The sequence below is a fragment of the Parabacteroides sp. AM58-2XD genome (assembly GCF_003463685.1).
GTDB lineage: Bacteria > Bacteroidota > Bacteroidia > Bacteroidales > Tannerellaceae > Parabacteroides > Parabacteroides segnis.
Map to the genome: position 1 here is coordinate 1 of NZ_QSDP01000023.1, position 56,203 is coordinate 56,203.

Genomic DNA, 56,203 nt, shown 5'->3' on the forward strand with positions numbered 1-56,203 from the left:
TGTAAAGATAGAAAAATGAAGTATGAAAGCATTGGAATCTCACTTGAACCTAGATATTAGTTTATAATGTATGATTTTAATATAATTCTTATATCTTTGTTGTTGAATATTTGAAACTAATCTACCATGAAAAAATGTATTTTATTTTTATTCGTTGCCACCCTTCTATTCTCGTGTTCCAAACCTAAAACACCCTTAAAGAAAGGAGAGATAGAGAAGCAAAGCTATATCTTTTCTATCAAAGGGACAGATACCTTGCGGCTTGACAAATATGATATTCCTTCCCAAAGGATAGATAAACCCTGTGTACTTTTCGTCTTTGGCGGAGGTTTTGTAGGAGGTTCCCGGACGTATGAAGCAAATATTGATTATTTTGAGAAGTTGGCCGAAAAAGGATATGTTGTCATCGGCATCGATTATCGTTTAGGATTGAAAGATGTTAAGAACAAAGATATATCCGGGCCCGATGAGATTACCGGATTATTGATACATGCGATTCATATAGCTGTCGAAGATTTGTTCGACGCCACCAATTTTGTATACAATCATGCTGCCGAATGGGGAATTGATAAGAATAAGATTATAGCCAATGGGTCGAGTGCCGGGGCCGTAACCGTATTACAGGGAGAATATATGATAAGCCATAAAGCCGAACTGACAAAACGATTGCCAGAGGGCTTTCGCTATGGAGGCATTATTGCTTTCGCCGGCGCTATTGCTAGTGAAAACGGCGACTTGACCTGGCCGGTAAAACCGGCTCCTATCCAGCTTTTCCATGGAGATGCCGATAAGAATGTCCCTTTTGATAAGGCTGTATATGGAAATGCGGGATTGTATGGTTCGAAATATATTGCTAAACAATTAGACGAGATGCAGGCGCCCTATTTCTTTTTTGAAGTAGAAAATGTGGCACATGAAATGGCCGAGTCGCCTATGAAAAATAATCTGGACGAGATTACGACCTTTATAGAGAAGTATGTCGTAAAGCAAAAGCAATTTATCATCAACACCAAAGAAGAGATGATAGGGAGTCCTGAATTGAAGAAGGACTTCGACTTTATGGATTACATCCAAACCAACTATCAGTAATAGGTTATGCTCCTCCGCGAGCAGTTCCTTTATAATTGGTTTGTTCCTAAGAGAAGTTCTCTTTCTTGAATCAGCTCGTGCCCTTGTAATGAGATTATCAAATACAATTTCCGAGAGATTTCATCTTTGAGGAGTTTGGAAATTACGTTTTGTCGGTATCCGAAGAAGGCATCCTTTTCAGACACCTTCTAAACGTACAGGCTATTTATTTACAAATTCAAAATCATACTTATTGTATCTATCTCCAATATTAGGGTATTTCTGTACAAGTTGCTTTATCTCTGTCATATCCTCTTCCGACAACTCGATATTAGCAGCCTGTACATTTTTTTCTAAATATTTCATACGTTTCGTACCTGGTATGGGTACAATATTTTCACCTTGCGCTAATAACCAAGCCAAAGCAAGCTGAGCAGGAGTAATGTTTTTACTTTTCGCAATAGTTGCCAGTCCGGTAGCTAAATTGCGGTTATTCTCCCAATGTTCACTATTATAACGAGGTAAATGCTTTCGAAAATCATTTTCTCCTAAAGCATTAACATCAATGGTATTAGTGACCAATCCTCTGCCTAGTGGAGAAAACGGAACTAGAGTTATTCCCAATTCTTTAGTTAAGGGTAGCATCTCTTTTTCCACATCACGGGTTAATAAGGAATACTCACTTTCAACGGCTGATATAGGATGAACAGCATAAGCTCTCCGCAATGATTCGGATGAACATTCGCTTAATCCTAAATAACGCACTTTCCCCTCTCTCACCAGTTCAGCCATAGCACCAACGGTTTCTTCAACTGGTATTGCCGGGTCTATCCGATGTGCATAGTATAAGTCTATGGCTTCAATATTCAACCTTTTCAAACTGCTTTCTACTGCTTGTCTCATATATTTAGGAGAAGCATCCACATAACTCTCGCCACCGGTAAACACACTGCCTTGATTATTACGTAAACGGAAACCGAATTTCGTTGCAATAAAAATCTGATTTCTTCTTTCAGCCAATACCTTAGATAGTAATCGCTCATTAGCACCATTGCCATACACATCAGCTGTATCCCAAAAGTTGACACCAAGCTCCAATGCACGGTACAATGTTTTGATGCTTTCTTTTTCATCGGCTACTCCATACGCAGCACTCATCCCCATGCAACCTAATCCGATAGCGGACAGATTCTCTCCTGTTTTACCTAATTTTCTGTACTTCATAATTCATATTTCTAGTCGGTACAAAATTAGGGAGAGGCATTCTGATTGAATGATACAATTCAAAGCATCATTTGCACAAATCAAATAATTGCCTGTTCTCTGATTTCACTAGGGGATTTACCGGTATGCTTACGATAAAATTTACTGAAATAAGAGACCGTTTCGAATCCCAAACTATACGCTATTTCTGATATAGAAAGATTACTGTGTAACAAATATTGCGTACATTCTTTGGTAATTCTTTCCGCAATCATCTCAGAGGTTGTTTTTCCTGTCGTATCTTTAACTACTTTATTTAAATGATTAATATGCACAGACAGGCGGTTTGCATAATCGGCAGGAGTACGTAAATTTAATATCGCGTGCGGATAATCAACCGGGAATTGCCTGTCTAACAATTCTATGAATAATTCAGTAATACGCTGTGAAGCATTCGGGAACGACTCATACTGATTGAAATCTTGCATTTTCAAGGCTGTATGTATCAACAAATGAAGGTAGCATCGCAACACATCAGACTTATTTACATAGTCGGATTGGTTTTCTTCCTGCATCTGCATGTATATATCCAGTACTTTATCAACTTGTGTATCATCCAAAAAGAAAACTTTATCTCCTGTTATTTTAAACAATGGAGTATTGGCTAACGAACCGTTTTTTTCTTCCGACTGCACAAACTGTTCATTGAAAATGCAAAACATTCCTTTCTGTTCTTCGCTGATTGATTCCCAAGCATAAGGAACCAAAGGATTGGAAAACAACAATGCAGGCCGGTTTACCAAAATCCATTTATCTGCATAATATAGTTTTCCCACACCTATAATCAATGTAATTTTATAAAACTCCCTATAACTGAATTGCACTGTTCCAAAATTACATTGCCGGGAGAAAATATTAAAATAGGGTTTCTCCTTAGAATAGGTAGCATCCGGTTGAGAGGTACGAAGCTGTATCCTTTTATAGAATTGCGAAATACTTTCAGGCATAATAACGAGTATTTATTGCAAAATAAACAATTATTATTCAATGGACAGCTTACTTTGCAGGTAATAACACTATTAAATCCTCACACTCTTCGATTAAATAGTATGCAATGAAAACTAAAGATTCAGAATCTGATGCATTATCAAAATGCAGTATCGGCTTATTCTTAGGTTCGTAAAATGCTTCCCCACCTGTTAGCAATTGAGGTTTTTCTCCTTCAACCTGGAACAATAAAGTACCTGAAACAACATGCCCCACAACTGAGCAAGGATGTAAATGATACTCAGCCTTTCCACTTTGCGGAATAACGACTCTTTTAATTTCGACTTTTGATAAACCTTGCTTTTCCTTCAATTGAATAGAAAGAAGATTGGTTCTTGCTACGTTATTCTTTTCCATACTTGTGCAACAATTTAAAATGATTAATACAATGAATACTGCTATCTTATTCATGATAGATTTGTTTGCTGCAAAGATAGGACAGAGCAAGAGCTTATTTCATTGACCTATGTTAAGAGATTTAAGACGGCTCAAGGATTCAGGTTTTATTCCAAGATATGATGCTATATGATATTGTGATACATGTTGTTCTATATTAGGATAAGTTTGTAGAAGTAATTTATATCTGTCTAAAGCGTTATCCATAAACAATGATGTCTCTTTCCTGCATTTTTTAATAAAGAGAGTGTCTGCTATATATTTTCCCAATTTATACCACTCATTCGAGGCTTGTAGTAATTGGTCATAATTAGTTTTAGATAAACAATATATAACCGAGTCTTCCAATGCCTGTATGCTTCCTACACTTGCCTCTTTAGTTAGAAAACTTCTATAAGATGTGATAAATGAACCTTCAAAATAAAAGTCACTGATATAATCGTCTCCTTCCTTTTCTATGTAAGAGCGTAAAACTCCCGATTCCACAAAGCCTATAAATCTACAGATTTGTCCCTGATGCAATAAATAGTCTTTCCGCTTCAAAAAAACTTTATCGCATGTATCTATCAGCCTTCCATATAAATCGGACGATAGACCAACTTCGTTGATTAGAAAGTTCTCTAATATCATATTTTATCTATGCCGCAACGCCCCCCATTTAATACACCGTTACTATTTCCCCCCTCTCCTTTCGAGTTGAGAAACGTTCGGGTTGTTCTGCGATATATCCCAATGGTATAATCGCTACCGGATATTTTTCAGCAGGCAATTGAAAGTTCGTTCTAAGTAAGTCCAAATCAAAGTTACAAACCCAGCAACTACCTAACCCCATTTCTGTAGCAGCAAGACAGATATGTTCTGTTGCAATGGCAGCGTCGATGTCTGCATGATTTTTATTATCAGACTTCCGTACCCAGGCTTCCGATTTATCAGCATATACCACGATATAGACTGGTGCTTTTGCAAACCATTCTCTATTATAACATTGCTGTATCTTCTTTTTCTGTTCTTCACTGATTACGACCATGAAATGCCACGGCTGATAATTTACCGCAGAAGGAGCTAACCGGGCACATTCAATAATATAATCTATCTTATCCTGTTCGACCTTATCCGACTTATAATTTCTCGCTGAAAAGCGTTTCTTTGTTAGTTCTAAAAAGTCCATACCTTCGCTGTTTTTAATATTTGGAGTAAAATATCTGTAAAATTACGCTTTACAAACTATATTTGCTATATGAATAGAGAAAATTTGTAATAACTTCACCCTTTTAAAAACAAAATCACTAAAAGACAAAATCATGGCTACAATTTTAAAATCAAACGACAGAAACTTTCAGGAAAATCCGAACAGGATTGAGCCTTTCAAATTATTCACAGACATCTCCAGAATCCAAAAAGGAGTGGAACCGGAAAATTTAAATTTCGACTTGCGGCAACTGAATCCCGGACAATACTGCTCTGCGTACCATTTCCACCGATATGCAGAAGAATTATTCTTAATAATCTCCGGTTCTGCCACCCTAAGAACACCCAAAGGGTTAGAAGCCGTAAGCAGCGGCGATTTGATTTTTTTTGAAAAAGGTGAAACCGGAGCACATCAATTATACAATCACACGACAGAACCCTGTGTATACCTTGATATAAGGACATTTATCGGACACGACATTTGCGAATATCCGGATTCCGATAAAATATATCTTGTTCCGTCAGGTGAGATATTCAATAAATCCGCCCAATCCGCTTATTTTGACGGAGAAGAAAATCCCCAGGAGAAATGGAGGGAACTTCAATGAAGCCAGACAATATCACCCGCGAAGAATTATGGGCCAGACAAAACCTATCAGCTACCGGCATCGATTACGCCGTTTGGGAACGCGATAAAACCATGCTCCTGCAAATGGCGAAAATAAATCGTACCTGCACCTTCGTTGTCGATGTCTACAAATGCAGATATGCTTTCGCATCTTCTAACTTTTCCGACTTGCTGGGATATGACAACCATAAAATTGCCACTCTCGAAAAACAGGGCGACTATCTGGAATCACGTATCCATCCGGACGACCGCCAGCAACTGGAGGCTTTCCAAATCCTGTTGGGAGAATTCATTTACAGCCTCCCTGCCGCAGAACGAAATAATTATTGCAATATTTACAGTTTCCGTGTCCGCAACATCCGTCAACAATACGTACGTGTCATCAGTAAACATCAGGTAATGGAACAGGACGCAGCAGGAAAAGCATGGCTTATATTAGGGAATCTGGACATTTCACCCAACCAGGAAGAAACAAACGGAGTAGATTGTACCGTCCTCAACCTCAGAAACGGAGAGATGTTCTCCCCTTCCCTCCCGCCCCGTCAGCAACCGGTTCTCACTCCGCGGGAAACGGAGATATTACATCTTATTCAGGAAGGATTGCTAAGTAAGGAAATCGCTCATAAACTATGCATCAGTATCCACACGGTGAATATCCACCGTCAGAACCTGTTACACAAATTAGGGGTCCAAAACTCTATCGAAGCTATAAATGCCGGATTGGAATCTGGACTGTTAAACCGGCTTACGGCATCCACTCCACCACACCGGTAACCGGATATTGTTTTCTCCACTCCTCAAATTCGGCATAACTCCGCACACCGTCACGGATAACAGCCTGATAATACTCCACTCCCATGACCTTTTCCGTTTCGGGTGTTTCAAATTTCAGTTGCAGGATAGTCCGTCTTGTTTCATCCGTCAGAACAGCAGCGATTCGCTTGGCTACCTTTTCAAAATAACCGTCATATCGGGAACCTTTCCGGATATGAATCATATCTATCTGCCAAAGTTCGCCCTCCGGTTCCTGAAACCAGGCATGCCACTCCACGCACTCCTCAACCGTATGTAACAAGTTCGCACACTCTATTTTTTTGACAGACGGATTCTCCGCAATTTTTGCCATCGCCCGGAAACTGTCTGATAATTCCAATGGAGAGGTGTAAATATGAAAATCAATATCCCGGTGCGTCATCAGTAACCCCATACTTAAAGAACCAACCAGATTGATTTCAGCCCCTACGCTTTCCCAGGCGGGGATAACGCCGCTGTCCTCCACTATTTTCCAGGCCCGCTGCTGATTCAGCCGTGCTATATCGAGAATATCCATTTTTGTATTTTTAATGTGCACGCAAAAGTATGAAAAAGGCCGGAGATATAGTTATAAATCACTATTTAATAGCCGGGCCGGTTCATGTAACTTTGCCCGTCCTTTTCAATCATTTTAATATAACAACAAGGCAGCTATGGCATTCAACGAAACAGAAAAACAGGAAAAAGAATATTTACAAAAGATACTCAGTATCATACACGCTACGATTAACAATACCGACAAATCAGTTAAAGACCATGTAGACACCCTGCAAGAATACAAGGATTATTTATGGTCTAACAAAGACATAGACCCGCACGAGATTCGTTCCATGCGCGAAAGTATCCTGAACCATTTCGCATTGGGAGAAAACGTCATCGATAAACGCAAACGGTTAGCCCGGATTCTCGAAATTCCCTATTTCGGACGGATAGATTTCAAAGAAAAGAAAGATGGCAGCCAAACCACACCTGTTTATATTGGAATACACACATTCTACGACTCCATAAGCAGGACCAATCTGATATACGACTGGAGAGCCCCGGTCTCAAGCATGTTTTACGACCATGAACTGGGTGAAGCCTCCTACACCTCCCCGACCGGCGAAATCTACGGCAAAATATCTCTCAAACGCCAGTACCGCATCCGTAAAGGCCGGATGGAACATATGATTGAAAGTTCCCTCACCGTCCATGACGACATTCTACAGAAAGAACTCAGTGCCAATGCCGACGACAAAATGAAGAATATCGTAACGACTATCCAGCGTGAGCAGAACCAAATTATCCGTAACGAAGAAGCTCCCGTACTTATCATACAGGGAGTAGCCGGTTCCGGTAAAACCTCCATTGCCTTGCATCGTATCGCTTATCTGCTTTACACCCTGAAAGGAAATATTTCTTCCAGGGATATTCTGATTATATCCCCCAATAAAGTCTTTGCCGATTACATATCCAACGTACTACCCGAGCTCGGAGAAGAGATAGTTCCTGAAACCAGCATGGAACAAATCCTTTCGGAATTACTCAAAAATAAATATAAATACCGGAATTTCTTCGACCAGGTAACCGAATTGCTGGAAAAACCATCCCGGGATTTTATCGAACGAATACAATACAAGGCATCGTTCGATTTCATTTCCCTGTTGGACAAATTCATCCTCCACATGGAAAACAATTATTTCAAGGCTACAGATGTCCAGTTCACCAGACATATCACCATCCCCGCCGGCTTCATCGAGGAACAGTTCAAACGATTCAACCGTTATCCGATGCGACAACGGTTTGAGACAATGACCGATTACATACTGGATATGATGAAAATCCAATACAACATATCCGTAACCACGTCAGAAAAGAACCTACTGAAAAAAGAGATAAAAAAGATGTTCGGCGGAAACAACGATCTTCAGGTATATAAAGACTTTTTCAAATGGACCGGGAAACCTGAAATGTTTAAACTGCGCAAAGGCCATATCCTTGAATATGCAGACCTTGCCCCGTTGGCCTACCTGCACATGTCGTTGGACGGAAACACGACATATTCCCATATCAAACATCTCCTGATAGACGAAATGCAGGACTATTCGCCCATTCAATTTAAAGTAATTCAAAAACTTTATCCCTGCCGGAAAACTATTCTCGGCGATGCATGCCAATCGGTAAACCCCTACGGTTCATCGACAGCCGAAATGATTCGCAAAGCATTTGCAGCAGGAGAGGTCATGAAATTATGCAAAAGTTATCGTTCGACCATCGAAATAACCGGCTTTGCCCAAAAGATACGCTCTAATGACGAACTGATACCGGTTGTACGTCATGGCAAAAAGCCGGAAATTCTCCGGTTCGGAAATGCTGAAGAAGAAATATCCGCCATCGTTCATTTGGTTTCTGTATTCAGAGAATCAAAATACAATTCATTGGGAATCGTATGCAAAACTGAATTACAGGCAAAAGAAATGGCAGAAAAACTTCAAAAACAAATCGAAGACATATATTTCCTGTCCAGTCAAAGTTCCGCTTTCATAAACGGTACCATCGTCACATCTTCCCATATGGCTAAAGGGCTGGAGTTTGATGAAGTAATCGTCCCCCAAACCAATAAGACAAATTACTATTCGGAAATCGATAAAAGCATGCTTTATGTGGCAGTAACCCGAGCGATGCATCAATTGACAGTGACATATTCAGGGGAACAAAGTGAATTTATCCGTACGGCTACTCAACACTAAAATCCTCGGATTTGAACCCACTATAATATCTTCCCGAAAAAGCGGTGAATTTCAACACACAATAATCCGGGTCGGTAACACCTTCTTTATAATACATTGTATCTCCCGGCAACCAGATTAATTCTTTGCTTGCCGGGTCAGTCAGGACTTCGATTGTTCCTTTCAGCATCACGCCTTTGAAAAAGCGCCGGTCGCAAAAGTAAATACAGGAACGGTCATTCTCCCTGAACTGAGCCACACGCATGGAAGATGTATTGGTAGTAAAATAAAATGTACGGATTCCTTCCCGTTTACGAGGTTGAAGCATTGCTTTGATATTAGGGAAACCTTCCTCATCAACCGAACCAAGGAATGAAACTGTCTGTTTGTCAACGATATTACCTATCGTCTTTTCCGGATCTCTCATAATTAAACTGTTATTCGTTTATAATAAGGGCAAAAATAGAGTATGAAGCTATCCCGGAAGCAACAGTAAACAGGGAGAAAATGTCACTTTTTACGGTTTGTGCATTTTTCTGTATGCCAATGGAGTTTGTCCGGCATGTTGACGGAATGAACGGATAAAATAAGATACAGTATCATAGGTCAGCCGGGCAGCTATTTCCGAGACGGGTAAATCAGTATAGGTCAGCATCCTTTTGGCCTCTCCCATCACTTTGTTTTGAATATATTGTTTGGCACTGACCTGCATGGAGGCCGTAATCATTTCATTCAGGTAATTCGGCGTAATACATAATTGATCAGCATAATAGCTGACTGCACGATGTTCTTTAAAAGACTTGTCGACCCAACGGATAAAGTTAGTAAGATGAAGGCTACGCCCCTTCACTATATCCGTTTTCCCTTCTTCCTCTTTGTATCCCCTGTCAAGGAGCATAAGAACCTCATAAAGCAGTGCCCTCAACACATGGTCACCATTCCTGGAGGACAGACCGATCTCATCCCTAATATTACATATCTGTTGGAAGATACGATCGGAAACTGATTCCGAAAGATGTATTTTTGCCGCAGTTTTATCAGGTTCAAAATAACTGAGATGCTGAACGAACCGCTCATCTTTGAAAAAAGAGGAAAGAAACTCTTCCTCGAAAATAAGTGCATACCCATTTATAATATGGTCTTTATCCCAATTACGTATCTCCCCCGGCTTTGAAAAAATCACATCACCAGGACAGACGTCATACTGTTGGTTATCAATCGAAAAAGAGCCTGACCCTTCGGTGACAAAAGTAATGTCATAGTAAGTCAGCGTATGCACCGGATTGATATCCAGAAACTTCTTGATGTTTTTCAGTTCGACAACATCCACCAGTAACTCACTACCATACTTGTGCTTATAAAATGTATAGCGGGGTATTGACTTTTTCATCAGACAACCGTTATAAAACCAATTCATAAAGTTGGAACCATTTCAAATGCTCATAAGGCAGTCCCAGATCAACAGTCCCCATGTATTGATAACCGAGTTTTTTATAAAGGCAAATGGCTGGTGTATTATCGACAGACACATCCAACCGGATCGATTTCATCCGGTGACTAACCGCATATTGTTTAGCAAACTCCATCAATCGGGTCGCCACATCCTGTTTCAAAAATGAAGGATGTACAACCAACGTCCGGATCACCAGAATGTCAGCATAATCCGCCTCAACCAGCCAGCAAACCTGGTTGTAAGCCTCTTCCGGCTCATGACTCAAAATAATACTCCCGGCAATAGCTCCATTTTCAATGGCAACAAACAGGCTTTTCTCATCAATCCCCTGCATGGCCGTCTCCCTGACAGGATATATATGTTTTATCCATCCCGGATAGTTTACCGTGGAAGACAGATAGTCATTCAACCCGTCATAAAGAGCCTCCAGTTCATCAAGATGACGCGTTGAGCCTTGTTCTATAATCATTATCTGATGTTTTCTTATAAAATGATACTTATTCTTATCATAATTCTTTTTTGCAAATATACTTATTAATTAAATTGATATGAAAATACTAAAAGAGTTTGCTTTATTGATTTTTAAATCGGACATTTGTATTATACCTAAAATTTGGGAATCGCCTATAAACAAGACTAACAACCAAAAAATTACGTAACATGGAAAAGAATCATCTAGCACCTTCTTCCGGTAATGAAGAATTATATATCCTCATCAGGAAAGTCCTTAATGAGGCCAAACAGAATATATCACGCACAGTAAATTCTACAATGGTACATGCATATTGGCAAGTCGGTAAATATATTGTAGAATATGAACAACAAGGAAAAGAACGAGCTGAATACGGCAAAGGTGTTATTAATGAACTTTCAAACAAGTTGGTAGATGAATTTGGGAATGGGTTTACTATCACTAATTTAAAGTATATGCGCCAACTATACTTAATATTTCCAATTGGTCACGCAGTGCGTGACCAATTGAGTTGGACCCACTATCGTTCACTACTTAAAGTAGCAAATAAAGAAGCTCGAAATTTTTATATTGAAGAATGCATTAAAGAAAATTGGAGTTCAAGACAACTTGACCGACAAATCAACACTCTATTTTATGAACGCCTTTTATCCAGTCATGATAAAAGGACAGTCAAAGAAGAAATAAAAAAGACTTCCTCCAAAACATTAGAGCCAAAAGAGATAATCAGAGATCCTTATATATTGGAATTTCTGGGTATTCCGCAAGGTGAACATTTTTTAGAAAGCGATCTTGAACAGATGCTAATAAGCAAGTTACAATTATTCCTATTGGAAATGGGTAAAGGATTTTCCTTTGTTGCCCGACAAAAAAGAATCAGTTTCGACAACAAGCATTTTTACATCGATCTGGTTTTCTATAATTACCTGGCCCGATGCTTCGTCCTTATTGATTTGAAAACTGACGAACTAACTCATCAAGATTTAGGACAGATGCAAATGTACGTCAATTACTACACAAGAGAAATGATGAACCCGGATGACAATCCTCCCATCGGAATCGTTCTCTGTGCAGATAAAAATGATACTGTTGTAAAATACACTTTACCGGAAAATAATTCGCAAATATTTGCTTCTAAATACATGACTTATCTGCCGACCGAAGAAGAACTACGAAAAGAGTTCATAAAGCTAAATCAGTAAAACAAACTTAATAAAAATCACTTAAAAGCATACCTAATATCTTCCGGCAGGCAATGTAAAAGTCTCTTTATCCGTCAGATAACCGTCTGAAGATTTCAGGCGGACAGACAGCACTATTTCTCCGGCTTTCAATTTGGGAGAAGCATGCAAGGTGACAGTATAACTGACTCTTTTATGCGGCGGTAATTGACGGATAACAAGAGGTTTTGAAAGTTTCACATATTTGCCTCCCTGTTCAACCTTGATAACAGGCTCAATATTGTAGGCCGTTTGCCTGCCTTCATTCGATAAGATAAACGAGATACGGCAACTTTCTCCTGCATCTACGATCTGATTGTTATTCCGGTCTTCCAGATAAATATCCTCAATAACCAGATAGGGGACCTGATACTCTCTGGCACTCGCAGTATTCCTGTCACGTTGGTTTTGAGAGGAAGCGGCAGCCGCACCCAGAACTGTTCCTCCGACCGATCCCACAAACGAACCGATCGCTTCTCCGCGATATCCTCCGGCCGCATGACCGATCACTGCACCGGTAACCGTACCTGCCAACATGCCGACCTGCGAACCCACTATCGTACGCGATGTCGGATCCATTGTCGCACAACCTGTGCCAATCACAGTATCATCAGAAACAGGAGCCAATTCTTCATTCTCATATCAACATTTTTTATTTATCCGCTAAAATACAAATATTTAGCGGATAAAGGCTGATCAAAAACGTTATAATATTCGTCCAAACAGAAAACCGTCCTTGTTTCATCCGTTGAAAGAATTAATCCAGTGTCAGATTGAACTCATCTTTCAGTTTTCCCAGAACGGGATTTACGGTCAATAAATGTTCAAACTTCTCGGTTGCCGTATAGGCTAAATGCTTTTCGTTCGTTTCGATAATCCGGACACGCATCTGAATACGGGTATTTCCTAGTTGCGTACGCAAATAATTCAATAAATCCACACAACCATTACTCAATTCATCCTGCTGACCAGGATTATGCACACCTACTTCAAAGAAATAGTTTTCCTGCAAAACAGGCTTGCAGTTGATCATCGTATTCTTCAGATAAACTTTCTTATCGATAACTCCGCTTGTCGCATAAGCATCCCAACAACGTACCAGGTCTTCTTCTGTGAAATGGTTGACCATCTCCTGTACTGTCCGGTTTTCCTGCTGCCCCATCTGGTTCTTCGGTTTTTCCACACCGATTTCCTTCAGTGACGTACCCAAATGTTGCGGACGGGAAGGACGTTTAGGAGGAGTTGCAGCAGGAGGCTGCGGAATAACTGTTGCCGAAGAAGGCATATTTGAAGTCACTACACGACCATTGTTATTACCCGTATCAGCCGGTTGCTGTGAAGCCGGCGAACCGGGATAATTGGATGGTTGAACTGGCTGACGGACAGGTTGCCCCTGCGGCGAAGCCTGTGTGCCCTGAGAAACAGGCTGTCCAGGAGCACCGGATGCGATCGGTTCAATTACTCCTTTTTTTTTATCGTCGGCCGTCTGCCCTGCATTACTCAGCTGGCAAAGCTGGATAAGCGTCAGTTCCAACAGCAAACGTTTGTTACGGCTGGCACGATAATTCAGATCACAGGTATTAGCCAGTTCGATCGCCTTAAAAAGCAACTGATCCGGACAGCGTTTTGCCATCTCTTTATATCTTTCGCGGATCGAGGCTCCGACTTCAAACAAAATCAGAGTTGCCTCATCCTTACAAACCAGCAAATCACGGAAATGGGCGGCCAACCCGGTAATGATATTCTGCCCGTCAAATCCTTTGCTCAATATTTCATTCAGGATCAGGATAGACGAACGTACATTTCCTGCCAGGATTGCGTCCGTAAGACGGAAATAATATTCGTAATCGAGTACATTCAGATTGTCGATGACAGCCTGATAAGTAATATTGCCATTGGTAAAACTAACTACCTGGTCGAAAATAGACAGAGCATCACGCATACCGCCATCAGCTTTCTGGGCAATTACGTTCAATGCTTCCGGCTCAGCAGTCACATTTTCCTGAGAGGCGACATATTCCAGATGTTCCACCATATCGGCAATCGAGATGCGGGAGAAATCATATATCTGGCAACGCGACAGAATAGTCGGAAGTACTTTATGCTTCTCGGTAGTCGCTAAAATAAACAGAGCATGATGCGGCGGCTCCTCCAACGTTTTCAGGAAGGCGTTGAATGCAGCCGAACTCAGCATATGAACCTCATCGATGATGAATACCTTATATTTTCCGATTGCAGGCGGGATACGCACCTGGTCAATCAACGAACGGATATCGTCGACCGAGTTGTTGGATGCAGCATCCAGTTCATGAATATTATAGGAACGCTGTTCATTGAAAGCCTGGCATGATTCACACTCGTTACAAGCCTCGCCGTCTGCTGCCGGATTCAGGCAGTTTATTGTCTTCGCAAAGATTCGTGCACACGAAGTCTTCCCGACACCACGCGGTCCGCAGAAAAGGTAGGCATGTGCAAGTTTGTTACTTTGTATTGCATTTTTTAGTGTAGTGGTAAGAGACTTCTGCCCTACAACACTACGGAAGGTAGACGGGCGATATTTTCTTGCCGATACAATATAATTGTCCATTCTTTGCTTTTTTATTAACAACACAAAGATATACAAAATAATTCATTTACCTTTGCAAAAACGAAGTTCCATGTCACGCATAAAAGACTTTTACAACAAGTATCTATCCAGGATAAATGCCTATTGGCTGGTTATCATCGGATTTCTGATCCTCACTTTTACGGTGGGCGACAGCAATTTGTATAAGCGGTATACGTACGACGAAAAGATCCGCAGCCTGGAAAGAGAGATCAAACATTATCAGAAAGAGATCGAGATAAACAGTAAGAAACTGAACGATCTTCGTACCGACAAAGAAGGTTTGGAACGCTTCGCCCGTGAAGAATATTTCATGAAGAAGCCGAACGAAGACGTCTATATCATCAAAAAGAAATAATGAATCAAAAAGCAAGAACAATCATTTTCAGTATGGCCGGTTTACTGATACTGGCCGGGGCAGTCCTTTTCCTTACCAAATGGTTTCTGGCACCTTACCTGTTTGCCGTCGGAGCTGCCGGAATGGCTGTATGTTTCCTGACGCTCCCTACTAAAGATATGGAGTTTCGCGAACGCAGGTTGCACCGTTTTAACATAATAGCCTCTGTCCTGATGATCTGTGCCTCCGGGTTGATGTTCAAAGATATGAAAGAGTGGATTATCTGCCTGACAATTGCAGCCGTACTATTACTCTACTCATCATTCGTTTCCGGAAAGCAACAAAAATAATCCTATCAATTTTCCCCACCCTATTTTATTATGTGGGGACTTTTCCCCTTCTATATGGGGAAATACCCCCATTGCAGTGGGGAAACACCCCCATTAGAGTGGGGAAATACTCCCATTGCAATGGGGTTTATTCTCTGCATAACAATAAATAAAACGGTATGATACAAAAAAAAGCTGTTACATTTAATGCAACAGCTTTTTGTATATCGTTTTGATACTACTTATTTTCCGCTGGAATAACTCTTATTCAACAAGTCGATCAACTCTTTTGTGATATCGTAAGCATCACCGGCTAACAAAATATTATCTTCTGCGGTGTTACTGAAAATTACCTGATATCCTTTTTCTTTATTATATACTTTCAATTTTGAAACCACTGTATCACGAAGTTGTTCGTTCAGCTTCTGCCGTTCCATTAACAAATCCTGTGACAATTTAGCATCCAAGTCTTTCAGTTCCTGTTCTTTCTTCATCAGACGTTCCTGCTCCTGTTGAGCTCTTTCACGAGTTAGGAATGCATTATTTTCTGCTTTACGATAGAATTCCTGAACTTCATTCTGCAATGCACGTGCCTGCTGTGTTACATTAGCACGCGAATTTTCTTCTTTTTTCAGGAGCTGTTCATTCAGATCCTTGAAATAATTATAATTAAGCAAAAGCGAATCTACATTGACATAGGCTATAGGAAGCAGGTTTGTTGTATCACCTTCTCCGGATGCAAATGTTTTTGTTACTGTCGATTCTTTCTTGTCGGAAAATTGCATTATGAACAATATCACGACAGCCACCGCGAGCACACCATTAATTACGTAGTTAATGTTCTTCATAAAGTGTAAATTAAATCCTTATTTTATTCTTCTATTTCTTTTACTCTATCATATAGATTCTTTTGCTTCTTCTGTTCGCGGTCTTGCGTCTTGGCACAATGGATGCCTTTTTTACTCAGTGCTCTGTTACCTCCGACATGCGTATTCGGGAACCTTCCCCCCTTCTTGAATATCACTTTTACAGCAAGTAACACAACACAAATAACAAGAATTATGACCGTTAATAATATCGTTGTAAGCATTTTCTCTATATTTGTGGACGCAAATATAAGAGTTTAAGTGATTATAAAGTATCTTTTTGGTATTTAATTCTACTTTTTTTCATACATAACTCCTGAAACGATCGCATTATTAACTATATAGTAACAACTATAATATATTGTAACATTATGAAGATTACTGACTTAAAGCCTGAAATCGTCTGGAAGTTTTTCCACCAGGTAACACAAGTGCCCCGCCCTTCAAAGAAGGAAGGCAAAATGATCCAGTATTTGGAATCGTTCGCAAAAGAGTATAAAATCGCCATAAAGAAAGATGCAGCCGGAAACATCCTGATGTCGAAACCTGCAACACCCGGATATGAAAAGCTGCCGGTTGTTATCCTTCAGTCGCACATGGATATGGTTTGCGAGAAAAACAACGGAACAGTTCACGATTTCGACAACGACCCGATCGAAACAATTGTAGACGGAGACTGGCTGCGTGCTAACGGAACAACTCTGGGAGCCGACAATGGTATCGGTGTTGCCGCCGAACTGGCTATCCTGGCTTCCAACGATATCGAACACGGACCAATCGAATGCTTGTTTACTGTTGACGAAGAAACTGGCCTGACCGGAGCAAAAGCACTTGAAAAAGGCTTCATGACCGGAGATATCCTGTTGAACCTCGACAGCGAAGACGAAGGTGAAATCTTTATGGGTTGCGCCGGAGGAAAAGATACACAGGCCGTGTTCCATTGCGAACAACGCCCAACCAACCCCAATATGCTATATTTCAAAATTGATGTAAAAGGATTGAACGGCGGACATTCAGGCGGTGAAATACATAAGGGATTGGGTAATGCCAACAAAATCCTGGTTCGTTTCCTGTATTTATTGAACAATGAAGCTGACTTCACTTTGTGTTCGATTGAAGGTGGTAATCTGCGCAATGCGATAGCCCGTGAAGCGCATGCAGTCATCGGACTTTATTCAGAAGATAAAGAACAGGTTCGTGTACTGCTCAATAACTATACGGCGGATATCGAAAACGAACTGAAACATATCGATCCTAACGTACAGATCACCATGGAATCGACCGACCGTCCGGAATTATGCCTGTCTAATTTCGATATGGAAAAGGTAATCTGGGCTTTGCATGCCTGTCCTCATGGCGTTATCGGCATGAGCCATGACATCGAAGGATTGGTTGAAACTTCTACCAACCTGGCTTCCGTAAAAATGAGACATGAAGCCGAAACGGAACAATTGATGATCACTGTCGGAACCAGCCAGCGCAGCTCCATCGAATCATGCAAAAACATGATTGCCAACCAGGTAGCCTCCGTATTTAAACTGGCCGGAGCGATTGTTACCCACGGTGACGGTTATCCGGGATGGGCTCCTAATCCGGATTCCAAAATCCTGAAAGTCGCACAGGATACATATAAACGTTTATTCAATAAGGACGCCAAGATCATGGCTATCCATGCCGGACTGGAATGCGGACTGTTCCTCGAAAAATATCCTAATCTGGATATGATTTCTTTCGGACCGACTTTAAGAGATGTTCACTCTCCGAACGAACGGATCGAAATTAAGACCGTCGGTTTGTGGTGGGCTCATCTTTTAGAATTATTAAAAAGCGTACCGGCAAAATAAAATTAAATATTCTGCGTTATAAGAAGAGGATTAACACTTTAATCGTGTTTTTCCTCTTTTTTTATGTTAATGCCTGAAAACATTCTTTATAAATCGTTTGTTTATAAAGAAACAAGAACACAAAGGCATACATTTTAACATTTAGAGAAAATGAAAAGAATTACAGCGCCGTTGCTTATAATATGTACACTTTTACTCAACCTGTTGGCTGGATGCGACGGGCTGGACGAAAATTATTCGACCAATCCGAATCACCGGTTGAGTTTCTCGACAGATACCTTATCATTCGATACTGTCTTTACCACGATAGGCTCAGCCACTAAACAATTCATGGTTTACAACAAAAACAGTGAACCGCTGAATATAGAGAGAATCATACAAGCTTCGCCTGCTACCAGCGGATTCCGTATCAACGTGGACGGACGAAAAGGTGACAATTTCGACAATATCAGAATTGCAGCCAAAGACAGCATGTATATATTTGTGGAAGTCACTGTCAATCCGAATGGAAAAGACCAACCGTTATTAATCCAGGATTCAATAGTGTTCACCTACAACAGCGTGAAACAAACAGTTTTACTGGAGGCATGCGGACAGGATGTCATGCTGATAAAAGGCGGACAGACATTGAGTGAAGACACCAAGCTGACAGCCGAACGTCCTTATCTGATATACGACAGCCTGATGATAGACAAAGGTGTGACAGTTAATATCGAAGAAGGCACCACTTTCTATATGCACGACAAAGCAAAGATCATCGTTGACGGAACAATCGTTGCGAACGGAACCATGGATAAACCGATAGTCTTCCGCGGTGACCGTCTCGACTTCATTTTGAACGACGTGCTCCCGTACGACCGTACACCGGGACAATGGGAAGGAATTGTATTCAACAGTGAAAGTTTTGACAACGTATTTAATAATGTAATAGTAAAAAACGGAAACAATGGTATAACCTGTAAAGCATCCGACCCGGAAAAGTCGAAATTGAAGATCAGCAATTCGCAGATCACTAATATGGACGGAAGCGGATTAAGAGCTGTCAATTGTAACATAGAAGCAGCAAACAGTGAATTTACAAATGCAACAGCAGATGTTATGGTCTTAGCCGGAGGAAAATACAACTTCACACATTGTACAATAGTGAACTACATGTCATTAAAATCGCGCCATTCACTATCACAGGACGGTGAGAGCAGCCAGACATTACGCATATTGGATAATTTCAAAGTTAATGACATAGGCCCATATCCCTTGCTAGAAGCTAATTTTGACAATTGCATAATCGACGGAAGCTATAAAGCCAGCAACAATCTGAAAGAAGGAGAATTGCAAATCGTATCCGATGAGAAATACATTTTACGTAGTAGCAGTTCCAATTATCTGTTCAATCATTGTGTCATAAAATTACAGAAGATTTCAAATGATAATTTCAAAAATGTTATTTTCATTACTGAAAACGATGAAAATAAAATGGAGTACCGGATGACCGGCGGAGAAAAGAACAAATATATGTACGATTTCCGTCCGGATAAAGAAACAACTCCCGGCGTAGGTAAAGCCGATTTGTTTGTTTCCCAGAAATATCCGGTCGATCGTAACGGCGTCAACCGACTGACAAACAACGGGCCGGATATAGGTGCTTATGAATTTGTTCCTAAAGAAGAAGAATAAAAACAATTAAATATGACCAGAACCTTAGCTATATTAATTTGCGTTCTCGCCTTTCTCTCCCATCCGATAAACGCCCAGCCCGGATTCAGGGTTATGAGTTACAATGTAGAGAACCTGTTCGACACCGAAGACAATCCGGACAAGAACGATAATGACTTCCTCCCATCAGGTAATCATCATTGGACACGCGGACGATATTACCATAAACTTCAGCAAATAGCCAAAGTGATCAGCGCCGCAGGTGAATGGGATACTCCCGCCCTAATCGGCCTCTGTGAAGTGGAAAACGATTCCGTCCTGATCCATTTGCTGAACCGGACACCTTTGAAACAACAACAATACCGGTACTGTATGACACACGGTTCAGATACAAGGGGAATAAATTCTGCCCTTCTTTATCAACGAACTCAATTCGGATATATCAGCCATAAAGAGCACCCGGTACTCTTCACCCATAAAACACATAAACAGACACGTAACATTCTCCATGTATGGGGAAAAATAATAACCTCCGACACATTAGATGTATTCGTCTGTCATCTTCCTTCGCGCTACGGAGGAGAAAAGGAAAGCGAAGCCGACCGTTTCGATGCTGCCCGTACATTAAGGTATCTGTGCGACTCCTTGCTACAAATCCGGAAAACGCCTCAACTCCTGATCATGGAGATTTTAACGACACACCGGAAAACGCCAGTATCACACAAATACTGTCTGCCGGAAAAATCTCCGAAAATCCGGAATCCGACAAACTCTACAACCTTTTTGCCGATCCCCATGTCCTGAACAATCCCGGAACCCACAAGTATCAGGGAGAATGGAATCAGCTGGATCATATCGTCGTATCCGGCAATCTGATCGATAAAAACTCCCTCATGCATGTTGTTCCCGGAAGCAATCGAATATTCATGCCTCCCTTCCTGCTCACGGATGATAAGACCTGGCACGGCAAACGACCTTTCCGCACCTATTATGGTTTTAAATATGAGGGTGGTTACAGCGATCATCTACCTCTCATTACCGACTTTTTACTATCTTTGCCTAACAAAGATTGAATAAAACAGACATGCAGATACACCATATACTGGCAGGGATTATCCTCCTCGCCGGAACTACAAGTAACATAGCCGAAGCCCAGCAACTTCGCAAACCGATGGATATTCCGGTCTTGCTAAGCGGGAATTTCGGAGAACTGAGAAGCAATCATTTCCACTCGGGAATAGATTTCAAAACACAAGGTGTCGAAGGGAAACCGATCCACTCCGTGCAGGACGGCTATGTCTCACGCATTTCGGTAAGTCCCTGGGGATATGGCAACGGCCTGTATATCACACATCCGGACGGCACGACTACGGTTTACGGTCATCTTCAGAAATTCTCTCAAAAGATCACCGCTTATCTCAAAGAAAAACAATACGAACAGGAAAGTTTCAATGTAAACCTGAGCCTCGCTCCGGATGAACTTCCTGTTAAAGAAGGCGAACTCGTCGCGCTGAGCGGAAACACGGGAAGCTCTGGCGGTCCGCACCTCCATTTCGAAGTGCGCGACACAGAGACGGAAGAGCCGATGGACCCGATAGAATACTACAAAGATTTAATAAAAGATACGCAGGCTCCCAAGATACAGGGAATCATGGTCTATTCAATGCCAGGAAAGGGCGTTGTGAACGGAAGCCGCCGGAAACTGGAACTAAAACCGGTCACAGCCAAGAACGGAAAACAAACACTGACCGGAAAGATTGAAGCCTGGGGAGAAATCGGGCTGGCTGTAAAAGGATACGATTACATGGATAACACCTCCAATATTTATGGTATCAAAGACATCACACTGACGGCAGACAGCCAGGTTATTTTTCATAGCAACCTGGATCGTTTCGCTTTCGATGAGACACGCTATTTGAATAGTTTCACTGACTTTGAAGAATGGAAAGAACACCGTTCGTTCTATATCAAAAGTTTTGTCGACCCGGGAAACCGGCTTCGTTTCATCGAAAGCCTTAACCGCGGGATCCTGACTATCAACGAACCCCGCACCTATCACCTGACTTACAAACTGGCAGACGCTTTCGGCAACACGACCCAGCTTTCTATCCGGATCGAAGGTAAAGAACAACCGATCCCGGAAATCGACACGGAAAACGCCGAATTATTCCATTGGTGGAGCGACAACCGTTTCGGAGCCAAAGGAATCCGCCTGACAATCCCGAAAGGAAATCTTTACGACGACTTATATTTCCGCTATTCCGTCAAAGAAGACAGCGCTGCGCTGGGTGCCACACATATATTACACAACAAACCGGTCGCTTTCCACAAATCAGCCAAATTATCCCTCCGGTTACAAACAGACACACTGGATAACAAACAGCAATACGGTATTGTCCGACTGCAAAACGGACGCCGGTCATGGACCGGAGGTGTCTACCGCAACGGCTGGGTCGATGCCGATATAAAAGAAATGGGAAGCTACACGCTTGGTCAAGACCTTGTCCCGCCGACCATTACACCTCTCAATCCGGCAACATGGGTTAGCCAGCAAGCCATCACACTCAGACTGTCGGACAACCTGAGCGGCGTACAAACATACCGGGGTGAAATCGACGGTCAATATGTTTTATTTGAAATGAATAGTAAGTCCGTCATTACCTACCACTTCGATAAAGAGCGGCTGGCAAGAGGGAAACACACGCTGAAACTGATCGTAACAGATGCCTGTGGAAATCAATCCACTTATACTTATCCGTTTACGTGGTAAAAAATAACTTTTTCTTTTTTCTTGAAAATAAGGCTGCGAGCCATTGTTTACAACAATTAATTTGTATCTTTGTTTTCTCATAAATTAGGAAATAACACATATATAAATGCAAGATATTTGGGTATGGAAAACAACGAACTGCTAGAAATGGTAAGAAGTAAAGCGCAAAGCTGGCTTACCAAAAGTTATGATGCCGAAACAAAAGCAAAAGTTCAGGAATTATTAGACAGCGAAGATCCGACCGAACTGATCGAATCTTTCTACAAAGACCTTGAATTTGGTACAGGAGGTTTAAGAGGTATCATGGGTGTAGGAACCAACCGTATGAATATTTATACTGTCGGTGCTGCTACACAGGGTTTGTCAAATTATCTGAAAAAGGAATTTGCCAATCTGGATCAGATCAAAGTTGTTATCGGCCATGATTGCCGTAACAATAGCCGCAAGTTTGCCGAAATCTCGGCAGATATCTTCTCTGCTAACGGTATAAAAGTGTACCTGTTCGAAGACCTTCGCCCGACACCGGAAATGTCTTTTGCTATCCGTAAACTGGGATGCCAGAGCGGTATCATCCTGACAGCTTCACATAACCCGAAAGAATACAACGGTTACAAGGCTTACTGGGACGACGGTGCACAGATGATCGCTCCGCACGACCGTAACACGATCGCCGAAGTAAACAAGATCCGCAATGCCAGCGACATCAAGTTCAAAGGCAATAAAGACCTGATTGAAATCATCGGTTCTGAAATCGACAATTTGTATATCGACGCTTTGACAACTATTTCCCTTTCTCCGGAAGCAATCAAACGTCACCATGACATGAAGATCGTTTACACTCCGATCCACGGAACCGGTGTAAAGATCGTTCCGGATACATTGAAAGCATTCGGATTCACTAATATCATCCATGTTCCGGAACAGGATGTTGTAAGCGGCGACTTCCCGACGGTTATCTCTCCGAATCCGGAAGAACCGGCAGCGTTGGCTATGGCTGTTGAGAAAGCGAAAGAAACAGATGCCGAACTGGTAATGGCTTCCGACCCGGATGCTGACCGCGTTGGTGCAGCTGTTAAGAACAATGAAGGCGAATGGGTATTGCTGAACGGTAACCAGACAGCTTTGATGTTCGTTTATTACCTGATTACCCGCTGGAAAGAATTAGGCAAGGTAAACGGCAAAGAATATATCGTAAAAACAATCGTTACAACCGAGCTGATCCGTACGATCGCTGAACGCAACGGTGTTGAAATATACGACGTTTACACCGGTTTTAAATGGATCGCCGATGTAATGAAGAAAAACGAAGGAAAGAAAAACTACATCGGTGGCGGTGAAGAAAGCTACGGATTCCTTTGCGAAGACTTCGTTCGCGATAAAGATGCTGTTTCCGCATGTGCTATCCTGGCAGAAATCGCAGCATGGGCAAAAGATCAGGGTATCACCATGTACCAGTTGTTGCAGAACATCTATGTACAATATGGTTTCTCTAAAGAAAAAGGTATCTCTGTTGTGAAAAAAGGCAAGAGTGGTGCAGAAGAAATCGAAGCGATGATGAAGAACTTCCGCGAAAACCCGTTACAGGAAATCGCCGGTTCCAAAGTTTCGTTATTCTATGATTACGCTTCACTGAAAGGTTACAGCTACAACGATAACGAAACGATCACACTGGATATGCCGACAACTTCCAACGTACTGCAATACTTTACTGAAGACAATACGAAAATATCTATCCGTCCTTCAGGAACAGAGCCGAAGATTAAATTCTACTGCGAAGTTCATTCAAAAGTAAAAAGCCTGGAAGATTTACCGGAAGCAAACAAAGCAGCCGAAGAAAAGATCAACCAGATCAAAGCATCTTTGGGTATCTGATCAGATAGTTAAATAAAAAAAGCGGGACAAGAGGTTTGACTTCTTGTCCCGCTTTTTTTACTACCTACATTCAGAACTTATCGTATTATTCCAATTTCAAATCTTCTTTCCCAAAACAAAGCGGTAAAAGCGATACCGCATTTGGAGCAACCATCACATCTTTTGTTCCGCAAAGCAACACTTTCACAGGCTTACCATATCGTTGTTCTGTTTCCAACAGTACCTGCCGGCAAGCACCGCAAGGCGAAATACTTTCCACCTGCTTCCCTCCTGTTGCCGCAGCAATCGCCAGGGCAACTACCGGAATATCGGGATACTGATGTCCGGCTTGGAACAAAGTAACCCGCTCCGCACATAAACCGGATGGGTAAGCCGCATTCTCCTGGTTACTTCCCGTCACAATTGTCCCGTCAGCCAGTAACGCTGCCGCCCCGACATGGAATTTTGAATAAGGGGCATACGATTGTTCCGTTGCCTTCAAAGCCGCATGAACCAAAGGCTGTTCCTCATCCGGAACTTCATTCAGCGAATAAACCGTTATTTTTGTTTCCAGTTTGATTTCTTTCATAAGATTGAGATTAGATAAACAAAGATAGTAAATTTGTATCTTTGTCCGATAAAATACGAATAATTCCAAATCAGGATATGCAAATACCCCTACTCACACCCCAAAAAGACCCGATGGGCGCCGCTATCGCAGACTATTTCGCGAACGGTAAAGCTAGTAAACTCCGCGTTTTTTCTTCCATGTTCGATGAAGATGAAATCCCGGTTAAACAGTTATTCCGCAATTTTACGGAAATGCCGGCACTAGAACAGGATGCACTCCGCATGAGTGAAGGCAGAATACTCGATGTTGGTGCCGGAGCGGCTGCCATTCGCTGGCATTGCAGGAAATGGGAAAGACGGTAAAAGCCATCGACATCTCACCTTTGTCTGTAGAGGTCATGCAGAAAAGAGGCGTAAAGGATGCCTGCCTGGAAAATTTCTTCAACAAACAGTTCAGCGGCAGCTTCAATACGATCCTGATGCTGATGAACGGCTCAGGGATTGTCGGAAAGATAGCCAATCTCCCGATTTTCTTCAATACCTTAAAACGCCTGCTTGCTCCGGGAGGTTGTGTATGGATGGACTCTTCCGACCTCCGTTACCTGTTTGAAGATGAAGATGGCAATCTCGACATAGATATTGATGATGACTATTACGGAGAAGTGGATTTCCGCATGCAATATAAAAACACCAGGGGCAACCGGTTCGACTGGTTATACTTAGATTTTCAGACGCTCAGCCTACATGCCGCAAACAACGGGTTCAAAGCGGAGAAGATACGGGAAGGAGAACATTATGATTATCTGGCTAAAATTAGCAGGATATAAACCAGTATTTTATAGATTATTTAGAAGAATAATATATCCAGCTTCATTATCTTTGCGAAAATAAATACTTTAGGAACTCGTTTTATGAAACTGACAATACGGATTTTTTGCCTCTTATTTTTTATAGCGACATTAGCGGAGGCAGCCACCCAGCGCAAAATACCTTCATACGAAAAGTATATAAAAACATACAGCGCTTTGGCTATAGAACAACAAAAGAAGTACAAAATTCCCGCCAGTATCACTCTGGCACAGGGATTACTGGAGTCTGGAGCCGGACAAAGCGACCTGGCACGCCGCTCAAACAACCACTTCGGCATCAAATGTCATTCCGACTGGCGCGGCGGACGAGTTTACCATGACGACGACCTGCGCGGAGAGTGTTTCCGTAAATACAAACGGGTAGAAGATTCATATGAAGATCATTCTAAATTTCTGAAACGTTCGCGTTACGACCAACTGTTCCGGCTAAAAATAACCGACTATAAAGGCTGGGCCAGAGGTTTGCAAAAATGTGGTTATGCAACCGATCGCGCTTACGCCAATAAACTAATCAAAGTGGTTGAAGATTACGAGCTTTACCGCTTCGATTCGGGCAAAGAACATAAACCGACACGCGAAGAAAGGAAACAGCGAAAATATCCTGCCGTAAAATATACGATATACCGGACGTATGGTTTGCTATATGTATATGCCAAAGACAATGACAGCTTCGACCAGATTGCACGAAATCTCGATTTCAGCGTCAGGGATCTGAAAAAATTCAACGAAGTGCCCGAAGACTTCCCTTTGCAGAAAGGCGACATCGTCTATCTGGAAAAGAAGAAGAAAAAGGCAGACAAGCCTAATTACGACCATGTTGTACAAATCGGAGAATCCATGCACAGCATCGCACAGAAATACGGAATACAGATCAAGAGCCTGTATAAGATGAATAAAAAAGACAAAGATTACATTCCTGAAGAAGGAGATGTGCTTAAACTTAGATAAGTAACATAAAAAAATAGTATCTTTGCAGCCAAATATGTAAAACAATGAGTGACCAACGTTACAACCTGCGCGGTGTATCCGCTTCAAAAGAAGATGTTCACAATGCAATAAAGAACATCGACAAGGGAATATTCCCTAAAGCATTTTGTAAGATCATCCCTGATATATTAGGCGGTGACCCTGAGTACTGTAACATTATGCACGCTGACGGAGCCGGAACAAAATCATCCCTGGCTTACATGTACTGGAAAGAAACCGGTGACTTGTCAGTGTGGAAAGGTATTGCCCAGGATGCACTGATCATGAACATCGACGACCTGCTGTGTGTAGGTGCGGTCGACAATATACTTGTTTCTTCCACTATCGGACGTAACAAACTGCTTATTCCCGGCGAAGTAATCTCCGCCATTATTAACGGAACGGACGAACTGCTGGCCGAACTGCGCGAAATGGGCGTAGGCTGCTATGCCACCGGAGGCGAAACGGCCGATGTGGGCGACCTGGTTCGCACAATCATCGTCGACAGCACCGTGACTTGCCGCATGAAACGTGCAGACGTGGTTGATAACAGTCATATACAGGGTGGCGACGTAATTGTCGGAATGGCATCTTACGGACAGGCTACCTACGAAAAAGAATATAACGGCGGAACAGGCAGCAACGGTCTGACCTCTGCCCGTCACGACGTATTTGCCAAATATCTGGCAACCCAATATCCCGAAAGCTACGATGCAGCAGTTCCCGATGAACTGGTTTATTCAGGCGGACTGAAACTGACTGACAAAATCGAAGAACTGGGTATCGACGCCGGTAAACTGGTGCTTTCCCCTACCCGTACCTATGCTCCGGTAATCAAAGTATTGCTGGATAAACTGCGTTCGCAGATACACGGAATGGTACACTGTTCAGGCGGAGCACAAACAAAAGTAATGCACTTCGTAGAAACAAGCGTGTAACAAAGAACAACCTGTTCCCGATCCCTCCTCTTTTCCGCATTATTCAGGAACAGAGCGGAACCGACTGGAGCGAAATGTACAAAGTGTTCAATATGGGCCACCGCATGGAGATCTATCTGTCGCCCGAACATGCTGAAGAAGTGATCAGTATTGCCAAGAGCTTCAACATTGATGCACAAATCGTAGGCTTCGTGGAAGAGGCGGATAAGAATGAATTGATTATTGAAAGCGAAAAAGGTCGCTTCGTATATTAATCTGATAAATGGCTGATAATAATTTATTAGGAAGACTGGACGGATTAGTAAGCCGTTTTGAAGAAGTCGGAACACTGATTACCGACCCGGCAGTGATAGCCGATATGAAACGGTTTGTAAAACTCAATAAAGAGTATCGCGATCTGGAGAAGATCGTGACTACCCGAAATGAATATGTCAATACATTAAATGGTATAAACGAAGCACGGCAGATGCTTGATACCGAGCAGGATCCTGAAATGAGGGAGATTGCCCGCGAAGAGTTGGATGCCTGCAATGCCCGCATTCCGGAACTGGAAGAAGAGATCAAGCTGTTGCTTGTTCCGAGCGATCCGGAAGACGATAAGAATGCTATCGTTGAAATTCGTGGCGGAACGGGAGGCGACGAAGCAGCCCTTTTTGCCGGCGACCTTTATCGTATGTATATCAAATACTGCGAAGCCAAAGGTTGGAAAGTCGCCCTGTCAAGTTGCAGCGAAGGTTCGTCGGGCGGATATAAAGAAATTATTTTCACCGTTAGCGGTGAGAAAGCATATGGTACGCTCAAATATGAATCGGGCGTACATCGTGTTCAGCGTGTACCCAGTACCGAAACTCAGGGACGTGTACACACCTCAGCAGCTACCGTGGCTGTGCTCCCCGAAGCAGACGAGTTTGATGTTGAAATTAATGAAGGTGAAATTAAGTGGGATACTTTCCGCTCGGGAGGTGCCGGCGGCCAGAATGTGAACAAGGTCGAATCGGGCGTACGTTTGAGATACGTCTGGAAGAACCCGAACACCGGCGTGAGCGAAGAGATCCTGATCGAATGTACGGAGACGCGCGACCAGCCGAAGAACAAGGAACGCGCACTTACCCGCCTGCGTTCTTTCATTTATGACAAAGAACATCAGAAATACCTGGACGACATTGCCAACAAACGCAAGACAATGGTATCGTCGGGCGACCGATCCGCGAAGATCCGGACATACAACTATCCGCAAGGACGTATCACCGATCATCGTATCAACTACACAATCTATAATTTATCTGCTTTCATGGACGGCGATATACAAGCCTGCATCGACCAACTGACCGTTGCCGAAAATGCAGAACGCCTGAAAGAAGCTGAACTATAACAATTTCACTATTTGACACAAGACAAGATGAACAAGCAACAATTATTCGAAAACATTAAAAAGAAACAATCTTTCCTTTGCGTAGGATTGGATACAGATATAAAAAAAATCCCGCAGCATTTACTCTCTGAAGAAGATCCGATCTTCGCTTTCAACAAGGCAATCATCGATGCTACAGCCGATTACTGTGTAGCTTACAAACCGAACCTGGCTTTCTACGAAAGTCTGGGCGTGAAAGGTATGCTTGCCTTTGAAAAGACTGTTACTTACCTGCGTGAAAACTATCCGGACCAGTTCATTATCGCCGATGCGAAACGTGGCGATATCGGTAACACATCCGAAATGTATGCCCGCTCTTTCTTCGACCATATCAAGGTGGATGCCGTTACAGTGGCTCCTTACATGGGTGAAGACAGCGTAAAACCGTTCCTGATCTATCCCGAAGCATGGGTAATCCTGCTGGCGTTGACTTCAAACAAAGGCTCACAGGATTTCCAGATGACGGAAGATGCCAACGGCGAACGTCTGTTTGAAAAAGTATTGAAGAAATCGCAGGACTGGGCTACCGACGAACAGATGATGTACGTTGTCGGTGCAACTCAGGGAAAAATGTTTTTGGACATCCGTAAGTATGCTCCCAACCATTTCCTGTTGGTTCCGGGTGTCGGAGCACAGGGTGGCAGCTTGCAAGAAGTGGCTCAATACGGAATGAACGATCAGTGCGGTTTGCTTGTTAACTCTTCACGTGCGATCATTTACGTAGATAAATCCGAGAATTTTGCCTCATTTGCCCGCGAAGCAGCACAAGCTGTGCAACGTGAAATGGCAGGATATCTGCATGATAAGGGAATTATTCCCTGCAAAGCATAGGCTATCCCAATATTTTTCACCATTTTTGCAAACTGCTTTATTCTTAGTGGAGCAGTCTCAATTCAAAATACAATATAACAAAATAAGTAATGGAGTTATCAGCCCAACAAATAGCGGACTTTCTTGGTGGAACCGTTGATGGCAACCCGGAAGTGAAAGTTAGCAACTTCTCAAAAATAGAGGAAGGACAACCCGGAACACTGACGTTCCTGGCTAATCCCAAGTACGAACATTATATCTATAATACAGAAGCAAGCATTGTTCTGGTGAATAACGACTTTTCTCCGGCTGAACAGATCACCGCAACTTTAGTGAAAGTTGAAAATGCATATTCTGCTCTTGCCATGTTACTCAACCTGGTAGAACAGTCAAAACCTAAAAAGGCCGGTATTTCTTCGGCTGCTTTCATCGCAGCCTCTGCGACAATGGGAGAAGATTGCTTTGTCGGCAACTTTGCCTATATCGGAGAACATGTAAAGCTGGGTAAGAACTGCCAGATATATCCCAACGCATACATCGGTGATGGCGTGACTATCGGAGATAACTGCATTCTTTATCCGCATACAACCATCTATAACGGATGTAAAATCGGAAATAATTGTATCCTCCATGCCGGTTCTGTGATCGGTTCGGACGGTTTCGGTTTTGCTCCCGAAGGAGAGAATTATAAAAAGATCCCGCAACTGGGGAATGTTGTATTGGAAGACAATGTCGAGATCGGGGCCAATACCACGGTCGACCGTGCCGTAATGGGATCAACCATCATCCGTCGCGGTGTGAAACTGGATAACCTGGTGCAGATCGCCCATAACGTAGAAGTCGGAGAAAACACTGTAATGGCAGCCCAGGTAGGTATCGCCGGTTCAGTCAAGATCGGCAGCCATTGTATGTTTGGCGGACAGGTAGGACTGGCCGGGCATATCCATATTGCCGATGGCGTCGTATTCGGTGCACAATCCGGTGTGATCAGCGACATCAAGGAAGCTAAGACTGTATTGGGCGCTCCGGCTATCGACGCGAAGAACTTCATGCGTTCAAGCGCCGTATTCAACCGCCTGCCCGATATGTACCGTACACTGGGACAGTTGCAGCGCGAGATCGAACAATTAAAAAAGGAAATCAATAAATAATTAATATACGTATGCAGAAACAAAAGACGCTAGCCAAGAGTTTCTCGATGCAAGGTAAAGGCTTGCATACCGGACTGGACATACAGATCACGTTCAATCCGGCACCGGAAAACCACGGATACAAAATTAAACGTGTTGACCTGGAAGGACAACCTGTTATTGATGCGTTGGCAGAAAACGTAGCCAGTACACAAAGAGGTACCGTTTTATCAAAGAACGGCATCCAGATCAGCACTGTAGAACACGCAATGGCAGCATTATATGCCTACGAAATCGACAACTGCCTGATTGAAGTGAACGCTCCCGAGTTTCCGATTCTGGACGGTAGTTCACGTTTCTTCTCTGAAGAGATCCGGAAAGCAGGAATCGTTGAACAGAACGCTCCGAAAGATTTTTACATCGTAAAACATAAGATCGAAGTAAAAGACGAAGAAACAGGCTCTTCACTGATCATCCTCCCTGACGAGAAGTTCAGTGTGAATGTGCTGATCTCCTTCGATTCGCCCGTTTTATCCAATCAGTTCGCCACCATGAACGATCTGAGCGAGTTTCCCGAAGAAATTGCCGCTTCCCGTACATTTGTATTCGTTCGCGAAGTGGAAATGCTCCGCCAGAACAATCTGATCAAAGGCGGTGACCTTGACAATGCAATTGTTATCTACGACCAGAAAATGCCGCAGGAAACCCTTGACAAACTGGCAGACGAAGTCGGCATACCCCACAAAGACGTATGCGACCTGGGTTATATCAACAACAAACCGCTGGTATTCGACAACGAACCGGCACGCCATAAACTGATTGACGTACTGGGCGACCTGGCACTGATCGGTAAGCCTATCCGCGGACGCATCATCGCAACCCGCCCCGGACATAAGATCAACAACCAGCTGGCCCGCATGATCCGCAAGGATATCAAATTAAACGAAGTACAAGCTCCGATTTACGATCCGAACGTAGCTCCGATCATGGATATCAACCGTATCCGCGAGTTGCTTCCCCACCGTTACCCCTTCCTGCTGGTCGACAAGATCATTGAAATAGGCGGTAACTACATCGTCGGAATAAAAAATATAACGACAAACGAACCGTTCTTTACCGGACACTTCCCGCAAGAACCTGTTACACCGGGTGTATTGCTGGTTGAAGCGATGGCACAGACCGGCGGTTTGCTCGTTCTGAATTCAGTAGACGAACCGGAACGCTATTCCACTTATTTCATGAAGATCGATGGCGTTAAATTCCGTCAGAAAGTAGTACCGGGAGATACACTGATCCTGCGCCTGGAACTGCTGGCTCCTATCCGCCGTGGTATTTCCACGATGAAAGGTTATATCTTCGTTGGCGACAAGCTGGTTTGCGAAGCTGAATTTATGGCTCAAATCATTAAAAACAAATAATAATAACAGAAGAAGGCAATGAATCAATCCCCTTTAGCAGTCGTTCATCCCGAAGCAAAGATCGGTCAGAATGTAACGATAGATCCTTTTGCAGTGATTGAAAAGGATGTAGTAATAGGCGACAATTGTCATATTTATTCACATGCAGTCATTCTCGACGGGGCAAGGATCGGAGACAACTGTTCCATCTTCCCGGGAGCTGTAATTGCCGGTATTCCACAAGATCTCAAGTTCAAAGGAGAGCAGACCACCGCTGAAATCGGAAAAAATACGACGATCCGCGAGTGTGTCACTATCAACCGGGGAACAGCATCAAAGGGAAAGACCATAGTCGGAAGCGATTGCCTGATTATGGCATATTCCCATATCGCACACGATTGCGTACTGAAAGATCATATTATCCTCGGGAACGCATCCCAGATAGCCGGAGAAGTGGAGATTGACGATTTTGCTATTGTCAGCGGCGGCAGCCTGGTCCACCAGTTTACCCGCATATCGAAACACGTGATGGTACAGGGCGGTTCCCGTATCGGTAAAGATATTCCGCCTTATACGTTGATCGGCCGCGACCCGATTGTTTACTGTGGCATCAATATCGTAGGATTACGCCGCCGTGGGTTCACCAACCAGCAGGTATTCCTGATACAGGATATCTACCGTACGTTATATACCCGTGGCCTGAATAATACGGAAGCCATCAAGGCTATCGAAACCGAATACGAAGCCAGCGAAGAAAGAGACCTGATACTCAACTTTATCAAGACTTCCGAACGCGGTATCGTAAGAGGTTCGATCGACGAATAATAATCTGCCAATCAGGCAATATGCCAATACGCCAATGAAAATATCAACAGATAGTATTTTTCTTGGCATATTGGCATATTATTTTATTGGCACATTATTTTTATTTTACTACTTTTGAACCAACAAAAAACTAAAAAGACTATGGTATTTAGATTCCTCATTCTATCAGATGAAGTAGATGACTTCAAACGCGAAATCAAGATTGATGCGGAAGCAACTTTCCTTGATCTGCACGACGCCATCCTTGAGTCGGTTGGCTACACGAAAGATCAGATGTGCTCTTTCTTTATTTGTGACGACGATTGGAGCAAAAATACGGAAATTACATTAGTAGAAATGGACACCACTTCGGAAGTGGATAACTATATAATGGCTGAAACTCGTCTGGAAGAATTGCTTGAAGACGAACACCAGAAACTTATGTTCGTTTTCGACTATATGACCGAACGTGCTTTCTTCATGGAACTCCGCGAAATAGAGCCGGGCAAAGATCTCGACAAAGCAATCGTCAGCAAATCTATTGGTATTGCACCTGCTCAAACAGTAGACTTTGAACAGTTCGAAACCAAAAACGGAAGCACAGAGATCGGCGAAGACTTTTACGGTGACTCAGAATACGACATCGACGAACTGGACAAAGGCGGTTTCGAAGGTTTAGGCGACGTACCGATGGAAAACCCGTACGACGACGAGCGTTTTTAATTGATGAACTCCCTTGTCATATTACTCGGGCCGACAGGAGTCGGAAAGACCGAACTGAGTTTGCGCGTAGCAGAACATTTCGGTTCGCCTATTATTTCCTCCGACTCCCGTCAGCTCTATAAAGACCTTCCTATCGGAACGGCAGCCCCCACCGCCGAACAAATGGCAAGAGTAAAACATTATATGGTCGGGACACTGGACCTGACCGATTATTACAGTGCCAGTAACTTTGAAGAAGACGTAATCTCCCTCCTGGAAACACTCCACCGCACAACTCCAACCGTTGTAATGACAGGCGGTTCCATGATGTACATCGACGCCGTATGTAAAGGCATTGATGATATTCCAACCGTCACCCCCGATATACGTGAGGCTATTTACGCCCAGTTCGAGCGTGAAGGACTGGAAAATATCCTACAGGAGTTAAAAGAATCCGACCCTGTCCATTATGAAGAAGTAGACCGGATGAACTACAAACGGGTAATCCATGCTGTCGAGATATGCCGGATGACGGGAAAGCCTTATTCTTCTTTCCGCACCAATATAAAGAAAGAACGCCCTTTCAGAATCATCAAAGTGGGACTGACACGCGACCGCGAAGAATTATGCGACCGCATCAACCGCCGTGTCGACCAGATGATGGTTGACGGCCTGCTGGAAGAAGCGCGTAAAGTCTACCCTTTCCGCCACCTGAACTCCCTCAATACGGTCGGCTATAAAGAACTGTTCAACTATTTCGACGGAGAATGGCCGCTCGACCTGGCCGTAGAGAAAATACGGCGCAACTCCCGTGTCTATGCCCGCAAACAAATGACCTGGTTTAAGCGGGATGAAGAGATCAAATGGTTTCATCCGGACGAAGAAACAGAAATATTACGGTATCTGGATGGGATAATAAAAAACCAATAGCATGTTGAGGATGGAATGCTTTCTTCAAACGATTTATCAAATCAACTATCATACTATCATTTAAAATCATAAGACACTAACTACAAGACTATTACCCTATGACAGTTGTTATTATTAACTATCATATAACTATCAGGTAACTATCATAGCCTTATCCAAAAGCCCAGTGTAAGCTTCTTTTTTTGTTGAAGTATATTGTTTATTTTCAAGGAAGTAATTACTTATGTTGTTCGAGACCCGGGTCTCAAGGTTGCCAACACCCGGGTCTGAGCATCGTCAACATCCGGGTGTCAAACAGGATAAAACGGGCATCCTGACAACAATAAATAGTTGTTTCGATGAAATAAGTCTATATATTTCGGCAAAAAAGACTTTAAGGTAGAGGCTTTTTAATAGATATAGGAACGATAGTTAGTTAAAACAATGTAAATATGATCGTTGCATGATAGATAAAGATAATTAACAGCAACAACCATCATAGACTAAAAACGAACGCCCTTCACTGATGCCAATTATTTCTTAAACACCAAATAGACAGCAGCAACCAACAGTAAGCAAGCCAGCGCATGATTCCATTTAAACGATTCTCCTTTAAAGGCGATCGCACTGAAAGCCACGAATACAACAAGCGTAATAACCTCCTGTATTACTTTCAATTGTATCAGATTGAACGGTCCGCCATTCTCCCTGAATCCCATACGGTTTGCCGGTACCTGAAAACAATACTCGAAGAAAGCGAGAAACCAACTGAATAAGATTACACCGATCAACGGCAAATGTTCGAACCAACTGAACTGCTGTTTCATCTTCAGGTGGCCGTACCAGGCACATGTCATAAAAATATTTGATACGACCAATAACAGAATAGTATAAAAACCCTGCATAACTTATCTATTTTTTTGAGGAAGATAATCCTGTTGTACATTCGACATACTGTTCCAGATGCTGTAACGTGCTTCCGGATTTATAGCTTCGAGCCGGGCCAGGACTTCTTTCATATCCGAACGGCTGGAACCGGACTCATACGGACAGTTCTTTATTTGTTTACGATACCCTTTCCATTCGGCAATACGGACCAGTTCTTTTTCTTCAACCAGGCACATCGGACGGATGATCTCCATATCGAACTTATCCATCTTCAACCGCGGAGGCATAGTCCCGAAAGCTCCCTGATGGGTTATATTCATCAGTAATGTTTCGATAATATCATCCTGATGATGCCCCAGGGCGATCTTATTGCAATTATGCTTCTTGGCTATATCAAACAAAGCCTTTCGCCGTGTCCAGGAACAAAGAAAACAAGGAGACTTACGTGTATCGGTAGAAGCGTCGAAACTCGTTTCGTGAATAATAAACGGCAACCCGTGTTCATCGGCACAGCTTTTCAGATACTCCGCATCCGAGCAATAAGGAATATTCGTCATCACCACATGCGCCACGACCACTTCAAAGCGGGGATTATAGATTTTTGAACGGCGTCCCAGCAGGTCGACAAGGGCAAGCGAATCCTTTCCGCCCGACAATCCGATCAGGATGCGGTCGCCATTTGCGATCAGGCTATATTCGAAAATTGCCCTCTTCACTTTCTCTTCTATTTTCCGGAACAGGAGTTCTTCTGCTGTCAGCTTTGCCATATCTACTCTAAATCGGGCACAAAAATAGATATTTATCCAATGAATTGTACGCTTAACTAAAAATATTATTATCTTTGAATCAGTATAATTATATCATAACAAGAGACAATGAGCCGGTTATCTAAAAAACTGTTTTACACAATTGGAATTACATTTCTTTGCTGCAGCCTGCAGGCACAGAGCCTGGACCAGGCCAAAAAACTATACAACGAAGGGCAATACGCTGAAGCTAAACCTGCTTTCGAAAAACTGGTGAAACAAGCTCCCAGCAACTCGTCCTATAATCATTGGTATGGTGTGTGTTGTTACGAGACTGGAGATCTGGCCGGTGCCGAGAAACATCTGAAAGTGGCAGTCAAGCGCAAAGTTCAGGACGCTTATCGCTATCTGTCGGATGTTTATTATCAGACCTACCGTTTTGATGAAGCGGCGGAAATGATGGAAGAGTACATCGACCTGCTGACTAAAAAGAAACAGGACACACAAGCATTCGAAGAAAAACTCAGCCTGGCTGAGAACGCCCACCGGATGATGGAAAAAACGGAAGATGTACAGATTATAGACAGCATCGTTGTTGACAAAGATGATTTTCTGGCAGCTTATACACTGAGCGAAGAAAGTGGCACATTGACATCTTTCAAAGATTTCTTCCAGACAAATGAACCTGTATCCTCAACGGTTTATATGAACCAGAAAGGCGACAAGATTTATTATGCCCATGCAACAGACAACGACCGATACTGTCTTTTCACCCAGTCCAGATTGATGGACAAATGGGGGGATGAAAAACAGTTGCCGATGAATATCAACAGCAATAACGACGATAATTATCCTTTCGCTTTGTCTGACGGAGTCACCATCTACTATGCCTCTCAGGGAAACGGTTCATTGGGAGGATACGACCTGTTTGTTACGCGCTACAACATCAACTCCGATACTTATCTGGCACCGGAGCAGTTAAGCATGCCTTTCAACTCACCGTTCAATGATTATATGATGGTGTATGATGAGACTAAGGAGTTGGGGTGGTTCGTTTCAGACCGCTTCCAGCCCGAAGATAAAGTATGCGTTTACCTGTTCATCCCGAACAATGAACACAGCCGCGTAGAAAGTGAAGATATCGAAATGAAACGTGCCCGTGCCGCCATCACTTCCATTCAGGACTCATGGAAACCGGGAAGCGACTACAGCAATCTGGTCGAACTGGCCCATAAAGAAATACCTTACGGGGAAGCGAAAATCGAAAAAGATTTCGAGTTCGTGATAAACAACAGCCTGGTTTACTATAAACTGGACGATATCAAAAGTCCGGAAGCAAAGAGTTACTATGGAAAAGTTGTTTCACTGAACAAACAGATAAAAGAACTGAATGATAAACTGGCCGACCTCAGAGCCTCCTATTCTTCCGGGAACAGTGCAAAGAAGGAACAGTTGAAACCGGCAATTCTTGAAGCGGAAGAGCAATTGAACAGTCTGCTCGACCAGCCTGAAGAGTTGGAGAAGAAAGCTCGTAATACGGAGATAAACTATTTAAAAAGTAACAGATAATTCAACCGCGACTATTATGATCTGGGAAATAACCATTATTGTCTTTTTAATGCTGGTAGCCATCGTGCTTATCCTGCTGGAAATATTCCTTTTGCCGGGAATAACAATTGCCGGTGTCGGAGGATTTCTTTTCGCGGCATCAGGCGTTATTTATGCCTATACGGTAGGTGAAACGGCCGGACATATCACATTGTTCCTGTCGTTAACAGCCTTTGCCGCCTCATTTGTATGGTTATTGCGTGCCCGGTCATTCAACAAGGTCGCCCTGAAAACGGATGTCGACTCCAAACTGACTTCAAGCCGTGACCTGGGCATCGAACCGGGTGACGAAGGTATCACCCTCTCACGCCTTGCCCCTATCGGCAAAGCACGTATCAAGGGCATCACCGTCGAGGCGAAGTCGATGGATGAATTGATAGACGAAAACACGCCGGTCGAAGTACTGCGTGTCGATGGTTATAACGTATTGGTTAAGAGAAAAGAACAAACAGATATTCACGCTTAATTAAATTTATATGGAAGAATTGAACTATTTGCCTTTTATCCTACTGGGTGCAGCGGTATTGCTGCTGGCAATTTTCTTTTACTATGTGCCGTTCCTGCTATGGATCTCGGCCAAAGTATCGGGTGTAAACATCTCGCTGATACAGCTGTTTTTGATGCGTATCCGTAATGTACCTCCTTATGTTATCGCCCGTGCCATGATCGAAGCACACAAAGCCGGTCTGAAGTCGCTGACCCGTGATGAACTGGAAGCACACTATCTGGCAGGCGGACATGTTGAGAAAGTGGTTCATGCACTGGTATCTGCCTCCAAAGCAAATATAGACCTGCCTTTCCAGATGGCAACCGCTATCGACCTGGCAGGCCGTGACGTATTCGAAGCCGTCCAGATGTCGGTTAACCCGAAAGTGATCGATACTCCTCCTGTAACTGCCGTTGCGAAAGATGGTATCCAGCTGATTGCCAAAGCCCGTGTAACCGTTCGTGCCAGCATCAAACAGTTGGTCGGTGGTGCCGGTGAAGAGACCATCCTTGCCCGTGTCGGTGAAGGTATCGTATCATCCATCGGTTCATCCGAAAGCCATAAAACAGTATTGGAAAACCCGGATTCAATCTCCAAGCTGGTACTCCGCAAGGGCCTTGATGCCGGTACGGCTTTTGAAATCCTGTCCATCGATATTGCGGATATCGACATAGGTAAGAACATCGGTGCATTCCTTCAGATGGACCAGGCACAGGCCGATAAGAACATCGCCCAGGCTAAAGCCGAAGAACGCCGTGCAATGGCTGTTGCCCTGGAACAGGAAATGAAAGCAAAAGCTCAGGAAGCCCGCGCCAAAGTGATCGAAGCAGAGGCAGAAGTCCCGAAAGCAATGGCAGAAGCCTTCCGCTCCGGAAACATGGGTATCATGGATTATTATAAGATGAAGAACATTGATGCCGATACATCTATGCGTGAAGCAATAGCCAGACCGACCAGTGCTCCTTCAAAACCGCTTAAAGACTAATCAGATGAGAGTAATTCCCGAATCCGAATTAATTATAAATGCAGATGGAAGCGTATTCCATCTGCATCTTAAGCCGGAACAGCTGGCAGACAGAGTAGTTCTGGTAGGCGACCCCGACCGGGTGTCAACCGTTGCCTCTTACTTCGACACACAAGAATGCGAAGTATCCAGCCGGGAGTTTCACACTATAACAGGTACCTATAAAGGAAAACGTATCACAGTTGTATCCCACGGCATCGGAACGGACAATATAGATATTGTACTGAACGAACTGGATGCACTGGCTAATATCGACTTCTCCACCCGTACCGTAAAACCGGCATTCAAGCAATTGACTTTGGTTCGTGTCGGGACATCGGGAGGTCTACAACCGTTTGTTCCTGTCGGCACGTACGTTGCTGCTGAAAAATCTATCGGTTTCGACGGTGTCATTTACTTCTATGCAAATACCGAACGTGTCAGGGATATAGCTTTTGAGACTGCCTTGAAGGAACAATTGGACTGGAAACTATCCGGCCTTTCTCCTTATGTTGTACCTGCCGATCATTCCCTGATCGAACAAATCACCGGAAACGATATTATCCGTGGCGTGACAATAGCTGCAAACGGATTTTATGGACCGCAGGGCCGTGAACTCCGCCTGCCTCTCGCCGACCCCAAATTGAATGAAAAGATTGAAGCATTCAATTATAATGGAAGGCAAATCACGAACTTCGAGATGGAAAGTTCTTCGCTTGCCGGTCTTGCCGCCCTGATGGGACATCGCGCCATGACAGTTTGCTGCATCATTGCCGGCCGGGTAGACAAGAACATGAACACTAATTATAGAGGGTCATTAATCGGATTGATTGAAACTGTATTGGAACGCATCTGATCAACACATTATGGACTGGGAGAAAACAATCATCGATTCGTTGGAATGGGGTAAAGAGATTTCCAACCGGGAAGAAAAACAAAAAGTAGCCGACAAGATCGCCTCTATGGTAAAAGACGGCGACATTATCGGCGTAGGTTCAGGATCAACAGCTTATCTGGCATTATTGAAAATAGCCGACCGTATCCGGACCGAACAGTTACATATCCATGCCATTCCTACTTCCCAGGAAATAAAGATGGCTTGCGCCAAACTCGGTATCCCCCTGACAAGCCTGCTTGAACACAAACCGAACTGGACTTTTGACGGGGCGGACGAAATCGATCCCAACCATAATATGATCAAAGGACGTGGCGGTGCCATGTTCAAAGAAAAACTATTGATTGGTTCCAGCCCGCAAACCTTCATTATTGCTGATCCTTCCAAAATGGTTTCGAAGCTGGGTTCCCGTTTCCCCGTTCCGGTAGAAATCTTCCCGGATGCATTGATACATGCGGACCAGGCACTTCGGTCATTAAGTCCGGTTGACATAAAACTCCGGATGGCACAAGGCAAGGACGGTCCGATAATCACCGAAAACGGGAATCTGATACTCGATGTATGGTTCAACAATATACCCGACAATCTGGAGAATGCAATCAAGTCCATCACTGGTGTGATAGAAAGCGGACTTTTTATGCATTATGAGGTAAAGATCATTTCATAAATCCCTGATCTTTTAAAACCTTTAACAGTACTTCGGAGAAATACTCATTATTCTTTTTCGTATAACGAACATCGGTAAACACCTGTGCCAATGTTTCCTTATTGTTCTCCTTCACAAACTGTTTATTGACTTCCAGTGCTTCCTTTTCACCATATAATTCGTCTATCATATCCGGAGTATAATCTACATAAGTCTCCTGATGAACCACGGCAGCCAAAGGGAGTCGTTCCACCTGTTCCGGCAACGGCATAACCGGATAACCGACAGTTACAGTAACGATAGGCACTACCAGACGAGGCAAAGACAACGCTTCGATAATTTTATCAGCATTATAGGCAGTCGTTCCCAAATAGCAGATACCCAAACCTTTCTCTTCAGCTGCATCACAGAAAGCCTGTGCAAACAGCATCGCATCAATTGTAGAAGCAATGAAAGTCTGCAAATTATCAAACCCGGCTTCCGCTTTCCGTTGTTCCGCCCATTTCACAAAACGGTTGGCATCGGCACAGAAAGTCAACACAACCGGAGCCATCGTAATCATTGGCTGATTAAAATGAGCCGGAGCCAGTTTCTCCTTATTGGACTGGTCACGGGTAACAACCACACTGTATAACTGCATATTACCGGTATTGGAAGCACGGGCTGCCACTTCCAGCAATTCATTCAACAACTCTTCGGGAATATCCTGCTCTGTATATTTACGGATAGTCCTACGATTTTTCATTATATCTGTCATATCTATACTTTATTATAAGAAGTCCATCAATAACAAAGTCCCAACAACCAGATCGGGAGTTTGTTGTTCTGACTTTTGGGTTGACCGTAGATAGCAGCAAAAGCATTATCCAACTCTTTGATCCGATCATAATCCATCAACGGATCGCCAACCATGAAAATATATTTGTCGTTTATCAGAAAGTCATTATTCTCAAACAACTCAACCGTTGCAAAATTCGATAACTGGTCGACAAAGAAAGTCTCTCCCAATACCACACGGTCATTCACATCCTCTTCGAAAGCCATCAATAAATTGGTATTACCTATATAAGTTTTTTGAAGACGACTCTGAGTCTGCTTTTTAGACTGGTAATATCTTATGCAAACCGCATCCGTCAGATAATCAAAATACCGCTTGACATCTGTCCGCTCCAACTTCAACTGAGTAGCCAAGTCGGCAACGTCAGCCACATCGGGTATCTGGCCGGAAATAGACATCATTAACCTTTTAATATCCTTCAATTCTCGATATTCCAACGGATAAAGAGGCGGCAGATCAACATCGACCATCTCTCTCACCCGATCCTGCAAACGGAATGGAAAAGCATCCGGATCATCCCAATAAAACGGATAACAACCATGTTCCAGATAGTTACGGAAGATAGGGGCTACGACAATCTGGTCGTTCACATTCCTCGATATTTCCACATGGTTTTCCAGCAAATCATCCAGAGAAACCGGAGGCAAATCCAAGACACATTCATACGAAAGGTATTCCCTGAACGACATGGTAGCCAATGTATAACAAGACACTTGGTTCTTAAATCCTTTCTTCACCTTTGAAACCGGAAGTAACGAAGAAGAAGCAAAAACAATATTCAGATTCGGACAACGATCCAACAACTTCCTGGTCTCAGTCATCCAATCGGCATAACGATGCACGCTGTCCAAAAACAGGTGCGTACCTCCCTCCTTATAGAACTGCATAGCCACGTTGACCATTTTCTCCCGTTGAAAAAGAATGCTGTCCAGATTCAAATACAAGGCTTTATCCGAATCATCGAAAGCCTGTTTTATCCGTTGCAGCAGCAAGGTTGTTTTCCCGACACCTTGCGAGCCAAAAATTCCAATCAGACGATCATCCCACTGTATCTGTTTATAAAGATATCGCTGAAAATTGCATCTTATCCCCTTCAGTAATTGCTGATGGTTTACTTGGTATATGTCCATAAACTAAACTATTTGATACAAATGTAATACATTATGATAAATAAACATGTAAATTTGCATGACGAAGTTACGAAAAGAGTGTAATTTATTGGAAATGAGCATTGGGTAATCGCTCATAATAGTAATAGGTTACGAATTAGTTAGTTATCTACTGCATTATTCTTCTGTGCGTTGCGTAACCTTCAAAGAACTCTTCGTATGCAAAAGTAACAATAAAACGGGAGATTTAGAAATGAATCTCCTGATTTTTTCTTCTCACACAAGTTTTTCCGTAAAAGCGATTTTATCCGTCAGCACACCATCGCCCAAAAAGATTTTGAACGAACGTGTGCCGACTGCCGCATAAGCGGAGAAAAGGGCTTTGCCTCACGCCTAAACAATAGTTTAGACTGATGAGACAAGGCCCCTTTCTTTTGTGCTTATGCCAAAGAGGTGCTTTTACGGGGTTTTGACGATTTTTCTTTTTTCGTTGTCCTTTTGAGCCGGAAGCGGAAAGCCGTGTATGACCGCACATTCCATAAATGGAACAAGCCGTCACTCACGGCAGACAAACCGGGAAGAATGATTTTATCCATCCGACCAAACACGTTTGGCCAAACAGATAAAAACATACTTCCTTGCCGATGGTTTGCTCGGTTTCACGCTACCGGCTATGTTCTTTTCTGTTGGGGATGTCTTTTTCACGGATTTCTCTTTTGAAGTTTTCCTGTCTAATCTGCCTCCACTTCCGTTTACCTCCATTTTCGCGCCTTTCAGTGAGCCGCATCAGGCAGTCATTTTCGTGCTGGGTGCAAAGGTAACTCCGGGATTGTACGGGAAAGCAAGGTCAAGCCTCCTGTTTTCTGGAAAAATCTCCAGCCTTTCGGGTAGTATTTTTCCGAAAAACCTTGCATTCCCTAATCCCTACCTTTTTAAGCACCCGAAACGAAAACGACCGATGCGACAGAAAGACGCATTAAAAAAAATGTCGGATAAACGAGAAGCAGATAAGATAGTTTGAAACTCAACTCCCTCAGCTCTTGAATCCGCATTAAAAAACAAAAAATCAAAAACAAAACGGATATGAGAACGGCAATAGCAACAAAATTCGTGGCATGGGAAGTACCAAGTTTGGAGAACCTGCAAGGCAGCAAGGTGTACGGACTTCGCACCAAACTGAACAATGGTGAGAAATTGAGCCGAGAGGAAAAGGATTGGCTTACACGCAACGTGAACAGCAACACCTATTTCAAGAGCGCAGTACCCTTGCAAGGTTGGATGTTTGACTTTTCCGACATTCTCCGAACCTACATTGTAAAGCAGTATGGACATTGGGCGGAATACAAGGCTACCGACAAGACCGCACTCCGCAGTTTCCTATACGGCAGGATAGACAGCATCGTGGAACTTAACAAATGATACGGCTATGACAGCAACGGTAAATTTCAGACAAATGGCGCAATACATAGGGCTTGCGATATGCACCCTAATCATGCGCACCGCCTTTTGGGTGTCCGGCATCCTTTGGTACATCGTCAGAGAGATAATAAACGGAGTGTTCCGAGTGGCAATAGGGGTAATCGTGGCTATTCTTTCCGTTATCCTGTTCTTCGGCTTCATTCTTTGGTTATTCACCCTTTAATCCCTACCGACATGGCAAAGAGAAGAAGCAAGACAGTGGAGCAACAATGCAGATACTACGAGGTGGGCAACATCTTCGAGTACATGGTGGAAACATACCTCAACGGCAATATGTCCGTGTTCCGTGGACTCTACCACGAACTGAACAAGGACGCACGGAAGGACTTTATAGACTTCCTATTGAGCGAGGTTGAGCCGATTTATTGGAGGGAGATTTTGAAACATACTATTTGACAACTCATAAAAACGACAGCGATATGAAAGGAACAGACCATTTCAAGAGAACGATACAGATGTATTTGGAACAACGTGCGGAGGAAGACACGCTCTTTGCGAAGAACTACCGCAATCCAGCCAAGAACATTGACGATTGCGTAACCTACATTCTGAACTATGTGCAGAAAAGCGGTTGTAACGGCTTCACGGACGGAGAGATATACGGACAAGCAGTACACTACTATGACGAGAACGAGATTGAGGTGGGCAAGCTATCCAATGCCAAGTGGCGGTGAACCACATTGTGGAACTCACGGCAGAGGAAAAAGCAGAAGCACGTCAGCAGGCAGTCCGCAGATACCAAGACGAGGAACTCCGCAAGTTGCAGAACCGCACCAAGCCGACAAAGGCGAAAACAGAAACCCAAGTTCAACCCTCATTATTTGATTTTGGCTTATGAAACCGAGAAACAAATTTGAAAAAGCAGTTCTTGCCCAAAGCAAGAAACTACGCCCGATAACCCCGATACAGATAAATTGGGCATTCCGTAATTGCGTGGAGCATTATGCACACCGCTTGCCGAAAGGTCGTACCACTTGTATGGATTGCGGTCATAGTTGGGTAATGACGGAGCAGACCGAGCATTGTACGTGTCCCGAATGTGGAGCAAGTTTGAAAGTCTGCCTCACCTATCAGCGCAAGGTAAGACAAAAGCAGTATTTCACAACCCTTACCACAAGCGGAGAATACCAAGTGCTACGAATGTTCTTGCTTGTCGTGGGTATGGAGAAAGGGGTTAATGCCAAGTCCTATGCCCTTGAAATCGGGCAGTATTGGTGGAATGAACAAGGGCGTAAGGCTGTTGTTGCCATTCCACGCACATTGGGATGCTACATCGACACGTTCTCATTCGCTTCTCCTTTTGCTATCCGCAATGACAATGAAGCGTACCGCCATATCTCATATTCCCCGATATATCCAAGATATAAGGTGTTGCCGACGCTCCGCAGAAACGGCTTTAACGGCAATTTCCACGACATTGTACCCACCAAACTAATACCGGCATTATTGTCGGACAGCCGTGCGGAAACGCTGTTGAAGGCAGGGCAATATCCCATGTTGCGCTACTATCTGTACCACTCTTTCAATATTGGAGAGTATTGGGCTTCAATCAAGATATGTATCCGCAACGGCTATACTATTGAGGACGGCTCAATGTGGCGTGACACCATAGACCTCCTGCGTCATTTCGGCAAGGACACAAACAGCCCGAAATACGTTTGCCCTGCCGACCTCAAAGTTGAACACGACAAGTTGGTGGCAAAGCGCAACCTGCAAAGGAAACATGAGCGGACTGAACAGCAACGCAGGAAAGCGATTGAGGACGAGAAACAATATCTGAAAGCTAAGGGCATATTCTTCGGACTTGCCTTTACCGACAGCCTTATTTGCGTCAAAGTCATAGAGAGCGTGGAAGAAATGGCAGAGGAAGGAAGGACGATGCACCATTGTGTGGGCGGTTACCACAAACGAAAAGACTCCCTTATCCTATCCGCCACCATTGACGGAAAACGAATTGAAACGATAGAGGTGTCACTAAAAACTTTTGAGGTGGTGCAGTGTCGTGGCGTATGCAACGAGAACTCCGAATACCACGACCGCATCATCGCCCTTGTGAACAAGAACGCCAACCTTATCCGCCAGCGGATGAAAGCGGCATAATATCGACATCTAACAACTAACATTATGGAAGTAAGATTTGAAAGCATGGTTTTCCTATGGGATGATAAAATCCCCACGATGTTCCTTGAATTTATGAACCTCCTCACTCTTTGTCAGAGTGAGGAGCAATTAAGGGCGAGCGTCAAGGACTTTGCCGAGAAACACGAACTTGACAAGTTCTTCCTTTACGGCTTCGGCTCTCATCATTTCTACCTGCACCAACGCTACACGAGCGACCCCGAAATGGTGATGCAACACAGAGTGCTGTCTGTACATTTCTAATCATCTAAATAACAACGACTATGGCAACAAAATGACAATTAACGGAGTAAGCACCTGCCAATCGGCAGGAACGGAGAACTACGAGAAATTCCAAACGGGTATCGACAGACGCAAACGCACCCTTGTGCAATACGACTACCGCCACACGGACGGGGAACTTTTCTCTTGTGTCAAACCCACATTAGACGAATGTCGAGCCGCACGGGACAAGTGGCTAACGGCAAAGGAAAGGAAGGAGGAGAAGCGATGAACGAAGCAGGCTACCAAACGCTGATAGTCAAATTCAGCGAACCCATTACGGCATTGGACGGCATCTTTGACGATGCCGAAGCGTGGGGAGTTGATACCCTAAAGGGGTGGATAGACAGCTATGAAAGCAGCCGTTTCACTGCCATTGACAGCCATACGGCAGTCATCACGAGCGAGTATAGCATGGAATGTCTGAAAGAGTGGCTGGAAAAATGCACACCCATAACCGAGAAAACAGAATTTTGAACATTGGGGCGGTGTCCGCACCGCCCGAACCATAAACCTAAAAGACAACGGATATGATAGCAAAGACAATTTTAGAGCAGATTGGCGGCAGACGCTTTGCCGCCATGACGGGAAGCAAAGACTTCACAGACATGGGCAACGGCTTGCGCATGAGCCTTGCGAGGAACAAGACCAGTGCCAACCGCCTTGACATCATCTATGACGGAGGGGCAGACCTATACAATATGCGTTTCTACCGCAAGACGTTCAGCAAAAAGACATTCGAGAGCAGGACGAAGGACATTGAAACGCACGAGGGGATATATTGCGATATGCTGGAGGAAATGTTCACGATGGTAACGGGACTTTACACCCGCTTTTGAGGGGTGGGCGGCAAAAGCCGCCTACTTTCTTTCATGAGCATGATGGCGGATAAGAAAGTAGGCAAAGAAACCTTTGTACCAATCTACGATAGTATTCACAAAAACAAGTTTTAATCATGGAAACAATCAGACAGAACGGAAAAACCATCTTGTACAGCAACGACGGCATAAGCATAAAGATGGTTTTCAAGAACCTTACGGGCAGGAATTTTCAAGGTCAGGAATATACAGACTATATCCGGCATATCGCAATCGGCAGCATGGGATTTTCACCCGGTATCATAGAGCATTGCAGGGACGGTGAGGTTGCAGGCAAAGGGACAATCCCGAATGTATGAAAACTGAAACTCCGATGAAGTTGGCGGCTTCATCGGAGTTTCTTTCGTCAGACACTTATTCTTTATGGTACATACAGCAGCGCAAACTCAGCCTTCCTTCGTTTGAGCAGCATGGCGTGGCGTTTCCCCTTATAGTTACAGAAAGCGATATACTCCCGGTAGATGTTCCTGTCACCCGCCTCCAGCTTTCGGATTAGCGTGCTTTTGGGTATCTTCCCACTCCCCAAAAGACGGTACGGACCGACATTGTAGGCGAGCGTGGCAAGCAGAAGCGAATCCTTCCCGAACTGCTGGAACATCGCGCAGAACTTCCGCAGGTCTTTTCGCAGAAGCGCGTCCGCCTGCCGCTTCGTCATGGTGCGTGCCGAATACCTTTCCCCCGGCTGCAACCGATGTCCATATCCTACATACGGGTGATGTTTTTCCGAATGCCAGCCCTCAAAATACTTCGTGCATCGCACCGCCCTCTCAAATGGTGGCAGCCGGTAGATAGCCGCCTGCCCGTCCGTTCCCTCATGGCGTCTGTTCCGTGCGGACACGGAACAGACCGCCAGAAGCGAACAGAGGATAGCCATGAATACACGCATCATCGTGTAAGGGGCTTGAAGTTCCCGATGGGGACAACAGTGATAACCCCGTCATCCTTCACGTTTCGGTTGTTGAAGTCAAATTCCAACTCATAGGAGTTGCCGAAATTGTCCTCCACTACCACGATGAAGTTGTGCGCCTCGTCACCTTGCGCCGTGTAGTACAGCCGGAACTTCTCGTTTTCGAGCAGGTAGCGGTCATTGGGCAGGAAAGTGATGCCGTTGTCCATTTTCAGTGTGCCCTCACCCTCGAACTGGAAATACCGGATGGTATAGAGGGTATTGGCGAAATCGCCCGTTTTCTTCAGCTCACAGCGGATTTCCACCGTCTGCCCCTTTGTGACCTTGTTCGGCACGGGCATGGTTTCCACCGTGAAGGGATAGGATTGCTGGATGTCCATATCGTCGTCGCACGATACGAATGTGAATGACACTGCGGCGAACAGGCAGAATGCCAACGCCTTGAAGATTGATGTTCTCTTGTTCTTGTTGTTCAGTATGTTCATTATTCTTTGATTTTTAGATTGTTGTTCTTTTGTTGTTTTCTTGATACTTGTTGCAGGTACTCGTTCAAGTCCTTGCAGCCTTGATAGATGCCGGAACGGTCTGTCACCTTTCCTCCGTAGCGTGTCCGCAGGGCTTCCATTGCCCTGCGTCCGGCTTCGTCTCGGTCGAGGTAACAGTCGATGCGCTCGTACCCGTCCAGATGTTTCAAAGCCTTTTCCACGTTGGCGACGGAGTTCAGCACAAGGCAGTCACCCGTTGCCAAACCGAGCGTGACGGCGGACAGGAAGTCCATAAAGCCCTCGAACACGCTGCACACGTCCGCCGGGATGTCCCCCGCCTTGACCAGCGACACGTCCTTTGGTGGTACGCAACCCTTGAAACGGCGGCTTCGGGTTTCATAGCCGCCCGACACGTTCGGAAAGCCGACGGCAAAGTACCGCTTACCACGCACGCCGTAGTTCAGGCGGCAGCAGTGGCGGGATGCAACGGCATAAGGGATGCCTCTTTCCTTCAAATACTCCGTCAGCGGAGAGCGGAGCAGCGGGACGGCTTCCACTCCCTCAAAGGCAGGTTCGGACGGTTCCGGCAGGTACAACGGCTTTTCTGCTGCGGCAAGCGGCATACGGGCGGTTTCCGCTATGAATCTCGCCTGCGCCATGAAATCCCCGCTTCGGGTAAACTCCCCGACAAGCGTGAAGATGTCGCCGCCCTTGCCCAAGCCGAAGTCGTACCAGAGCTGTTTCGCCACGTTCACACGGAAGGAGGGCGTGCGTTCACTGCGGTATGGCGCACGATACCACAGCTCGTTTCCGCTCCTTCGGACAGGCTCATGTCCCAGCCGTGCGAGAAAGTCCGCAATGGGTATCTGCCTCATATTCTCAATGTCCGTCCGTTCCATGCGACGTGTCAGTTGATGATTATCTTGACGCCCGCCCCGAACTGCGTATGGAACTTCCGTGTGTCGCCACCCCACAGCAGGCGCTCCCGGAGGTTGGCGAGCAGGGCGATACGGTCAGCCACGTAAAACTCCACATCGAGCGTCAGCGCACCGCCGTAGATGAAGGCGTCCCGGTCATGGAGCGTGGAGCCGTCATGCAGCACTTTCTCGCCCCAATTCACCGACTCATATCCGGCGAGAGCCGAAGCCCCCGCATAGACGAACACTATTTTACGGGCGTCGGAGAGTATCTTGAAATAATAACCGCCCTCCGCCGTGAACTGCGCCACAGGTATGGCGGTATCCTTGTACGGGTTGTTCTTCAAGAGGTATTCGCCACCGAACACCCACTTGTTACCGTTCTTCGTGTAGGTGGAGAGAGCCGCCCCGAAACTGTAACCGCCATTGTTGCCACTTAAACGCATACCGTCCACAAGGTTAGCTCTCAATTCGATGCCCTGCATCTTCGGCAGGCACCGCTGGGCGTGCGCCTGCCCCGTGAAGAGGGCAAGCGACGCGATGATGATTGCGATGTGCTTTCTCATGGTCAGCGCACTTGAAGTTCGTTGATGGTACCCGCACGTACCAAGTCCTCGTTCTCAATCACGAAGGACTGATGACGGCCTCCGTTCTTCTCGTTCAGCTCCACCACGAGGCACTTGCCGTCGGGGATGGTGAACTTCGCCATCGTGAATACCGTGCGCTCGCTCTTTCTGCCCGGCACACAGGTGGCATAGTTCTGCGCACGGAGCGGCAGGATGATCTGCTCCTGCACGGCGGTACGCTTCGCCACCTTCTTGTCCACTATTTTCCACGTGATATAGTCCACATCGAAAGGCACGTTGCTTTGGTTCCTGATTTCCGTGTGGAAATAGAGAAGTCCGTTGTGCGTGTAGATGCCTTTCAGAAGGTACTGGATGCCGAAACGCTTGCAGCCGATGTGTTTCACCTCACGCTTGTTCTGCTTGTAAATGGACTTCATGATAAGGCGCACCAGCATGGGACTTTCGCTACCCAGCTCTTTCAGATAGATTTCCTGCGCGTTGTTCGGACGGTTCACCGCCTCGCCGTCATGGATGAAGTCGCACATCTCCACGTTGAGCAGCAGCGGTTCGGCGGCGTACTTCACGTTGAAGGTGTAGAAACTCCCGTCCTCCGTTATCACGGACATATTGGTTTCGTTCGGGAAGTTCCTCACGGTCGCTTTCACGCGGATGACGTTCTCCGCTCCGTCGGCTTTACCCGCAATCAGGTCGGGCGAGCCTAAATCGACGTAGCGCACCTCCGAGGGGAAAATGACGTGGACGGTCTTGTCGTAGGTCACTTCCAAGCCGTGCGGGGAAACCATGCGGTCGAAGGTCAGCTTCTTTGTCAGCCCGTGATACAGATCGCCGTCCGCCTCCTTCTGCGGATAGACCTCCTTTGTCAAGGTCGGTTGTTCACTTCCGTTGTCCGTTACAACGGTTACGTTCTCCTGCGCGTTGGCAGTTACGATGCCCATAGCGAGGGCAAACATGATGATTACTTTTTTCATTCTACTTTGGATTTTAGTGGTAAATAAAAATTTGGTTGTTGTTTTTTTAGTCGTTGATTGTTATTGTTTTCAATCTCTGTCCTGATATAGCATGACCTTGTATCCGGATTTCAGATGCACCTTGACGGTACGCATCTTCTTGGCGATATACTGGCTCGTGCCTTGTATCAGCCCTTGCCCAAGTCGGAGGCGAGCTGCGCCCCTGCGTTGGTGGAGATATTAATGCTGCTGCCCAGCGAGCCGCCCATGTTGGCGGCAACTTCCCTGACGGCGTTCATCTCCATCGAGTTTGGAATGAAGATGCCGGGCTGTCCGTCCGTGTCATACACCGCCAGTTCTACCGGTATAATCGTACCTGCGTACTCCAGCGAAGTAATTTCAATATCGAGTCGTTCGCCCTGAATCTTTGCCGTGCCTACCACCACTGCATTGCGGGGTATGATTTTGTCCGCCACTGCCATCGGCTCCAGCAGCCGTAATCTTACCGCCTGCCCGTCAGTCACACTCTGCGCCCCATAGACACACGCCGATATGGTGTTCCTGTCCGATACAGTCGTGACACCCACCGCCGTATTGAAACTGCGGTTGCGCTCCTGCGAGAAGGAGGCGACAAACTCAGCGTTGCTCATCGGCTGTGAGAGCGAAGATACCACCTGATGCGTTGCCTGCCTGACAGGTGCAGCCGTGTTCTTTCCGGCTTTCTGCACATGGTAAGGTTCTGCCGCCTGTCCGACAGGTGGCTGTGTACCGTTCTGACCGCCCATGTACTTCGCCGCCAGCTCGTAGGACTTTTCCATGAGTGCCACTTGATCATCCATAGAGGATGCCTTGCCTTTCTCGGTTTCCAGTTCCGATTCCAGCGAGGCGATACGCTCCAACAGTTCGTCCATTTCCGCGTTGTCGTTCTTCGGCTGCTCATAGAAGTTGCCGAGCGTGGTATTGAGGTCGCGGTAGGCAGCTGCGGAGGATTGGATGGTTTTCGGAGCGGATGATTTTGCTGTTGCATCTTCCGCATTTCCGGGATTAGCAAGGTCGAAGTCCCTGCCGCCGTCCGTTTCCGCCACCTCGCGGTCGAACATATCGCCCAGTTCCTGCATGGCGCGGCTGCGGTTCTCCTGCCGTTCCTCCATTGCTCCCTGTTCGTAGGCTTTCGCCTTGTCGCCGATGATCTGGCGGTTCGCCTTGTCAGCGTCGGGCATTTCGATGTTGTAACCACCCGTTCCCGGTTGCTGCTCCTTGTCGGAAGACGGGGCGAATATCAGCCACATAGCACCGATGAATACCAGCACTATAGCGGGCAGCACTATCATTTTCTGACGTTTCAGCCTTTGGGCTTCGGTCAGCGGCTTGCGCTCCTTCTTCGGTTTCCCGTTGTCGGGAGCCGCCTTGTTCTCGTTTTTAGGTTCATTCTTCGTCTGTTCCATATAAATAAGGTATTACATTATGATTGTTGTCCGGCTTTATGGACAGTTCCACCTGTCCGGCATGGTCTGTTACCATCCGGCTGCCGTCATTCCTGCCGATTTCATAGACGGCTTTGCCGAAGGTGTAGAGGGCAAGCACCGCAAAGGCGGCGAGCATCGCCAGCACGATGCGCCTGCGTGTCTTCGGGGGCAAACCGTCCAGATAACCTTTGAGCCTTGCCACCAGCATTTTCTTTTTGTCGTGGAGCTTCCAGTACGCACGCCAAAATGATTTTTTGATTTTCTTCATGTCCGTTTACCTTTTGATGGTTTGTAAATCCTTGTTCTCGATGATGGTGAATCCCTCGATGGTGAAACCGTTGGGATTGTCGTCCGAACGGGACGAGTTCAAGAGGCGGCACGTAGTCACGAGGCTGCGCTCGGTGACGTTGCTCTGCCGGATGATCTTCTGCGTGGCGTAGGTCACGGCACGGTAGGGATAGCCGTTGAAATCGCACACCACGCTGTCCACCTTCAACACCTGATTGATGTTCCCGGCGATGATGCGGTTGTAGTACCCCTTCTCGGCAAAGTCCGAATAGTAGTTGTACACGCTTTTGTCCGCTAATAGCAGGGCGCGTTTCACGTTATGCTCTATCGCGCTCTTTTCGGGTGAGAGCGTGAAGAACAGCTCGTGGAAACGGCGCACGTGTTCCCTCGCTTCTGCCGGACGGTTCTGCGACAAGTCTTGCGAGAGAGCCAGCATCAGCGACTTGCCGTTGTCCAGCACGTAAATCTTTTCCCGTTGCCGCTCCGCGAAGCGGTAGGAACTCCACACGCTCCATACCGTTATTACGGCACACAACGAGAGGAAGACGATACCGAACAGGCGTATCTGCCTGAACGATGATTCGATGTTTTTAAGTGACTTAAATTCCATTGTTGTTTATTCGTTTTTAATTGTCAGTTGATTATTTCAGCAGCTTCCCGACACGTCCGACCACGTTTCCTGCGGCTGCGCCCGCCACGCTGCCCGCCATACTTCCGGCTCGTCCTGCCGTCTGGTTCACGTTGCGACCGTAGCTTCCCATGCCTCCGGCTTGGATAATCCAGCCTGCTACCGTGGGGATGGTGAAGTAACCAATGATGCCGATTATCATGAAGACGATGTACACCCCGTCGCTCGAATCCAGCGAGAAGTTCGGGTCAGCCTGCATCCGTTCGATGTCGCTTTGCAGCATCAGCACTTGTATCTTCGCCAGTATGGTGCTGAACATATCCGACACGGGCAGCCACAGATAGACCTGTATGTAGCGGCATATCCACTGTGTAAGCGTGCTTTGGAAGCCGTCCCACACCGATATGGCGAAGGCTATCGGACCGAGTATCGCCAGCACCACGAGGAAGAACGTGCGGATGGTGTCTATCACGAGGGCGGCGGCTTGGAACATCAGTTCCAGTATCTCGCGGAAGAAGTCGCGGATGCCCTTCTTCATGTTGTACATCCCGCGCTCGATGTACATCCCCGCCATCGTCACCATGTCGCCGGGCGACCAGCCCAGTTCTTCCAGTTGTTTGTCAAACTCCTCATTTGACACGAGGTAGGCGGTTTCGGGATTGCGCATCATCGCTTCGTACTCCAGTTTGTCCTTCTGCTCACGGTATCGGTTCATGTCCAGCGTTTCCGCCTCCAGCATCTTTGCCGTACCCTGCACGACGGGCGACATGATGCTGTTTATCGTACCCAGTACCACCGTCGGAAAGAACATGATGCACAGACCGATAGCGAACGGGCGGAGCACAGGGAACACGTCTATCGGTTCGGCTCTCGCCAGCGACTGCCATACCCGGTAGGCCACATAAAAGAGTGCGCCCAGCCCGGCGATGCCTTTCGCCACGCCCGCCATGTCCCCGCATAGCGGCATCATCTGTTCGTAGAGCGAGCGCAGAATTTGGTGAAGGTTGTCGAAATTCATAGGCTACCAATATCTTTCGTTCATGTTCCCGTACAGCCCCATGATGCGGTCAAGGTCGTTTTTCTTCTTCGCACGCAGGTAACTCACGCTAATGTTCTTGTTGGTGTAGTAGCTCACGAGGTTGCGGTAACGCTTCATTTTGGAGTAGCAGCGTTCCACCACGTCCATGCGCTCCTTGTCCGTCATGGAGAGCGTGGTGATATTCACCACATTCTTCAGTTCCGTCAGCACATCGTTGGATTCCTCCAATAACTTGGTGTAGCCAAAGGCGATGGCTCCCAGTTCCTCCACCGTGAAGTTGTCGTCACGCATCATCCTCTGGAAGCTGGTCACATAGGTGTCGGTGATGTCACCCACCATCAGGATGGTCTGCTGCACCTTCCGGGCGTCCTTTACCAGATTGTTCACGGATTTGAGTGCGTCGTAATACTTCTTGCCCTGCTCGTAAATTTTCACCGTCTCTTGAAAATTTTTTATCATATTCTGGGCGGTCGTGGAAGTGTGTACCACGTTCTTGGAGGTGTTCACGATGCTCTGCGCGATGTTGGACGGGTCTATCACCGCCCACTGTGCGCTTGCTCTGCCGACTGCAAACAGGCACAGGCAGATAATAAGTGTTATTCTTGTTCTCATGTTACTTTGGATTTTAGTGGTTATCGTTATTGTTCGCTTATCGGATGGTCCGGTTTCAGATTCACGCGCACATAGTCCCCGTTCGGCGAGAAGGTCAGGATGTCCGTCGCCTCGTTGTAGGACACGTCGATACGGAATCCGGTGTTTATGAACAGGTTGCCGTTCTCCTCCTGCAAGAGATAGGTTTCTGGTTTCAGCTTACAGCGCAGACCGCTCCGCTTGAATACCGTTACCTTATAGGCTTCGCCCTCCTTGTAGATAAGCACGTCGGGCTTTCCCTCAACGCTCTCCCAGTTCCCGCAAAGCAGGTCGCGGCGGTTGTCCACGGTTTCGCAGGATTGCAGCATCATGACTGCCAGCCCGATTAAACACTTGCTGACTTGCAGCATTTTC

General features: G+C 45.0%; 64 protein-coding genes and 5 pseudogenes (1 of these 69 cut by a window edge). 39 read left to right on the forward strand and 30 right to left on the reverse strand.

Annotated elements, in window-relative coordinates:
- Positions 1-126 precede the first annotated feature (126 nt).
- Positions 127-1,089 carry an alpha/beta hydrolase gene (locus tag DXA15_RS07445; protein ID WP_128133631.1) on the forward strand — a complete coding sequence of 321 codons (963 nt, stop codon included), beginning with the start codon at positions 127-129 and terminating at the stop codon, positions 1,087-1,089.
- A gap of 201 nt (positions 1,090-1,290) precedes the next feature.
- Here the strand turns inward: DXA15_RS07445 and DXA15_RS07450 are convergent, their stop codons facing one another.
- The 5 genes from DXA15_RS07450 to DXA15_RS07470 all read right to left on the reverse strand — a co-directional run bounded on the left by DXA15_RS07450 (position 1,291) and on the right by DXA15_RS07470 (position 4,882).
- Positions 1,291-2,292, reverse strand: a complete 1,002-nt coding sequence (locus tag DXA15_RS07450) for an aldo/keto reductase (RefSeq protein ID WP_128133632.1) — start codon at positions 2,290-2,292, stop codon at positions 1,291-1,293.
- An 80-nt stretch (positions 2,293-2,372) separates the two neighbouring features.
- Positions 2,373-3,278, reverse strand: a complete 906-nt coding sequence (locus DXA15_RS07455) for an AraC family transcriptional regulator (protein WP_128133633.1) — start codon at positions 3,276-3,278, stop codon at positions 2,373-2,375.
- A gap of 49 nt (positions 3,279-3,327) precedes the next feature.
- A complete protein-coding gene (locus DXA15_RS07460) occupies positions 3,328-3,729 on the reverse strand; it encodes a cupin domain-containing protein (protein ID WP_233566966.1) in 402 nt (133 codons plus the stop codon).
- A gap of 45 nt (positions 3,730-3,774) precedes the next feature.
- On the reverse strand, positions 3,775-4,344 hold the full coding sequence (locus DXA15_RS07465) for a Crp/Fnr family transcriptional regulator (protein WP_128133634.1): 570 nt from the start codon (positions 4,342-4,344) through the stop codon (positions 3,775-3,777).
- 28 nt (positions 4,345-4,372) lie between these two features.
- Positions 4,373-4,882, reverse strand: a complete 510-nt coding sequence (locus tag DXA15_RS07470) for a nitroreductase family protein (RefSeq protein WP_128133635.1) — start codon at positions 4,880-4,882, stop codon at positions 4,373-4,375.
- Between the two features lie 133 nt (positions 4,883-5,015).
- On the opposite strand from DXA15_RS07470, the gene DXA15_RS07475 reads away from it, so the two are divergent.
- Positions 5,016-5,510 carry a cupin domain-containing protein gene (locus DXA15_RS07475; protein WP_128133636.1) on the forward strand — a complete coding sequence of 165 codons (495 nt, stop codon included), beginning with the start codon at positions 5,016-5,018 and terminating at the stop codon, positions 5,508-5,510.
- Positions 5,507-6,304 (forward strand): LuxR C-terminal-related transcriptional regulator, encoded by a 798-nt coding sequence (locus DXA15_RS07480; RefSeq protein ID WP_199676256.1) that lies wholly within the window; start codon positions 5,507-5,509, stop codon positions 6,302-6,304. The genes DXA15_RS07475 and DXA15_RS07480 overlap by 4 nt, the downstream gene beginning before the upstream one ends.
- Here the strand turns inward: DXA15_RS07480 and DXA15_RS07485 are convergent.
- On the reverse strand, positions 6,276-6,860 hold the full coding sequence (locus tag DXA15_RS07485; protein WP_128133638.1) for a phosphoglycerate mutase family protein: 585 nt from the start codon (positions 6,858-6,860) through the stop codon (positions 6,276-6,278). The genes DXA15_RS07480 and DXA15_RS07485 overlap by 29 nt on opposite strands.
- Before the next feature lie 136 nt (positions 6,861-6,996).
- On the opposite strand from DXA15_RS07485, the gene DXA15_RS07490 reads away from it, so the two are divergent.
- Positions 6,997-9,072 carry a UvrD-helicase domain-containing protein gene (locus DXA15_RS07490; RefSeq protein ID WP_128133639.1) on the forward strand — a complete coding sequence of 692 codons (2,076 nt, stop codon included), beginning with the start codon at positions 6,997-6,999 and terminating at the stop codon, positions 9,070-9,072.
- On the opposite strand, the gene DXA15_RS07495 is transcribed toward DXA15_RS07490, so the two are convergent.
- The 3 genes from DXA15_RS07495 to DXA15_RS07505 all read right to left on the reverse strand — a co-directional run bounded on the left by DXA15_RS07495 (position 9,059) and on the right by DXA15_RS07505 (position 10,973).
- Positions 9,059-9,478: a pyridoxamine 5'-phosphate oxidase family protein gene (locus tag DXA15_RS07495; protein WP_128133640.1), complete on the reverse strand. Its 420-nt coding sequence runs from the start codon at positions 9,476-9,478 to the stop codon at positions 9,059-9,061. The two genes, DXA15_RS07490 and DXA15_RS07495, sit on opposite strands and share 14 nt — an antisense overlap.
- 90 nt (positions 9,479-9,568) lie before the next feature.
- Positions 9,569-10,441 carry an AraC family transcriptional regulator gene (locus DXA15_RS07500; RefSeq protein ID WP_199676258.1) on the reverse strand — a complete coding sequence of 291 codons (873 nt, stop codon included), beginning with the start codon at positions 10,439-10,441 and terminating at the stop codon, positions 9,569-9,571.
- A gap of 10 nt (positions 10,442-10,451) precedes the next feature.
- A complete protein-coding gene (locus DXA15_RS07505; RefSeq protein ID WP_128133642.1) occupies positions 10,452-10,973 on the reverse strand; it encodes an N-acetyltransferase in 522 nt (173 codons plus the stop codon).
- Between the two features lie 191 nt (positions 10,974-11,164).
- Here DXA15_RS07505 and DXA15_RS07510 point away from each other — a divergent pair, with 191 nt between their 5' ends.
- Positions 11,165-12,178 (forward strand): YhcG family protein, encoded by a 1,014-nt coding sequence (locus DXA15_RS07510; protein WP_128133643.1) that lies wholly within the window; start codon positions 11,165-11,167, stop codon positions 12,176-12,178.
- Positions 12,179-12,211: 33 nt separating this feature from the next.
- Here DXA15_RS07510 and DXA15_RS07515 read toward each other — a convergent pair whose 3' ends face one another.
- On the reverse strand, positions 12,212-12,775 hold the full coding sequence (locus tag DXA15_RS07515; protein WP_233566967.1) for a glycine zipper family protein: 564 nt from the start codon (positions 12,773-12,775) through the stop codon (positions 12,212-12,214).
- A 178-nt stretch (positions 12,776-12,953) separates the two neighbouring features.
- The gene (locus DXA15_RS07520; RefSeq protein WP_128133644.1) at positions 12,954-14,783 is read right to left on the reverse strand and encodes a DNA polymerase III subunit gamma/tau; all 1,830 of its coding nucleotides are present in this window, start codon (positions 14,781-14,783) and stop codon (positions 12,954-12,956) included.
- Positions 14,784-14,853: 70 nt separating this feature from the next.
- Between DXA15_RS07520 and DXA15_RS07525 the strand changes: the two genes are divergently transcribed.
- Positions 14,854-15,159 carry a septum formation initiator family protein gene (locus DXA15_RS07525; RefSeq protein WP_007653878.1) on the forward strand — a complete coding sequence of 102 codons (306 nt, stop codon included), beginning with the start codon at positions 14,854-14,856 and terminating at the stop codon, positions 15,157-15,159.
- Positions 15,159-15,488: a hypothetical protein gene (locus tag DXA15_RS07530; RefSeq protein WP_128133645.1), complete on the forward strand. Its 330-nt coding sequence runs from the start codon at positions 15,159-15,161 to the stop codon at positions 15,486-15,488. Before DXA15_RS07525 ends, DXA15_RS07530 begins: the two co-directional genes overlap by 1 nt.
- A 221-nt stretch (positions 15,489-15,709) precedes the next feature.
- Here the strand turns inward: DXA15_RS07530 and DXA15_RS07535 are convergent, their stop codons facing one another.
- Complete coding sequence (locus DXA15_RS07535) at positions 15,710-16,315, reverse strand: OmpH family outer membrane protein (RefSeq protein ID WP_128133646.1); 606 nt, start codon at positions 16,313-16,315, stop codon at positions 15,710-15,712.
- 23 nt (positions 16,316-16,338) lie between these two features.
- Positions 16,339-16,557, reverse strand: coding sequence for a hypothetical protein (locus tag DXA15_RS07540; RefSeq protein ID WP_010800383.1), 219 nt, complete (start codon positions 16,555-16,557; stop codon positions 16,339-16,341).
- A gap of 147 nt (positions 16,558-16,704) precedes the next feature.
- On the opposite strand from DXA15_RS07540, the gene DXA15_RS07545 reads away from it, so the two are divergent.
- The 6 genes and pseudogenes from DXA15_RS07545 (at position 16,705) to DXA15_RS07565 (ending at position 24,472) form a co-directional block, all read left to right on the forward strand.
- The gene (locus DXA15_RS07545; protein WP_128133647.1) at positions 16,705-18,177 is read left to right on the forward strand and encodes an aminoacyl-histidine dipeptidase; all 1,473 of its coding nucleotides are present in this window, start codon (positions 16,705-16,707) and stop codon (positions 18,175-18,177) included.
- Positions 18,178-18,327: 150 nt separating this feature from the next.
- Positions 18,328-19,851 carry a NosD domain-containing protein gene (locus DXA15_RS07550; protein ID WP_128133648.1) on the forward strand — a complete coding sequence of 508 codons (1,524 nt, stop codon included), beginning with the start codon at positions 18,328-18,330 and terminating at the stop codon, positions 19,849-19,851.
- 93 nt (positions 19,852-19,944) lie between these two features.
- Positions 19,945-20,355 (forward strand): annotated as a pseudogene (locus DXA15_RS27545) (endonuclease); the annotation flags it as partial.
- Positions 20,343-20,903 (forward strand): hypothetical protein, encoded by a 561-nt coding sequence (locus tag DXA15_RS27550; RefSeq protein WP_255419931.1) that lies wholly within the window; start codon positions 20,343-20,345, stop codon positions 20,901-20,903. The pseudogene DXA15_RS27545 and the gene DXA15_RS27550, both read left to right, overlap by 13 nt.
- Before the next feature lie 11 nt (positions 20,904-20,914).
- Positions 20,915-22,600 (forward strand): M23 family metallopeptidase, encoded by a 1,686-nt coding sequence (locus DXA15_RS07560; protein WP_128133649.1) that lies wholly within the window; start codon positions 20,915-20,917, stop codon positions 22,598-22,600.
- 123 nt (positions 22,601-22,723) lie between these two features.
- A complete protein-coding gene (locus DXA15_RS07565) occupies positions 22,724-24,472 on the forward strand; it encodes a phospho-sugar mutase (protein ID WP_128133650.1) in 1,749 nt (582 codons plus the stop codon).
- Between the two features lie 85 nt (positions 24,473-24,557).
- Here DXA15_RS07565 and DXA15_RS07570 read toward each other — a convergent pair whose 3' ends face one another.
- A complete protein-coding gene (locus DXA15_RS07570; protein ID WP_128133651.1) occupies positions 24,558-25,040 on the reverse strand; it encodes a cytidine deaminase in 483 nt (160 codons plus the stop codon).
- A 77-nt stretch (positions 25,041-25,117) separates the two neighbouring features.
- Between DXA15_RS07570 and DXA15_RS07575 the strand changes: the two are divergent.
- The 10 genes and pseudogenes from DXA15_RS07575 to miaA all read left to right on the forward strand — a co-directional run bounded on the left by DXA15_RS07575 (position 25,118) and on the right by miaA (position 34,978).
- Positions 25,118-25,848, forward strand: a pseudogene (locus tag DXA15_RS07575) (class I SAM-dependent methyltransferase).
- Positions 25,849-25,932: 84 nt separating this feature from the next.
- Entirely contained in the window at positions 25,933-26,838 is a 906-nt protein-coding gene (locus DXA15_RS07580; protein ID WP_128133652.1) for a glucosaminidase domain-containing protein, read from the forward strand.
- A gap of 44 nt (positions 26,839-26,882) precedes the next feature.
- Positions 26,883-28,048: pseudogene (locus tag DXA15_RS07585) on the forward strand (AIR synthase related protein).
- An 8-nt stretch (positions 28,049-28,056) separates the two neighbouring features.
- A complete protein-coding gene (gene prfA / locus DXA15_RS07590) occupies positions 28,057-29,166 on the forward strand; it encodes a peptide chain release factor 1 (RefSeq protein WP_007653895.1) in 1,110 nt (369 codons plus the stop codon).
- 27 nt (positions 29,167-29,193) lie between these two features.
- Positions 29,194-30,036 carry an orotidine-5'-phosphate decarboxylase gene (gene pyrF, locus DXA15_RS07595; protein ID WP_128133668.1) on the forward strand — a complete coding sequence of 281 codons (843 nt, stop codon included), beginning with the start codon at positions 29,194-29,196 and terminating at the stop codon, positions 30,034-30,036.
- Between the two features lie 89 nt (positions 30,037-30,125).
- The gene (lpxD, locus tag DXA15_RS07600) at positions 30,126-31,166 is read left to right on the forward strand and encodes a UDP-3-O-(3-hydroxymyristoyl)glucosamine N-acyltransferase (RefSeq protein ID WP_128133653.1); all 1,041 of its coding nucleotides are present in this window, start codon (positions 30,126-30,128) and stop codon (positions 31,164-31,166) included.
- A gap of 11 nt (positions 31,167-31,177) precedes the next feature.
- Positions 31,178-32,563, forward strand: coding sequence for a bifunctional UDP-3-O-[3-hydroxymyristoyl] N-acetylglucosamine deacetylase/3-hydroxyacyl-ACP dehydratase (locus tag DXA15_RS07605; protein ID WP_046147734.1), 1,386 nt, complete (start codon positions 31,178-31,180; stop codon positions 32,561-32,563).
- Positions 32,564-32,581: 18 nt separating this feature from the next.
- On the forward strand, positions 32,582-33,367 hold the full coding sequence (gene lpxA, locus DXA15_RS07610) for an acyl-ACP--UDP-N-acetylglucosamine O-acyltransferase (RefSeq protein WP_007653902.1): 786 nt from the start codon (positions 32,582-32,584) through the stop codon (positions 33,365-33,367).
- A 141-nt stretch (positions 33,368-33,508) separates the two neighbouring features.
- The gene (locus DXA15_RS07615) at positions 33,509-34,069 is read left to right on the forward strand and encodes a hypothetical protein (RefSeq protein WP_128133654.1); all 561 of its coding nucleotides are present in this window, start codon (positions 33,509-33,511) and stop codon (positions 34,067-34,069) included.
- Between the two features lie 3 nt (positions 34,070-34,072).
- Positions 34,073-34,978, forward strand: a complete 906-nt coding sequence (gene miaA, locus DXA15_RS07620) for a tRNA (adenosine(37)-N6)-dimethylallyltransferase MiaA (RefSeq protein WP_128133655.1) — start codon at positions 34,073-34,075, stop codon at positions 34,976-34,978.
- Positions 34,979-35,490: 512 nt separating this feature from the next.
- On the opposite strand, the gene DXA15_RS07625 is transcribed toward miaA, so the two are convergent.
- Positions 35,491-35,862 carry a DMT family protein gene (locus tag DXA15_RS07625; RefSeq protein ID WP_007653908.1) on the reverse strand — a complete coding sequence of 124 codons (372 nt, stop codon included), beginning with the start codon at positions 35,860-35,862 and terminating at the stop codon, positions 35,491-35,493.
- A 3-nt stretch (positions 35,863-35,865) separates the two neighbouring features.
- The gene (locus DXA15_RS07630; RefSeq protein ID WP_128133656.1) at positions 35,866-36,612 is read right to left on the reverse strand and encodes a tRNA 2-thiocytidine biosynthesis TtcA family protein; all 747 of its coding nucleotides are present in this window, start codon (positions 36,610-36,612) and stop codon (positions 35,866-35,868) included.
- Between the two features lie 108 nt (positions 36,613-36,720).
- Here DXA15_RS07630 and DXA15_RS07635 point away from each other — a divergent pair, with 108 nt between their 5' ends.
- Genes DXA15_RS07635 through rpiA form a run of 5 tightly spaced genes read left to right on the forward strand, consistent with a single transcriptional unit; the run spans position 36,721 to position 41,251 of the window.
- Positions 36,721-38,160, forward strand: coding sequence for a tetratricopeptide repeat protein (locus tag DXA15_RS07635; protein ID WP_128133657.1), 1,440 nt, complete (start codon positions 36,721-36,723; stop codon positions 38,158-38,160).
- A gap of 16 nt (positions 38,161-38,176) precedes the next feature.
- Positions 38,177-38,665 (forward strand): NfeD family protein, encoded by a 489-nt coding sequence (locus DXA15_RS07640; RefSeq protein WP_007653913.1) that lies wholly within the window; start codon positions 38,177-38,179, stop codon positions 38,663-38,665.
- A 10-nt stretch (positions 38,666-38,675) separates the two neighbouring features.
- Positions 38,676-39,671: a flotillin-like protein FloA gene (gene floA, locus DXA15_RS07645; RefSeq protein WP_128133658.1), complete on the forward strand. Its 996-nt coding sequence runs from the start codon at positions 38,676-38,678 to the stop codon at positions 39,669-39,671.
- Positions 39,672-39,675: 4 nt separating this feature from the next.
- Positions 39,676-40,545 carry a nucleoside phosphorylase gene (locus DXA15_RS07650; protein ID WP_128133659.1) on the forward strand — a complete coding sequence of 290 codons (870 nt, stop codon included), beginning with the start codon at positions 39,676-39,678 and terminating at the stop codon, positions 40,543-40,545.
- 10 nt (positions 40,546-40,555) lie between these two features.
- Complete coding sequence (gene rpiA / locus DXA15_RS07655) at positions 40,556-41,251, forward strand: ribose 5-phosphate isomerase A (RefSeq protein WP_128133660.1); 696 nt, start codon at positions 40,556-40,558, stop codon at positions 41,249-41,251.
- On the opposite strand, the gene DXA15_RS07660 is transcribed toward rpiA, so the two are convergent.
- The 3 genes from DXA15_RS07660 to DXA15_RS25465 all read right to left on the reverse strand — a co-directional run bounded on the left by DXA15_RS07660 (position 41,241) and on the right by DXA15_RS25465 (position 43,773).
- Complete coding sequence (locus tag DXA15_RS07660) at positions 41,241-41,987, reverse strand: nitroreductase family protein (protein WP_128133661.1); 747 nt, start codon at positions 41,985-41,987, stop codon at positions 41,241-41,243. The two genes, rpiA and DXA15_RS07660, sit on opposite strands and share 11 nt — an antisense overlap.
- Positions 41,988-42,013: 26 nt before the next feature.
- Positions 42,014-43,198, reverse strand: coding sequence for an AAA family ATPase (locus DXA15_RS07665; protein ID WP_128133662.1), 1,185 nt, complete (start codon positions 43,196-43,198; stop codon positions 42,014-42,016).
- Between the two features lie 419 nt (positions 43,199-43,617).
- On the reverse strand, positions 43,618-43,773 hold the full coding sequence (locus DXA15_RS25465; protein WP_004314171.1) for a hypothetical protein: 156 nt from the start codon (positions 43,771-43,773) through the stop codon (positions 43,618-43,620).
- Between the two features lie 14 nt (positions 43,774-43,787).
- On the opposite strand from DXA15_RS25465, the gene DXA15_RS25470 reads away from it, so the two are divergent.
- From DXA15_RS25470 to DXA15_RS07725, 11 genes and pseudogenes are all read left to right on the forward strand, one after another.
- Positions 43,788-44,198, forward strand: coding sequence for a hypothetical protein (locus DXA15_RS25470; protein ID WP_032588465.1), 411 nt, complete (start codon positions 43,788-43,790; stop codon positions 44,196-44,198).
- A 62-nt stretch (positions 44,199-44,260) separates the two neighbouring features.
- Positions 44,261-44,596 carry a hypothetical protein gene (locus DXA15_RS07680; protein WP_004310306.1) on the forward strand — a complete coding sequence of 112 codons (336 nt, stop codon included), beginning with the start codon at positions 44,261-44,263 and terminating at the stop codon, positions 44,594-44,596.
- A gap of 7 nt (positions 44,597-44,603) precedes the next feature.
- Entirely contained in the window at positions 44,604-44,819 is a 216-nt protein-coding gene (locus tag DXA15_RS07685) for a hypothetical protein (RefSeq protein ID WP_005643957.1), read from the forward strand.
- 11 nt (positions 44,820-44,830) lie between these two features.
- Complete coding sequence (locus DXA15_RS07690) at positions 44,831-45,052, forward strand: hypothetical protein (RefSeq protein ID WP_008019901.1); 222 nt, start codon at positions 44,831-44,833, stop codon at positions 45,050-45,052.
- Positions 45,053-45,075: 23 nt separating this feature from the next.
- Positions 45,076-45,494: pseudogene (locus DXA15_RS07695) on the forward strand (PcfK-like family protein).
- On the forward strand, positions 45,491-46,756 hold the full coding sequence (locus DXA15_RS07700; protein ID WP_004310303.1) for a PcfJ domain-containing protein: 1,266 nt from the start codon (positions 45,491-45,493) through the stop codon (positions 46,754-46,756). The pseudogene DXA15_RS07695 and the gene DXA15_RS07700 overlap by 4 nt, the downstream one beginning before the upstream one ends.
- Before the next feature lie 24 nt (positions 46,757-46,780).
- A complete protein-coding gene (locus tag DXA15_RS07705) occupies positions 46,781-47,038 on the forward strand; it encodes a hypothetical protein (RefSeq protein WP_005827305.1) in 258 nt (85 codons plus the stop codon).
- A gap of 31 nt (positions 47,039-47,069) precedes the next feature.
- The gene (locus tag DXA15_RS07710) at positions 47,070-47,288 is read left to right on the forward strand and encodes a DUF3873 domain-containing protein (protein WP_008770680.1); all 219 of its coding nucleotides are present in this window, start codon (positions 47,070-47,072) and stop codon (positions 47,286-47,288) included.
- Positions 47,228-47,533, forward strand: a complete 306-nt coding sequence (locus tag DXA15_RS07715; RefSeq protein ID WP_004310302.1) for a hypothetical protein — start codon at positions 47,228-47,230, stop codon at positions 47,531-47,533. Before DXA15_RS07710 ends, DXA15_RS07715 begins: the two co-directional genes overlap by 61 nt.
- 53 nt (positions 47,534-47,586) lie before the next feature.
- Positions 47,587-47,895, forward strand: coding sequence for a hypothetical protein (locus DXA15_RS07720; RefSeq protein ID WP_004310301.1), 309 nt, complete (start codon positions 47,587-47,589; stop codon positions 47,893-47,895).
- 116 nt (positions 47,896-48,011) lie between these two features.
- Positions 48,012-48,233, forward strand: coding sequence for a hypothetical protein (locus DXA15_RS07725; protein WP_004310300.1), 222 nt, complete (start codon positions 48,012-48,014; stop codon positions 48,231-48,233).
- Positions 48,234-48,295: 62 nt separating this feature from the next.
- Here DXA15_RS07725 and DXA15_RS07730 read toward each other — a convergent pair whose 3' ends face one another.
- The 11 genes and pseudogenes from DXA15_RS07730 to DXA15_RS07780 all read right to left on the reverse strand — a co-directional run.
- Entirely contained in the window at positions 48,296-48,823 is a 528-nt protein-coding gene (locus DXA15_RS07730) for a glycoside hydrolase family protein (RefSeq protein WP_005827312.1), read from the reverse strand.
- Complete coding sequence (locus DXA15_RS07735) at positions 48,820-49,326, reverse strand: DUF3872 domain-containing protein (RefSeq protein WP_128133663.1); 507 nt, start codon at positions 49,324-49,326, stop codon at positions 48,820-48,822. Before DXA15_RS07735 ends, DXA15_RS07730 begins: the two co-directional genes overlap by 4 nt.
- Positions 49,326-50,225 (reverse strand): toprim domain-containing protein, encoded by a 900-nt coding sequence (locus DXA15_RS07740; RefSeq protein ID WP_004310298.1) that lies wholly within the window; start codon positions 50,223-50,225, stop codon positions 49,326-49,328. Before DXA15_RS07740 ends, DXA15_RS07735 begins: the two co-directional genes overlap by 1 nt.
- A gap of 8 nt (positions 50,226-50,233) precedes the next feature.
- Entirely contained in the window at positions 50,234-50,809 is a 576-nt protein-coding gene (locus DXA15_RS07745) for a conjugal transfer protein TraO (protein WP_005827316.1), read from the reverse strand.
- A gap of 2 nt (positions 50,810-50,811) precedes the next feature.
- Positions 50,812-51,798 carry a conjugative transposon protein TraN gene (traN, locus tag DXA15_RS07750; protein ID WP_128133664.1) on the reverse strand — a complete coding sequence of 329 codons (987 nt, stop codon included), beginning with the start codon at positions 51,796-51,798 and terminating at the stop codon, positions 50,812-50,814.
- Positions 51,799-51,867: 69 nt separating this feature from the next.
- A pseudogene (traM, locus tag DXA15_RS07755) lies at positions 51,868-53,222 on the reverse strand (conjugative transposon protein TraM).
- Entirely contained in the window at positions 53,203-53,511 is a 309-nt protein-coding gene (locus DXA15_RS07760) for a TraL conjugative transposon family protein (RefSeq protein WP_004308924.1), read from the reverse strand. Before DXA15_RS07760 ends, traM begins: the two are co-directional and overlap by 20 nt.
- Positions 53,512-53,517: 6 nt before the next feature.
- On the reverse strand, positions 53,518-54,141 hold the full coding sequence (traK, locus tag DXA15_RS07765; RefSeq protein ID WP_004308925.1) for a conjugative transposon protein TraK: 624 nt from the start codon (positions 54,139-54,141) through the stop codon (positions 53,518-53,520).
- Positions 54,142-54,172: 31 nt separating this feature from the next.
- Positions 54,173-55,177 carry a conjugative transposon protein TraJ gene (gene traJ, locus DXA15_RS07770; RefSeq protein WP_128133665.1) on the reverse strand — a complete coding sequence of 335 codons (1,005 nt, stop codon included), beginning with the start codon at positions 55,175-55,177 and terminating at the stop codon, positions 54,173-54,175.
- 3 nt (positions 55,178-55,180) lie between these two features.
- Entirely contained in the window at positions 55,181-55,810 is a 630-nt protein-coding gene (locus DXA15_RS07775; protein ID WP_036867171.1) for a DUF4141 domain-containing protein, read from the reverse strand.
- A gap of 26 nt (positions 55,811-55,836) precedes the next feature.
- Positions 55,837-56,203 carry the 3' portion of a DUF3876 domain-containing protein gene (locus DXA15_RS07780; RefSeq protein WP_128133666.1) on the reverse strand. 17 nt of this gene lie beyond the right edge of the window, so only the last 367 of its 384 coding nucleotides appear in the window; its start codon lies off the right edge, out of view — the gene reads right to left on this strand; its stop codon occupies positions 55,837-55,839.

Coding starts and splice junctions, on each gene's coding strand:
- DXA15_RS07445 (WP_128133631.1), top strand. CDS start 127: ATGAAAAAATGTATTTTATTTTTATTCGTTGCCACCCTTCTATTCTCG.
- DXA15_RS07450 (WP_128133632.1), bottom strand. CDS start 2,292: ATGAAGTACAGAAAATTAGGTAAAACAGGAGAGAATCTGTCCGCTATC.
- DXA15_RS07455 (WP_128133633.1), bottom strand. CDS start 3,278: ATGCCTGAAAGTATTTCGCAATTCTATAAAAGGATACAGCTTCGTACC.
- DXA15_RS07460 (WP_233566966.1), bottom strand. CDS start 3,729: ATGAATAAGATAGCAGTATTCATTGTATTAATCATTTTAAATTGTTGC.
- DXA15_RS07465 (WP_128133634.1), bottom strand. CDS start 4,344: ATGATATTAGAGAACTTTCTAATCAACGAAGTTGGTCTATCGTCCGAT.
- DXA15_RS07470 (WP_128133635.1), bottom strand. CDS start 4,882: ATGGACTTTTTAGAACTAACAAAGAAACGCTTTTCAGCGAGAAATTAT.
- DXA15_RS07475 (WP_128133636.1), top strand. CDS start 5,016: ATGGCTACAATTTTAAAATCAAACGACAGAAACTTTCAGGAAAATCCG.
- DXA15_RS07480 (WP_199676256.1), top strand. CDS start 5,507: ATGAAGCCAGACAATATCACCCGCGAAGAATTATGGGCCAGACAAAAC.
- DXA15_RS07485 (WP_128133638.1), bottom strand. CDS start 6,860: ATGGATATTCTCGATATAGCACGGCTGAATCAGCAGCGGGCCTGGAAA.
- DXA15_RS07490 (WP_128133639.1), top strand. CDS start 6,997: ATGGCATTCAACGAAACAGAAAAACAGGAAAAAGAATATTTACAAAAG.
- DXA15_RS07495 (WP_128133640.1), bottom strand. CDS start 9,478: ATGAGAGATCCGGAAAAGACGATAGGTAATATCGTTGACAAACAGACA.
- DXA15_RS07500 (WP_199676258.1), bottom strand. CDS start 10,441: ATGAAAAAGTCAATACCCCGCTATACATTTTATAAGCACAAGTATGGT.
- DXA15_RS07505 (WP_128133642.1), bottom strand. CDS start 10,973: ATGATTATAGAACAAGGCTCAACGCGTCATCTTGATGAACTGGAGGCT.
- DXA15_RS07510 (WP_128133643.1), top strand. CDS start 11,165: ATGGAAAAGAATCATCTAGCACCTTCTTCCGGTAATGAAGAATTATAT.
- DXA15_RS07515 (WP_233566967.1), bottom strand. CDS start 12,775: ATGGATCCGACATCGCGTACGATAGTGGGTTCGCAGGTCGGCATGTTG.
- DXA15_RS07520 (WP_128133644.1), bottom strand. CDS start 14,783: ATGGACAATTATATTGTATCGGCAAGAAAATATCGCCCGTCTACCTTC.
- DXA15_RS07525 (WP_007653878.1), top strand. CDS start 14,854: ATGTCACGCATAAAAGACTTTTACAACAAGTATCTATCCAGGATAAAT.
- DXA15_RS07530 (WP_128133645.1), top strand. CDS start 15,159: ATGAATCAAAAAGCAAGAACAATCATTTTCAGTATGGCCGGTTTACTG.
- DXA15_RS07535 (WP_128133646.1), bottom strand. CDS start 16,315: ATGAAGAACATTAACTACGTAATTAATGGTGTGCTCGCGGTGGCTGTC.
- DXA15_RS07540 (WP_010800383.1), bottom strand. CDS start 16,557: ATGCTTACAACGATATTATTAACGGTCATAATTCTTGTTATTTGTGTT.
- DXA15_RS07545 (WP_128133647.1), top strand. CDS start 16,705: ATGAAGATTACTGACTTAAAGCCTGAAATCGTCTGGAAGTTTTTCCAC.
- DXA15_RS07550 (WP_128133648.1), top strand. CDS start 18,328: ATGAAAAGAATTACAGCGCCGTTGCTTATAATATGTACACTTTTACTC.
- DXA15_RS27550 (WP_255419931.1), top strand. CDS start 20,343: ATGGGGAAAAATAATAACCTCCGACACATTAGATGTATTCGTCTGTCA.
- DXA15_RS07560 (WP_128133649.1), top strand. CDS start 20,915: ATGCAGATACACCATATACTGGCAGGGATTATCCTCCTCGCCGGAACT.
- DXA15_RS07565 (WP_128133650.1), top strand. CDS start 22,724: ATGGAAAACAACGAACTGCTAGAAATGGTAAGAAGTAAAGCGCAAAGC.
- DXA15_RS07570 (WP_128133651.1), bottom strand. CDS start 25,040: ATGAAAGAAATCAAACTGGAAACAAAAATAACGGTTTATTCGCTGAAT.
- DXA15_RS07580 (WP_128133652.1), top strand. CDS start 25,933: ATGAAACTGACAATACGGATTTTTTGCCTCTTATTTTTTATAGCGACA.
- prfA (WP_007653895.1), top strand. CDS start 28,057: ATGGCTGATAATAATTTATTAGGAAGACTGGACGGATTAGTAAGCCGT.
- pyrF (WP_128133668.1), top strand. CDS start 29,194: ATGAACAAGCAACAATTATTCGAAAACATTAAAAAGAAACAATCTTTC.
- lpxD (WP_128133653.1), top strand. CDS start 30,126: ATGGAGTTATCAGCCCAACAAATAGCGGACTTTCTTGGTGGAACCGTT.
- DXA15_RS07605 (WP_046147734.1), top strand. CDS start 31,178: ATGCAGAAACAAAAGACGCTAGCCAAGAGTTTCTCGATGCAAGGTAAA.
- lpxA (WP_007653902.1), top strand. CDS start 32,582: ATGAATCAATCCCCTTTAGCAGTCGTTCATCCCGAAGCAAAGATCGGT.
- DXA15_RS07615 (WP_128133654.1), top strand. CDS start 33,509: ATGGTATTTAGATTCCTCATTCTATCAGATGAAGTAGATGACTTCAAA.
- miaA (WP_128133655.1), top strand. CDS start 34,073: ATGAACTCCCTTGTCATATTACTCGGGCCGACAGGAGTCGGAAAGACC.
- DXA15_RS07625 (WP_007653908.1), bottom strand. CDS start 35,862: ATGCAGGGTTTTTATACTATTCTGTTATTGGTCGTATCAAATATTTTT.
- DXA15_RS07630 (WP_128133656.1), bottom strand. CDS start 36,612: ATGGCAAAGCTGACAGCAGAAGAACTCCTGTTCCGGAAAATAGAAGAG.
- DXA15_RS07635 (WP_128133657.1), top strand. CDS start 36,721: ATGAGCCGGTTATCTAAAAAACTGTTTTACACAATTGGAATTACATTT.
- DXA15_RS07640 (WP_007653913.1), top strand. CDS start 38,177: ATGATCTGGGAAATAACCATTATTGTCTTTTTAATGCTGGTAGCCATC.
- floA (WP_128133658.1), top strand. CDS start 38,676: ATGGAAGAATTGAACTATTTGCCTTTTATCCTACTGGGTGCAGCGGTA.
- DXA15_RS07650 (WP_128133659.1), top strand. CDS start 39,676: ATGAGAGTAATTCCCGAATCCGAATTAATTATAAATGCAGATGGAAGC.
- rpiA (WP_128133660.1), top strand. CDS start 40,556: ATGGACTGGGAGAAAACAATCATCGATTCGTTGGAATGGGGTAAAGAG.
- DXA15_RS07660 (WP_128133661.1), bottom strand. CDS start 41,987: ATGACAGATATAATGAAAAATCGTAGGACTATCCGTAAATATACAGAG.
- DXA15_RS07665 (WP_128133662.1), bottom strand. CDS start 43,198: ATGGACATATACCAAGTAAACCATCAGCAATTACTGAAGGGGATAAGA.
- DXA15_RS25465 (WP_004314171.1), bottom strand. CDS start 43,773: ATGGATAAAATCATTCTTCCCGGTTTGTCTGCCGTGAGTGACGGCTTG.
- DXA15_RS07680 (WP_004310306.1), top strand. CDS start 44,261: ATGAGAACGGCAATAGCAACAAAATTCGTGGCATGGGAAGTACCAAGT.
- DXA15_RS07685 (WP_005643957.1), top strand. CDS start 44,604: ATGACAGCAACGGTAAATTTCAGACAAATGGCGCAATACATAGGGCTT.
- DXA15_RS07690 (WP_008019901.1), top strand. CDS start 44,831: ATGGCAAAGAGAAGAAGCAAGACAGTGGAGCAACAATGCAGATACTAC.
- DXA15_RS07700 (WP_004310303.1), top strand. CDS start 45,491: ATGAAACCGAGAAACAAATTTGAAAAAGCAGTTCTTGCCCAAAGCAAG.
- DXA15_RS07705 (WP_005827305.1), top strand. CDS start 46,781: ATGGAAGTAAGATTTGAAAGCATGGTTTTCCTATGGGATGATAAAATC.
- DXA15_RS07710 (WP_008770680.1), top strand. CDS start 47,070: ATGACAATTAACGGAGTAAGCACCTGCCAATCGGCAGGAACGGAGAAC.
- DXA15_RS07715 (WP_004310302.1), top strand. CDS start 47,228: ATGTCGAGCCGCACGGGACAAGTGGCTAACGGCAAAGGAAAGGAAGGA.
- DXA15_RS07720 (WP_004310301.1), top strand. CDS start 47,587: ATGATAGCAAAGACAATTTTAGAGCAGATTGGCGGCAGACGCTTTGCC.
- DXA15_RS07725 (WP_004310300.1), top strand. CDS start 48,012: ATGGAAACAATCAGACAGAACGGAAAAACCATCTTGTACAGCAACGAC.
- DXA15_RS07730 (WP_005827312.1), bottom strand. CDS start 48,823: ATGATGCGTGTATTCATGGCTATCCTCTGTTCGCTTCTGGCGGTCTGT.
- DXA15_RS07735 (WP_128133663.1), bottom strand. CDS start 49,326: ATGAACATACTGAACAACAAGAACAAGAGAACATCAATCTTCAAGGCG.
- DXA15_RS07740 (WP_004310298.1), bottom strand. CDS start 50,225: ATGGAACGGACGGACATTGAGAATATGAGGCAGATACCCATTGCGGAC.
- DXA15_RS07745 (WP_005827316.1), bottom strand. CDS start 50,809: ATGAGAAAGCACATCGCAATCATCATCGCGTCGCTTGCCCTCTTCACG.
- traN (WP_128133664.1), bottom strand. CDS start 51,798: ATGAAAAAAGTAATCATCATGTTTGCCCTCGCTATGGGCATCGTAACT.
- DXA15_RS07760 (WP_004308924.1), bottom strand. CDS start 53,511: ATGAAGAAAATCAAAAAATCATTTTGGCGTGCGTACTGGAAGCTCCAC.
- traK (WP_004308925.1), bottom strand. CDS start 54,141: ATGGAATTTAAGTCACTTAAAAACATCGAATCATCGTTCAGGCAGATA.
- traJ (WP_128133665.1), bottom strand. CDS start 55,177: ATGAATTTCGACAACCTTCACCAAATTCTGCGCTCGCTCTACGAACAG.
- DXA15_RS07775 (WP_036867171.1), bottom strand. CDS start 55,810: ATGAGAACAAGAATAACACTTATTATCTGCCTGTGCCTGTTTGCAGTC.